This is a genomic window from Halopseudomonas aestusnigri, assembly GCF_002197985.1.
Classification (GTDB): domain Bacteria; phylum Pseudomonadota; class Gammaproteobacteria; order Pseudomonadales; family Pseudomonadaceae; genus Halopseudomonas; species Halopseudomonas aestusnigri.
Genome location: NZ_NBYK01000003.1, coordinates 225618 through 282795 on the forward strand (window position 1 = coordinate 225618; position 57178 = coordinate 282795).

The following is a 57178-nucleotide window of genomic DNA, read 5'->3' on the forward strand; positions in this document are numbered from 1 at the left end:
TGCCGGCGGGGAGTCGCAGAACTCGGGGCTGCGCCCCTCAAACATGCTGCGACTCTTTTTCCCGCCAGCCCTGCGCTACTCGCCCGCGTAAACGGGACGAACCCCGGTGCGCACTCCACCATCAGAGCATTCGGTTTATCGCGCTGGAAAAGCGGATCGCATCACACCCGGACTCGCGCGATGAACCATCTTGTTACCCTGAGAACTCAATGGCTCGAGCGATCCATCGGCGTCGGGTACTGCTGGTGCAGGCGCGCCAAGTGGGCATCCTTGTCGGTCCACAGCTGGTTGACCCAGGCTTGAAACTCGGCGCGAAAGGCTTCGTCTTCCTGGTAGTTGCGGCCGAGAAATGCTGCCGGAATCGGCTTGAGTTCAAGGTGCATGACCACGTGCCTGACCTTGCCGCACAGCAGGTCCCAGAAGCTTGGGTTGCCGTCGGGGTAGTGGATGGTGATATCCAGCAGCGAGCGCAGTTGCTCGCCCATGGCATCAAGCACAAAGGCGACACCGCCGGACTTGGGTTTGAGCAGGTAGGTGAAAGGGGACTGTTGTTGCTGGTGCTTGGCCGGTGTCAGGCGGGTGCCCTCAAGGAAGTTGAACACCGCAACCGGGGTGGTCTTGAATTTTTCGCAGGCCTTGCGGGTGGTTGCCAGGTCCTGGCCGGCCTTTTCCGGGTGCTTGGCCAGGTAGGCCTTGGTGTAGCGCTTCATGAACGGGAAATCGAGCGCCCACCAGCACAGGCCGATGATGGGGACCCAGATCAATTCCTGTTTGAGGAAGAACTTGAGCATCGGCATATGGCGATTGAGTACATGCTGCAGAGCCAGAATATCCACCCAGCTCTGGTGGTTGCTGGTGACCAGATACCAGCCGTTGTAGTCGAGCCGCTCCAGCCCTTCGATATCCCAGCGGGTGCGCCCGCTGAGCGCCATCCAGCCGCTGTTGCAGCTGATCCAGAACTCGGCGATGCGGATCATCACCCGGGTGCACCAGGTGCGCAGGGGCGGTATCGGCACCAGTTTGATCAGTGCGAAGACGAAGAGAATCGGCGCGTGAATCAGGGTGTTCAGCACCAGCAGCAGGGCAGCAATAATGCCACGCACGGGGGCAGGCAGAAACGACAGCATGGGTTGGCTCGTCCAGGGGCCGCCGGCGGGCGGCCGTGTTATGGGTTACTCGTTGTTGTAGGCCTGGATCGCGGTTAATGCAATGGTGTAGACGATATCGTCGACCAGCGCGCCGCGTGACAGGTCGTTCACCGGCTTGCGCAGGCCCTGCAGCATGGGGCCGACGCTGACCACGTTGGCGCTGCGCTGCACTGCCTTGTAGGTGGTGTTGCCGGTGTTCAGGTCAGGGAACACGAATACCGTTGCCTGTCCGGCCACCGGGCTGTCCGGCGCCTTCTGGCGGCCGACGCTGGCGATGGCGGCGGCATCATACTGGAGTGGGCCGTCCAGCAACAGTCCGGGCTCCCGCTCGCGGGCCAGGCGGGTCGCCTCGCGGACCTTTTCTACCTCGCTGCCACTGCCGGAGCTGCCGGTCGAGTAGCTGATCATGGCGACCCGTGCGGGGATGCCAAAGGCTTCTGCCGACCGGGCACTCTGAATGGCGATTTCGGCCAGTTCCTCGGCATTGGGCTCGGGGTTGACCGCGCAGTCGCCGTAGACCAGCACCTGCTCGGGCAGCAGCATGAAAAAGATCGACGACACCAGGTTGTAACCGGGGGCGGTCTTGATCAACTGAAAGGCCGGGCGAATGGTGTTGGCGGTGGTGTGGATGGCGCCGGATACCAGTCCGTCGACCTCGTCCAGTGCCAGCATCATGGTGCCCAGCACCACGTTGTCTTCCAGCTGTTGCAGCGCCATTGGCTCGTTCAGGCCCTTGCCTTCGCGCAGCTTGACCATGGGCGCCACGTAGCGCTCGCGCACCTGGTCGGGGTCGACGATCTGCAGGCCCTCCGGCAGGCTTATGTGCTGGGCGCGGGCAACGGCTTCAACCGACTCGCGCTTGGCCAGCAGAATGCAGTTGGCGATGCCGCGGCGCTGGCAGATGGCAGCGGCCTGTACGGTACGCGGCTCGTCGCCCTCAGGCAGCACGATGGTCTTGGCTGCATGCTGGGCCTGGCGCACCAGTTCGTAGCGGAAGGCTGGTGGCGACATGCGCTTCTCACGTGGAGTATCGCAGCGCTTGGCCAGCCAGACGTGGTCGATATGGCTGGCAACAAAATCGGTCACCTTATTGGCGCGCTCGCGATCATCAATCGGAATCTCGCGGTTCATGCGGTCGAGCTGGGTGGCGGTGGCAAAGGTGTCAGTCGGCACGCCCAGAATCGGCAGGCCCTGATCCAGAGCCGGCTGGCACAGTTGGATGACGCGCGGGTTGGGTTCAAAGCCGCCGGTCAGCAACAGGCCGGCCAGCGGTGTGCCGGACAGTGCCGCCAGCGAGCTGGCAATGATGATGTCGTCGCGATCACCAGGGGTGACGATCAATGCACCCGGGCGCAGCAGATGAATGATGTTGGGAACGGTGCGCGAGCACAGCGCCATTTCCATCACCCGGCGTTGCTGCATCTCGCCGGCGTGGAAGGTGGTCGCCTTGAGCAGCTCGGCAATATCGGCGGTGCGCGGCGCGTTCAGCTCGTCCTGCCAGGGCACGCAACCGATCAGGCGGAAGTCGTCGGTATCCAGTCGGCTGGATGCCTCGCGCAGACTCTGGGCGAAGTCCTTGAGTGTGCTTTTGAGTGTCGGCCGGTCGGGAATGTCGGTCGCGGTATCGGTCGCCAGTGCCCGTACCTTGTTGATGATGACGCCAAGCACCTTGGGGTGTTTGGGGCCGCCGAAGGTTTGGGCATTGATCTCGATTCGGTCTGCCAGGGTGGTGAAGTCGTCGCCGTCAGGGGCGGTCACCAGAATCACGTCGGCGTCCAGGCTCTTGGCCAGTTGCTGATTGATCTGCGCGGCGTAGTTGCTCTGGCGGGTAGGGACCATTCCTTCAACCACCACCACATCGGCACCCTCGGCTGCCTGCTGGTAGCGGCTGACAATCTCCTCCAGTACCTCGTCCAGCTCGCCCATGGCCAACTGGTGCTCAACCTGCGCCAGCGGCATGGCCGGCGGTGGCGACAACCCCAGGGTGCGGCTGATCAGTTCGCTGGAGCGCTCCGGGCCGTCGTCCCCGGGGTGCGGCTGGGCGATGGGCTTGAGAAAGTGCACCTTTAGGCCGGTCCGTTCCAGCGCCCGGATCAGGCCGAGGCTGGTGGAGGTCAGGCCGACACCGAAGCCGGTCGGCGCGACGAAAAACGTGTGCAGGCTCATGCCGTTTGGCTCCTTGGCTGGGTATCGAGCAGATCCAGGCTTTCCTCGGCTATCTGGCGCTCCTCATCGGTGGGAATCACCAGAATGGCCGGCGACCCTTTTGCCTCGATGCGACCTGCCTGGCCGCGCGGCAGTGCGCTGTTGTTGTCCGGATCGATGCGCAGGCCCAGTACCGCCAGGTGCTTGAGGGTCAGTGCGCGGGTCAGCGCTGAGTTCTCGCCGATGCCGCCGGTAAAGATCAGACCGTCGATACGCGGCAGGGCAACCGACAGGCCGGCCAGCGAGCGAGCCAGGCGGTAGCAGAAGACTTCGATCGCCAACTGCGCGCCGCTATGGCCGTCGGCGCGGGCCTGCTCCAGCTCACGCATGTCGTTGGACAGCCCGGACAGGCCGAGCAGTCCGCTCTCGCGGTTGAGCAGCTGCTCGATACGGCTCAGGTCCCAGCCCAGGGTGCGGGCCAGATGGGCGTGCAGGTTGGGGTCAACGTCGCCGCTGCGGGTGCCCATGACCAGGCCCTCAAGGGGCGTCAGACCCATGCTGGTGTCCATGCTGCTTCCGTCCAGCACGGCGCAGCTGGAGCAGCCATTGCCAAGATGGGCAGTCAGCCAGGCACCGTTGCCCTTGCCGAGACCGGTCAGCAGACCGGCCTGATCGCTGACGTATTTGTGGCTGGTGCCGTGAAAGCCGTAACGGCGTACGCCGTGCACGGCGTACAGCTCGTCGGGCAGCGCGTAGCGGAAGGCGTGCGGCGGCATAGTCTGGTGAAATGCCGTATCGAACACCGCAACCTGCGGCGTCTGCGGCAGCAACTGCATGGCGGCGCGGATACCGGTCAGGTTGGCCGGATTATGCAATGGTGCCAGTGGGACGTTGGCTTCGATGCCGGCGATGATGTCGTCGTTGAGCAGCTGGGCGCTGGTGAAGCGCTCTCCGCCATGGACCACCCGATGGCCGACCGCACTGAGCGGTCGATCAAGATGGCGCTCAACCATTGGTAACAGGGCGTTCAGTGCATCCAGATGGGTAGCGTTGGCGAGCTCGCCGCGCTCACCGTCAGAGGTGGTGTAGCAGGCCTGCGAGGTGTTCAGTCGCTCGGCGATGGCGTCGAACAGTGCGCCCGGTGTGTCTTCGCGGCGCAGCGCCATCTTGATGGAGGAGCTGCCTCCGTTGATGACCAGGACCAGTCTGTTTGTCATGGGATTGTGCGAGTTCCTTTCAGCCGGATGTCATCTATGGACCGCCGGATATCGATTGCGTTCGGCTATCTTCCGGTGACCCACTGGTCGGGTCAAGCCGTGCGTTTCGGTGCCATAACGCGTACACTCGAGCCTCTTATACCCTCAATCACAGGAAAGAGATTATGCAGATTGCCGCCAACAAGGCCGTGTCCATCGACTACACCCTGACCAATGACGATGGCGAAGTGCTGGATTCGTCCGTCGGTGGTGCGCCGCTGGTTTACCTGCACGGTGCCGGCAATATCATTCCGGGCCTGGAAAAGGCGCTGGAAGGCAAGGCGGCCGGTGACGACGTCAAAGTAACCGTCGAGCCGGAAGAGGCCTATGGCGAGTTCAACGCCGAGCTGATCGCCGTGCTGGGTCGCAACATGTTTGAAGGTGTCGACGAGCTGGAAGTCGGCATGCAGTTCCACGCCTCCGGTCCGGACGGCAGCATGCAGATCGTCACCATCAAGGCGCTGGAAGGTGATGAAGTCACCGTCGACGGCAACCACCCGCTGGCTGGCGAGCGTCTGACCTTTGAAGTGAAGGTTGTCGCGGTACGTGACGCCAACGAAGAAGAAATCGCCCACGGTCATATCCACGGCGAAGGCGGTCATCACCACTAAGTGGTAATGGCAGCATGAGAACCGGGCCCTGGCCCGGTTTTTTTATGCCTGCCGGAACGCGCTGCTGCTTTCTGCTGATTGATTATTATCAGTGGTATTTATATTGGTGATTTTGCTCTATCAGGTAAAGTTGACCGGTCGTATAGTGCTCGGCATGAACACGATTCAAGATAAGCGCGCACGCATTCTCGCCTCTGGTACCAGCGTCATGCTGCGCAAGGGCTATAACGGCACTGGCGTGCAGGAGATTACCCAGGGGGCCGGTGTGCCGAAGGGGTCTTTCTATCATTACTTCGAGAGTAAGGAAGACTTCGCCATTCAGGCGCTGCACTACTACTACACGCCGCGTATCGAGCGTTTTGCCGATGCCCTGAGTGTGCCCGAGCTGTCGCCGCGCGAACGCGTTCTGCGTTGCTATCGTGATCTGGTTGGGTATTTCGCCAACCAGGAACAGCCCAGTCATCAGTGTTTCATTGGCAGCCTGTGTCATGAAATGGCGGAGGAAAGCCAGCCGATAGGCTATGCCGCCAGTGCCATCCTGCAGCGTTCCAATCAGGTGCTGGCTGACTGTCTGGCCCAAGCGCAGTCCGCAGGCGAGATTGCGGCTGATCAGAATCCGGCGGAACTGGCCGGGTTTATCAGCGCTGCCTGGGAGGGTGCCCTGTTGCGCATGAAGGCGGATCGTCAGATCGGTCCCTTGCGCGTGTTCATTCAGCAGCTGGAGCGTCTGCTTCAGCCCTGAAAGCTATTTCATCAAGACAAGACGACTGGTCAGCTCGCGTGCTGGCAGGCGCTCCGGTCTGTCCCCCGTTCAGGAGATTATGTATGTCCACAGCCGTAACCCCGCTGTTCAAGCCCTTCACTCTGGGCAATCTGGAGCTGTCCAACCGCATCGTGATGGCGCCCATGACCCGTAACTTCTCGCCCAAGGGCGTGCCGAATCAGGCGGTGGTCGACTACTACCGTCGCCGCGCCGAGTCCGGTGTCGGTCTGATCATCACCGAAGGCACCGTGGTGGATCACGTAGCGGCCAACGGCTACCCGAATGTGCCGCACTTCTATGGTGCCGAGGCGCTGGCCGGCTGGAAGCAGGTTGTTGATGCCGTGCACGCCGCCGGCGGCAAGATTGCGCCGCAATTGTGGCACGTCGGCAACGTCCGTCGCCTCGGCACCGAGCCGGATGGGGATGTGCCCGGTTACGGTCCGATGGAAAAGCAGAAGGATGGCAAGGTGCTGGTCAAGGGTATGACCCAGCAGGACATCGACGACGTGGTTGCGGCGTTTGCCAAGGCAGCCAAGGACGCCAAGGATGTTGGCTTTGACGCCATCGAACTGCACGGCGCGCATGGTTACCTGATCGACCAGTTCTTCTGGGAAGGTACCAACCAGCGTGATGACCAGTACGGCGGCAGCATGGAGAACCGTGGTCGCTTCGCCGTGGAGATCATCAAGGCAGTGCGCGCCGCTGTCGGCCCTGACTATCCGATCATCTTCCGTTTCTCCCAGTGGAAGCAGCAGGACTACACCGCGCGCCTGGCCCCGACCCCCGAGCTGCTGGAGCAGTTCCTGGCGCCGCTGTCTGACGCAGGCGTGGACATCTTCCACTGCTCGCAGCGCCGCTTCTGGGAGCCGGAGTTCGAAAGCTCCGAGCTGAACCTGGCTGGTTGGACCCGCAAGATCACCGGCAAGCCGTGCATCACTGTCGGCAGCGTCGGCCTGGATGGCGAGTTCCTGCAGTTTATGGTCAACACCGACAAGGTTGCCCAGACCGCCAATATCGACGGTCTGCTGGAACGTCTGGATGCGGACGAGTTTGATCTGGTTGCGGTTGGCCGCGCGCTGCTGGTTGATCCGCATTGGGCCGACAAGGTGCGCGAAGGTCGCTTCGAAGACATCGCGCCCTTCAGTCGCGACGCGCTCAAGACTCTGGTCTGATTCGCAATGGCAGGCGCCCGGGCTATTTGCTCGGGAGTGCCTGTGTCAGCGCAGGCTGCCGTTCGGCGGCCTGCACAAGATAGCGTTCAAAACGCGTTACCACCGCACTCCAGTCCAGCTGGCAGGCCTTATGACGGGCATGCAGGCGAATGCTGCGACGTCCTTCCTGATCCGCCGTCAACCAGCGCAGATTATCGATGAATACCCGGTCATGCGCGGGCGGCGCCAGGCTGCCGCTGTAGCGGTCCTGAATGTGCTGATGGGCTGCGGCGGTATCAAAGGCGCAGACCGCCAGCCCCGACGCCATGGCCTCGGTGACAACATTGCCGAAGGTTTCGGTCAGACTGGGAAAGACAAAAATATCGGCGCTGGCATAGATTCGGGCCAACTCGTCACCCGTTCTGGCGCCGGTGAAGATCGCCTCCGGCAGCTGTTTCTGCAGATCGGCAAGGGAGGGGCCATCGCCAGCAACGACCAGCTTCAGGTGGCTGTCTCGGGCGCTCTTCCTGGCTTCTTTCCATGCGCTTACGAGCAGCTCGGGGTTCTTTTCCGGTGACAGGCGGCCGACATGCAGCAGTACCAGGTCATCCGGGCCAACACCCCAGCTGGCGCGCAGAGTGACGTCTCGGCGTGCCGGATGAAAGCGCTCGCAATCGACCCCGCGACCCAGCAGCCCCAGGTGATTCAGGCCCAGCCGGCTCAGCTCTCGCTGCTGGGTTGAGCTGGCAACCAGGGTGGTCTGGCTCTGGTTGTGAAACCAGCGCAGATAGCGCATGGCGGGCGCGTGCAGCAGACCGAGGTGAAAGTGGTCACTGTATTGCTGGAAATTGGTGTGAAAACCGCTGACTACCGCAATGCCGAGCCGTCGGGCGGTGCGCAGGGCAGACCAGCCCAGTGGGCCTTCGGTTGCAATATAGACGGCGTCCGGTCGGGCCTGGCGCCAGAGTCGGGTGAGCAGGCGCCCGGCTGGCAGGCCCCATTGCAGGGACGGGTAACCGGGAATCGGCAAGCCGCTGACCCGGTGTTCCTCCAGGTTGCCCTGTGCGGAGCTGCCCGGTTGCTCGCCGCCCTGTGCCGGCCGGATCAGCTGCAACTGGTGCTGGCGCCCGAGCAGGCCGCTGCATAGCTGGCCAAGGGTGTTGGCCACACCATTGATCTGGGGTGGGTAGGTTTCTGTGACCAGCGCGAAGCGCCGGGCAGGGGCGAGGAATGTTGTCATGCTCCGAGTATGGTGAGCAGGCATGATCGCCGTGTTACATCGGTGTGACCATTTTATGAATCGCGTTGCTGGCGCTCACGTACCCACAGCAGCGTGGAGCCAGCGACGGCTGCGGGCATTACCAGCAGGTTCACCAGCGGTATCAGCATGCCAACGTAGACCGGCAGGCCGAAGCCGAGTGACAGGCTGCGGCGGGTCTGCATCCAGCGCAGCATGTCGGGGAAGCCGACCTTGTCGTTATCGGCCTGGTAGTCGACGTATTGCACGGCCATCATCCAGACCCCGAAGGCCAGCAACAGCGGCGATGCAATCAGGTTGACCACCGGTATCAGTGACAGCAGCAAAAGAGCGGCCATGCGTGGCAGGTAATAGGCCAGTTTGCGCAGTTCGCGACCAACGCTGTGCGGAATCACGGCGATGACGTCTTTCCAGCCTGTCTGCGGGCTGACTTCATTGCGCTCCTGCTCGGCAATTTTTTCCGCGAGAAAGCCGTAGAAGGGGGAGGCAATGATATTGGCCAGCACACTGAAGCCGAAAAACAGCAGTAGCAGGACCACCAGTGCAAACATCGGCCACAGCAGCCATTCGACAAAGGCGGCCCAGTCCGGGAGCTGTGGCATGAGTCTGGCCATCAGCAGGTTGAACTGCTGGATTCCCCAGCCGATGAGCGCGGCGAACAGCAGCAGGTTGGCTATCAGCGGGATGATCACAAAGCGCCGCAGCCCGGGTTGCCTGATGACCTGCCAGCCTTCCTTGAGGTAATCGGGGCCACGTAGTACATCCGTTACTTGCTTCATTGGTGCGGGTCCTGATGGAAACGTGTCTTGCAGAAATGTGCAGTGCTTCGCCGGGTACTATAGGGGTAAACTATTTGGCTGATACAGTCTTTGCAATTTCCACTTGTTTCAGGTCGCTATAAGCTGCGGCCTGTATTGCTCTGGAGGGTTGGATGAGCGTTCTGGTCAATCGTTCCGCGCCGGATTTCGTTGCTCCGGCGGTATTGGCTGATGGCAGCATTGTCGAGCACTTTGATTTCTCGACGCTGCGCGGCAAGTACGTGGTGATGTTCTTCTGGCCGCTGGATTTCACCTTCGTCTGCCCCTCGGAGATCATTGCCCATAACAACCGTATGGACAAATTCCGTGCGCTGGGCGCAGAGGTTGTCGGTGTTTCCGTGGACTCGCAGTTCACCCATTACGCCTGGCGTAATACCCCGGTGGAAAAGGGCGGCATTGGCCCGGTCGAGTTCACCATGGTCGCCGACGTCAAGCACGAGATTACCCGTGCCTACGGGGTGGAGCATGAAGATGGCGTTGCCCTGCGGGCGTCGTTCCTGATCGACCGCGACGGCATCGTCCAGCATCAGGTGGTGAACAATCTGGCGCTGGGCCGTGAAGTGGATGAAATGATTCGCCTGATCGAGGCGCTGCAATTTACCGAAGAGCACGGTGAAGTGTGCCCGGCTGGCTGGCGCAAGGGCCAGAAAGGTATGCAGGAGAGCGCCGAAGGCGTTGCCCGCTATCTGGCTGAGCACGCTGCCGAGCTTTGATCAACTGACTGGTTTTGGGGCAGTCGCTGCTGTTCAGGGTTCCCCTTACCCTCGGCTGCCCGTTTTATTCTTGCCGCCAGCGTGCTGGCGAAACTGGAGGTTTACATGTCTGAAGTGCGTCACATTCGCCTGATCATCCTGGGCTCTGGCCCGGCGGGCTACAGCGCTGCCGTTTACGCTGCGCGCGCCAACCTCAATCCGGTGCTGATCACCGGCATGCAGATGGGCGGGCAACTGACCACCACGACAGAAGTGGACAACTGGCCGGGCGACGTTGCCGGTGTCCAGGGGCCGGAGCTGATGGAGCGCATGCGTCAGCATGCCGAACGCTTCGAGACCGAGATCGTGTTCGATCACATCAACAAGGTGGACCTGACCCAGCGTCCGTTCACCCTGTGGGGTGACAGCGGTGAGTACAAGTGTGATGCGCTGATCATCGCCACCGGCGCGTCGGCCCGTTACATCGGCCTGCCGTCGGAGGAAGCGTTCATGGGCAAGGGCGTGTCTGCCTGCGCTACCTGTGACGGCTTCTTTTACCGCAATCAGGATGTCGCCGTGATCGGTGGTGGTAATACTGCCGTGGAAGAGGCGCTGTATCTGGCCAATATCGCCAAAAAGGTAACGCTGGTACATCGCCGCGATACCTTCCGCGCCGAGAAGATTCTGATCGACAAGCTGATGGCTCGTGTTGCCGAGGGCAAGATCGAACTCAAGCTCAACGCCACGCTGGACGAAGTGCTGGGTGACGACAGCGGTGTGACCGGCATGCGCATCGCGCTTAACGCCGGCGGCACCGAAGATATCGCCCTGGCTGGCGTGTTTGTCGCCATCGGCCATACCCCCAACACCGGTCTGTTCGAAGGTCAGCTGGAGATGAAAGACGGCTACCTGAAGATCAAGAGCGGTACCGAAGGCAACGCCACCCAGACCAACATCCCGGGCGTCTTCGCCGCCGGTGACGTGGCCGACCACATCTACCGTCAGGCCATCACCTCGGCCGGCGCTGGCTGTATGGCGGCGCTGGATGCAGAGCGCTTCCTCGACGCGATGTAAGCGCTGGTTCACAATGAAAGCCCCGCGTCAGCGGGGTTTTTTATTGAGCGACAGGTACCCTGCAGGGAGGCGCATTTGACAGATTGGCTGGTGGTAATCGGACTGACCCTGATGGCCGGCATGGCAATGCCCGCCGGGGCCCTGCTGGCCGGGGTGGAGCGGGTGCGGCCCAAGTGGCTGGACCAGGAGCTGCGCCACGGCATCATCGCCTTTGGCGGTGGTGCATTGCTGTCTGCGGTCGCGCTGGTGCTGGTGCCCGAGGGTATTGCCAAGTTTGATGCACTGGCTTCGGCCAGCTGTTTTATCGTTGGTGGGCTGGCGTTCATGTGGCTGGATATTGCCCTCTACCGCAACAAGACGCCGGCCAGCCAGATGGCCGCAATGCTGTCCGACTTTGTGCCCGAGTCGATTGCCCTCGGCGCGGCCTTTGCTGCCGGGGGCAACAGCGGGTTGCTGCTGGCCTGCCTGATGGCGCTGCAGAATCTGCCTGAAGGGTTTAATGCCTGCCGAGAGCTGCGGGCCAGTACGCATTACCGAACCCGTCGCATTGCCAAGGGCTTTGCCCTGATGGCCCTGCTAGGCCCGTTGTTCGGGTTGCTTGGGTTTGGCTGGTTGTCGGCCTATCCTGAGGCGGTGGCGGCAGTCATGCTGTTTGCCGCCGGCGGCATCTGTTATTCAGTGTTCCAGGATATTGCCCCGCAGGCGAAGCTGGAACGCAAGTGGGCCCCGCCAATGGGCGCGGTGCTCGGATTTGTGCTCGGCATGGTCGGGCACCAGTTGACGATGGGGTGAGCGCGGCGAAGATCGTCGAGCGGTTTTCGGTCAGTTGGGCTCGGCTTCGAGTCTTATGAAAAGGACGAACTACATGAAATCACGTTATTTGATGGTGGCAGCATCGCTTTCGCTTGCCACTACAGCCTCGGCTAGCAGCTTTATTGGTACCACTGATGCCATCGGCTCCTCGCTGGCCAACAGTGCCGAGTCGAGCAGCAATGTCACTACCGGTGGGAACGACAAGGTAGTGCTGCAGGCGCGTGACGATGCGGCCAGCTTTGTTGCCAGCGATGGTGCGATCCGCGGTGTACACCTGGAGGCTGCGCTGGCGCATTTGCGTGCTCAGCAGCCAGCGACGCTGGCCACTGATATGCAGCTGGCCGAGGATATTCTGGCCCGTTGAGCAAAGTGTTGACCGGCTTGCCGTGTCGGTTTGCCTTGCTGCTGGCGCTGATCTGGAGTGTTCAGATCAGCGCCGCCTTGCGATTGGAGCCCGAGCTGGCAGGGCTTACTTCGCAGCAGCAACGCTTTACATACGACCTGCTCGAACAGGTCGACGAACGCCTGCCGCCGCGCCTGAAGGAGCAGCTTGATCAGATCGTCAGAGTGCGCTGGACAGGCGACCTCAAGCCGCGCGTGATGGGGCGCGCGACCTTTAACCATGAAATTCTGCTGAGCGCGCGCCTGCTGGTTGATCAGGACGAGTCGTTGGCGCAGCGCACTCTGGTGCATGAGCTGGCGCACCTCTATGATCGGTTGGTGCCGGCCGGTCTCGACTGGCGCTGCGCTGCGCGGCTGCACGCTCAGGGCCCGGTTGGGTTGCCGCCTCACTGTCGCGGGCAGGCCGAACGGCGCTTCCGGTTACGCGATGATCCGCGATTACTGGATCTGGCCGGCTGGCCCGAGCGGGTCGGTGACCGTGGTCGGCGTGAGCGTGAAAATCGCCAGTTGCTGCGCTCACCTGATGCCTATGAGTTAAGCAGTCCTGCCGAATTCGTCGCGGTTAATACCGAGTACTTCCTGCTGGATCCGAGTTATGGGTGTCGGCGGCCAGCTCTCTATCGGTTTTTTGTTGAACACTTTGACTGGGCGCCCTTCGATACTCGCTGCGCTGATATCTATCCATACCTGAACGCGGGGGCCGATAAGCACCAGTCGCTGCTCGGATGGCTCGATCCCGAGCGGGTGTACGCGGTGCATTATCTGTTGGCGGAGCCGGAACAAACCCTCGCCAGTCGTTGGGGCCACAGTATGCTGCGTTTGGTGGTCTGCGCGCCCGGGCATCCTCGTGGGCCGGACTGCCTGCTCGATCTTGAGCAGGATCTGGTGTTGTCGTTCCGGGCCTACGTTGACGATGTGCAGCTGTCGCATTGGGATGGGCTGGTGGGACAGTACCCGTCGAGGCTGTTTATGCTGCCGTTGGCGCAGGTGGTTGATGAGTACACCAAGCTGGAGTTGCGCTCCCTGCGTTCGGTACCGCTGCAACTGAGTCGTGACGAGATCGAGGGCGTTGTGCAGCAGGCTACCCAGCTGCATTGGGCATATGACGGCCGATACTTTTTCATCGGTAACAACTGTGCGGTCGAGACGCTCAAGTTGTTGCGTACCGGCAGTCGTAGCGAACGTCTGATTGATCTCGAAAGCCAGACACCGATCGGCCTGCTGCAGTTGCTCGAAGCGCGCGGGGTGGCAAACGCCAGCGTGCTGGCTGATGCGACCGAAGCGCTGCGCCTGGGCTATCGATTCGATTCCTATGCTGAACGCTATCGGTCGATATTCGCGCTCTTGCGCGAGCGACTGGGGCTTCAGGTCACGGGGTTTGAGCAGTGGCTGGCGCTGCCTCCCGAGGCGCGTGCGCGGTGGTTTGCTCACGCCGATTTGCGTTCGACGGCGGCGTTATTGCTGCTTGAGCAGGCAGCATTGCGACGGCAGCTTCTTGAGGCACAGCACGCCCTGAAGGTGCGTTATCTGCGTGGTGCCGATAGCGAGGAGAGTGTGCGCGCCGCTGGAGAGCTGGTTGCAACACTGCTTCGCGCACGTGGATTTCTCAGCCGTCCTGCGGATTTGCTGGCTGAGGGTTATGGTCTGCCGCAGCCGGAAGAGTGGCAGGCGTTGAGTCAGCTTGGCGATCAGCGCAAGAACGTATTGCTGGGGTTGGAAGGCCGGCTGGAATCGGTATTGCCCGCGCTGCTGTCGGCTGAGCAGCAGCAACGCCTGGCGGCCGGGCAGCGTAATCTTGAACGGCTGCATGCGCAGGTCCGACGACTGAAAAGCGTTGAGAAATAACCGGGAGAGAATGTGCTGAAATCCATTCGTTGGGAACGAATGGTGCCCCGAGGGAGAATCGAACTCCCACTCTGTCACCAGAAACGGATTTTGAATCCGCCGCGTCTACCAATTCCGCCATCGGGGCAATGCAAGTGCGTACGAGCGTACGCTGGCTGGCGCGGAGTATACGGAGCCCGAACGGTCTCGGTCAATCCTGTGCGCGCTGGCTGATCGCCGTGGCAGCGGTTTTCGGCTACCATAGCCGCCTTTCTCAGGTAACTCCGGACATCCTCCTTGCATGCGTCTCAGTGACTTTCATTTCGACCTGCCCGATGAGCTGATCGCACGGCATCCGCTGGCCGAGCGGCGCGCCAGTCGGTTGTTGTGCCTCGACGGGCCGACCGGCCAGCTGGCTCACCGTCAATTTGTCGATCTGCTCGAGTATCTGCGCCCCGGCGATTTGATGGTGTTCAACAATACCCGGGTGATTCCGGCCCGCCTGTTTGGTCGCAAGGAGACCGGCGGTGCGCTGGAAGTGCTGGTTGAACGAGTAGTCGACGAGTTTCGGGTGCTGGCGCACATTCGTTCCAGCAAATCCCCCAAGCCGGGCAGTCGTATTCTGATCGATGGTGGCGCCGAGGCCGAGATGGTGGCACGCCATGATGCGCTGTTCGAGCTGCGTTTTGCCGAGCCGGTATTGCCGTTGCTGCAGCGCGTCGGTCACATGCCGCTGCCGCCCTACATCGATCGCCCTGATGATGAGGCGGACCGCGAGCGCTATCAGACTGTGTATGCCAAGCGCGAAGGTGCCGTAGCGGCGCCGACCGCCGGGCTGCATTTCGATCGACCGCTGCTCGATGCCATCGCCGAGTTGGGCGTGGAGACGGCGGAGGTCACCCTGCATGTCGGCGCGGGTACGTTCCAGCCTGTGCGGGTCGACAAGATCGAAGAGCACGTCATGCATCAGGAGTGGCTGGAGGTTACGCCCGAGGTTGTGGCTGCGGTTGAGGCCTGCAAGGCGCGCGGCGGGCGGGTGATCGCGGTGGGCACCACCAGTGTGCGCTCGCTCGAGTCGGCTGCTCGCGATGGCGTGCTAAAGCCCTTCAGTGGCGACACCGACATCTTTCTGTATCCGGGCAAGCCGTTTCATGTGGTGGACGCGCTGGTCACCAACTTCCACTTGCCCGAGTCGACCCTGCTGATGCTGGTGTCGGCGTTTGCCGGTTATCCCGAGGCCATGGCTGCCTATCGTGCAGCGGTGGCCGAAAAGTACCGTTTTTTCAGTTACGGTGATGCGATGTTCATCACCCGCAATCCGGCCCCGACCGGGCCTGAGGTATCGTCATGAGTCACATGTCCTTTGAACTGCTTGCCACCGATGGCAGGGCGCGCCGTGGTCGGCTGACCTTCCCCCGCGGGGTGGTCGAGACGCCGGCCTTTATGCCGGTGGGCACCTACGGCACGGTAAAGGGCATGCTGCCGCGCGATATCGAGGCGATCGGCGCGCAGATCATTCTCGGCAACACCTTCCATCTGTGGCTGCGCCCGGGGACCGAGGTAATCCGCAAGCACGGTGATCTGCACGATTTCATGCAATGGCAGGGGCCGATTCTGACCGACTCCGGCGGCTTTCAGGTGTTCAGTCTGGGTGCCATGCGCAAGATCAAGGAGGAGGGGGTGTACTTCTCCTCGCCGGTTGATGGCGCCAAGGTGTTCATGGGGCCGGAAGAATCCATGCAGGTGCAGCGCGCGCTGGGTTCGGACATCGTCATGATCTTTGATGAGTGCACGCCCTATCCGGCGGATCTGGATACCGCTCGCCGCTCGATGGAACTGTCGCTGCGCTGGGCCAAGCGCTCCAAACAGGCGCATGGCGACAACCCGTCAGCGCTGTTCGGCATCATTCAGGGCGGTATGCACGAAGAGTTGCGCTTGCGCTCGCTGGAAGGGTTGAGCGAGATCGGTTTTGACGGACTGGCGATCGGTGGTCTGTCGGTCGGCGAGCCGAAGGAAGAAATGATCCGCGTGCTGGATTTTCTGCCGGGTCACATGCCGCCGGAAAAACCCCGTTACCTGATGGGAGTAGGCAAACCCGAGGATCTGGTAGAAGGTGTGCGCCGCGGCGTGGACATGTTCGACTGCGTGATGCCCAGCCGCAATGCGCGCAACGGGCACCTGTTCACCGAGGCGGGCGTGATCAAGATCCGCAACGCGGTACATCGCCACGATGAGTCGCCGCTGGATCCGGCCTGTGATTGCTACACCTGCCAGCACTTCTCCCGCGCCTATCTGCATCACCTGGACAAGTGCGGCGAAATGCTCGGCAGCATGCTCAATACCATCCATAACCTGCGGCATTATCAGCGGCTTATGGCAGGTTTGCGCGGTGCCATTCAACAGGGTACATTGACCGCCTTTGTGGAAAACTTCTACGCCAAACTGGGCCGGCCGGTACCGCCGCTTGAGCCTTGAATGGCGGCCGGAGCGCCCCCATAACCGATTTTTCGCAGTTCAATAACAGGAGCGTCACATGAGCTTTTTCATCCCCGCCGCCATGGCACAGTCTGCAGGTGGCGCCGCACCGGCGGGTACCGGTTTTGAGTGGATCTTTCTGATCGGCTTCGTGGTCATCTTCTATCTGATGATCTGGCGCCCCCAGGCCAAGCGTGCCAAAGAGCACAAGAACCTGCTGGCCGGCCTGTCGACCGGTGATGAAGTAGTAACCGGTGGCGGCATTCTGGGCAAGGTCAAGAAAGTGACCGACGAGTTCGTCGTGCTGGAAGTGGGTGATAGCCAGGAACTGAAATTCCAGAAAGGCTCCATTGTTGCTGTCCTGCCCAAGGGCACGCTGAAAGCCATCTAATTACCTCGCAGACCCCGTTCCGGGCGCCCATCAGGCGCCCGGACTGCTATCAGGCCCTGATATGCTCAACCGTTATCCCCTCTGGAAATACCTGCTGATCGTGACCGTGCTTGCACTGGGCGTGATCTATGCGTTGCCGAACCTTTATCCCGACGACCCTGCCATTCAGATCTCCGGTGCCAGCTCCACTCAGGTCATCGATCAGGCTGATCTTGACCGCATTGAGCAGGCGCTGGCTGCAGCCAATCTGCCGACCAAGGGCACCGAACTGGGTACCAACGGCCGCTCCGGCCTGGTGCGTCTGGTTAATCGCAGTGATCAGTTGAAGGCGCAGGATGTTGTCCGTGACGCGCTCGGCGCGCGCTATGTTGTGGCGCAAAACCTGGCGCAGACCACGCCGGACTGGCTGTCTGCCATTGGTGCCGGCCCCATGACGCTGGGTCTGGATCTGTCCGGTGGTGTGCACTTCCTGCTGCAGGTCGACATGGATAAGGCCATCGAGTCCCGGGTCAATGTCTACCAAAGTGAGCTGCGGGGCCTGATGCGCACTGAGGGGATTCGCTATCGCAGTCTGCCGACCCAGGGCAACACCCTGCAGTTCGGCTTTGCCGACGAAGACCAGCGCAGTGAAGCCCGTCGCCTGATTGCCGGCAAGTACAACCAGTTTGTGACTGCCAATGCCGAGCTCAAGGATCAGGCTGTATTGCAGCTGACCCTGTCCGAGGCCGAAGTGGCTGCGATTCGCGACTACGCGGTGCAGCAGAACCTGACTACCGTGCGTAACCGGGTCAACGAGCTGGGGGTGGCTGAGCCGCTGGTGCAGCGTCAGGGTGCCAACCGTATCGTGGTGGAGTTGCCGGGCGTGCAGGATACCGCTGAGGCCAAGCGGGTTCTGGGCAAGACGGCCAACCTGGAGTTCCGCCTGGCGGCCGAGCCGGATGCGCCGCGCGCAACCACCGAGTCCTTTGCGTTCCGCAGTGCAGAAGGGCGTACGGCCGACGTTGAGCGCAGCATCATCATTACCGGTGACCAGGTCACCGACGCCCGTTCCAACTACGACGAGAACGGTCGCCCGCAGGTCAATATCAACCTCGACAGCCACGGCGGCGAGTTGATGAACCGTGCCACCCGCAGCAATATCGGCCGCGGCATGGCTGTGCTGTTCATTGAACAGCGGCAGGTCAACCGCAAGGTTATGCAGGAAGTTGATGGTGTGATGCAGGAGGTCGAGATTCCGGCTTTCGTCGAGGAAAAATCGATTATCAGCCTGGCCACCATCCAGAGCGCGCTGGGCAATCAGTTCCGCATCACCGGTCTGGACTCGCCGGCTGAGGCCTCCGAACTGGCGCTGCTGCTGCGCGCCGGTGGTCTGGCGGCGCCGATGCACTTCGTTGAAGAGCGTACGATCGGCCCGAGCCTGGGGGCAGAGAATATCGCCAAGGGTGTGACTGCCACTCAGGTCGGCTTTGCCCTGGTGCTGGTGTTCATGGTGCTGGTCTATCGCGCCTTTGGCGTGTTTGCCGGTATCGCATTGAGCTTTAACCTGGTGCTGCTGCTGGCGCTGATGTCGATGCTCGGTGCCACTCTGACCCTGCCGGGTATCGCCGGTATCGTGCTGACGCTGGGTATGGCGGTGGATGCCAACGTGCTGATCTTCTCCCGTATCAAGGAAGAGATCGCCAACGGCATGTCGCCACAGCGTGCGGTGCATGAAGGCTTTGACAAGGCATTTTCAGCCATCGTGGACGGTAACCTGACTACCCTGTTGGTCGGGGTCATTCTGTTTGCCATGGGCTCCGGTCCGATCAAGGGCTTCGCCGTAACCCTGTCGCTGGGGATTGTGACCTCCATGTTCAGTGCCATCCTGGTGACTCGCGCATTGGTCAATCTGACCGTTGGCGGTCGCGACATCAAAAAGCTCTGGCTGTGAGGAAACACTGATGAATATTCGTAAAACCATTAATTTCCTCCGCCTGCGCAAGTTCTTCTATGTTGTTGCCGTTGCGCTGATGCTGGCATCGGTCGGCAGCCTGGCGGTCAAGCAGTTGAACCTGGGTCTGGACTTCACCGGCGGTGCGCTGGTGGAGCTGAACTACAGCGAGGCGGCGGATCTTGAAGCCATTCGTGCCACGTTACGCGAGAATGGCTGGGGCGATGCCGTGGTGCAGAACTTCGGCGCCTCTACCGACGTGCTGATCCGTCTGCCTAGCGATGACCCGAATCTGGGTAACCAGGTGGCCCAGATGATCAAGACCACCGATGGCAGTGATGTATCGGTCAAGCGGGTCGAGTTTATCGGTCCGCAGGTGGGTGAAGAGCTGCGTGATCAGGGCGGTCTGGGTATGCTGGTGGCGATCGCCGGCATCCTGCTGTATGTCTCTCTGCGCTTCCAGATGAAGTTCGCGGTGGCGGCGATTCTGGCGCTGGTCCACGACGTGATCTTTACCCTCGGGGTGTTTTCGTATTTCGGGATTTCGTTTGACCTGACGGTGCTCGCGGCCATTCTGGCAGTGATCGGCTACTCGCTGAACGACACCATCGTGGTGTTCGACCGGGTGCGTGAGAACATGCGTCTGATGCGCCAGACCGAGCTAACCGAAATCATCAACATCTCGACCACCCAGACGCTCGGTCGAACCATGGCCACCTCGTTCTCGACCATCCTGGTGCTGCTGGCGCTGTTCTGGTTCGGTGGTGAGAATATTCACGGCTTCGCCACGGCGCTGCTGATCGGTGTGGGTGTGGGTACCTATTCCTCCATCTATATCGCCGGTGGTCTGCTGGTGACCATGAAACTCACCCGGGATGATCTCATTCCGCCGCAGGTGGAAGAGGCGGTCGACGATCGGCCCTGAGCGCCGGCTTCGCCGGCGCAGCGGCAAGCCTCAAGAGGTAAGCTTCAAGCCGCAAGCTACAAGCTACAAGCTACAAGCTACAAGCTACAAGCTACAAGCGGCAAGAAAACCCGCGTCGGAACTGAATCCGGCGCGGGTTTTTTTGTTTTGGGTTGGCTTGAAGCTTACGGCTTGTAGCTTGCAGCTCAAAAAAAGGCCCACACCGGTCAGGATGTGGGCCTTTTTGTTCTGCCCCGTACGGCCAGCTTGCCGCTTGAGGCTTGCAGCTTGCGACTGGGCGTTACATTTTCATCCCGGGCGTCAGGTGCGGCTGGATGGCGGTCAGCACGGCCTTGAAGCACTTGGGGTTGCCCGCGACGATGTGGCCCTTGTCGAGGAACTGGTGGCCGCCGCTGAAGTCGCTGACCAGGCCGCCAGCTTCCTGGATCAGCAGGGCGCCGGCTGCCATGTCCCACTCGGCAAGGCCAAATTCCCAGAAGGCATCGAAGCGGCCGGCGGCAACATAGGCCAAGTCCAGGCTGGCAGCGCCTGCGCGGCGAATGCCGGCCGTCTGGCCGACCAGGCTGCGGAACATGCCGAGGTAGTTATCCAGCGAGTCGACCTGATTGGCCCGGAATGGGAAGCCGGTGCCGAGCAGGGCGCCGTCCAGTGACTTGCGGTTGCTGACGCGCAGGCGGCGACCGTTCAGTGCTGCGCCACGGCCACGGCTGGCGGTGAATTCTTCCTGACGAATGGGGTCCAGAATGACGGCATGCTCGATGCGGCCCTTGACCCGGCAGGCGATGCTGACGGCGAAATGCGGTACGCCGCGAATGAAGTTGGTGGTGCCGTCCAGCGGGTCGATGATCCAGACGGTGTCGGCGCCGTCGCCGTGGCCGGGCTGGAAGCCGCTTTCTTCTGCCTGGATGCTGTGATCCGGATAGGCTTTGCGCAACTGGCTGATGATCGCCTGCTCGGCGGCGCGGTCGACTTCCGAAACATAATCGCGCGCGTCCTTTTCGTCCACGGCGAGCACATCGAGGCGTTCCATGGAACGGTAAATGAGCTCTCCTGCGCTGCGCGCGGCACGCAGGGCGATGTTCAGCATAGGCTGCATATGGGGTATGTCTCTGTCGGAAGATGAAAAGCCGAACATTGTAGCAGAGTTGAAAATGAACAGAAATGCGTCATGGCTATCAGGTCCCAGCTTTTGTAAGATGCAGGGTCCCATTTTTGGCTTGAAGGTGTCGCTGTGCTGAAGAACGTGCGTGTGGTGTTGGTCAACACCAGTCATCCTGGCAACATCGGCGGCGCCGCTCGGGCCATGAAGAATATGGGATTGTCCGAGCTGGTGCTGGTTGATCCCGAGCGCTTCCCCGATCCTGATGCGGTTTCTCGCGCCTCAGGTGCGGACGATGTGCTGGCCAATGCAAGAATTGTCGCGACACTGGAAGAAGCCATCGCCGATTGCTCGCTGGTGCTCGGCACCAGTGCCCGCGATCGCCGCATTCCCTGGCCGGTGCTGGATCCGCGTGAATCCGCTGACAAGGTGCTGGATCAGCTTGAGCAGCTGCCGGATGCGCAAATCGCACTGGTGTTTGGTCGTGAGGACTCCGGTCTGACCACCGATGAGCTGCAGCGTTGCCAGTATCATGTGCATATCCCCTCGATGCCGGACTTCAGCTCGCTGAATCTGGCGGCAGCCGTGCAGGTGCTGGCCTACGAGCTGCGTATGCAGGGTTTGCAGCGTGAGGGTGCGCCGACCAAGATGCACAAGGTCGAAACCACCGCTGTTTTCAACGAGATTCCGGCGACCGCAGGCGAGCTGGAGCAGTTTTATCAGCATCTGGAGCAGGTGCTGGTTGAAATCGGCTTCCACGACCCTCAGAAACCACGGCAGCTGATGCCGCGCTTGCGCCGCCTGTACGGGCGGGTCCATTTGAATCGAATGGAGATGAACATCCTGCGCGGCATCCTGACCGAAACCCAGAAGGCCGTCGGCGTGAAAGCAGCCGGCGAGCGGAGATCCTGACCATGTTTGATCGCATGAAAGAAGATATCGCCAGTGTATTCCACCGTGACCCTGCCGCGCGCAACACGCTGGAAGTGCTGACCTGTTATCCCGGCTTGCATGCGGTCTGGTTGCATCGGGTGTCGCACGCTCTTTGGGTGCGCCGTGCCTTCCTTTTGGCGCGCATGCTGTCGCACTTCGCCCGCTGGCTGACCGGCATCGAGATTCATCCCGGAGCCAAGATCGGTCGTCGCTTCTTTATCGATCACGGCTTTGGTGTGGTGATTGGTGAAACCACCGAGATCGGCAATGACGTTACGCTTTATCAGGGTGTAACGCTGGGTGGTACCAGCTGGGATCAGGGCAAGCGTCACCCGACGCTGGAGGACGGCGTCGTTGTCGGCGCCGGTGCCAAGGTGCTGGGGCCGTTTACCGTCGGCGCCGGTGCCAAGATTGGCTCCAATGCTGTTGTAACCAAGGCAGTGCCGGCTGGTGCGACCGCGGTCGGCATTCCCGGGCGCATTATTCCTAAGGATCCGGAGCCTTCCGCCGAGTGCGAGCAGCAGGCCAACCGTCAGGCCATGGCGGAAAAGCTCGGCTTCGATGCCTATGGCGTCAGTCGCGATATGCCGGATCCGGTGGCGCGTGCGATCGGGCAGATGCTGGATCATATGCATGCGGTAGACAGTCGTCTCGAGGGCATGTGCAAGGCATTGAGTGAGCTGGGCAGTGATTATTGCGCCAAGGAGCTGCCGGCGCTTGGCGGTGAGGATTTTGATCTGCTCAAGGATGACGAGACGGATGTAGCGGCAACCGATGCCACTACTGAGAAGCCTTGACGGAGTTGCTGATGAATCAGCCGATTTACCTGGATTACGCTGCGACAACGCCGGTTGATCCGCGGGTCGCCGAGAAGATGGTGGCGTGTCTGACCATGGATGGCAATTTTGCCAATCCGGCGTCCCGCTCTCACGTATACGGCTGGAAGGCCGAAGAAGCGGTTGAGAACGCCCGTCGCCAGGTGGCTGATCTGGTGGGTGCCGACCCGCGCGAGATTGTCTGGACCTCCGGTGCCACCGAGTCGAATAACCTGGCGATCAAGGGTATGGCGCATGCCTTGCAGGCCAGGGGGCGCCATCTGATTACCTCGAAGATCGAACACAAGGCAGTGATTGACTGCTTCAAGTTGCTTGAGCAGGAAGGCTTTGAGGTCACCTGGCTTGAGCCGGGAGCGGCGGGTGTCATTACGCCCGAGCAGCTCAAGGCTGCAATGCGTGACGACACCGTGCTGGTGTCGCTGATGCACGTCAACAACGAGATCGGTACGATCAACGATATTCAGGCCCTTGGTGAGGTTGCCCATGCCGCCGGGGCGGTGTTTCATGTCGATGCGGCGCAGTCGACCGGCAAGCTGACAATCGACCTGCAGACTCTGCCGGTTGATCTGATGTCCTTCAGCGCTCACAAGACCTATGGGCCAAAAGGCATCGGTGCGCTGTTTGTGCGCCGAACCCTGATGCCCAAGCCGCAGGCGCAGATGCATGGTGGCGGTCACGAGCGCGGGCTGCGCTCCGGTACCCTGGCGACCCATCAGATCGTGGGTATGGGCGAAGCCTTCGAGCTGGCCGGCAAGCTGATGAAAGACGAGGGGGCGCGAATTGCCGCTCTGCATGACGCGCTGCTCAAGGGCCTGGCCGGGCTGGACGGCGTCAGCCTCAATGGCAGCGCGGAACAGCGGGTGCCGCACAACCTCAATCTGGCCTTCGCCGGCGTTGACGGTGAGCTGCTGTTGCTGGCACTCAAGGATCTGGCGTTGTCGACCGGCTCCGCCTGTACCTCTGCCGCGGTCGAGCCCTCCTATGTGCTGCGCGGGATTGGTCTGAGCGACGAGCTGGCGCACAGTTCCATTCGTCTGTCACTCGGGCGCTTCACCTCCGAGCAGGACGTGCAGCGGGCTGGTGAAATCATTTGTCAGGTGGTAACGCGCCTGCGTGCCAGCTGACGGTTCGCCGTCAGCTACGCTGCTGTTATCTATTTGTCTTTAACCTGCGTATAATCCGCAGGTTAACCATCTTTTGTAATTCTATTCTGTAACTACCTCTCTGGAGAGTTTTATGGCCGTTGAACGTACCCTGTCCATCATCAAGCCCGATGCCGTTGCCAAAAACGTCATTGGTCAGATCCTGACCCGTTTCGAGCAGGCTGGTCTGCGCGTTGTTGCTGCCAAGATGGTTCAGCTGTCCCAGGCCGATGCCGAAGGTTTCTACGCCGAGCACAAAGAGCGTCCTTTCTTCAAGGATCTGGTTGGCTTCATGACCTCTGGTCCGGTTGTTGTTCAGGTTCTGGAAGGCGAAGGCGCCGTTCTGAAAAACCGTGAACTGATGGGCGCTACCAACCCGAAGGAAGCTGCTGCCGGTACTATCCGCGCCGACTTCGCCGAGTCCATCGATGCCAACGCGGTTCACGGCTCCGACTCCACCACTTCCGCTGCGCGCGAAGTGGCCTATTTCTTCGCCGAAACCGAACTCTGCCCGCGCTAAGGCCGGGTCGGGTTATCTCAGCCGAGTGATGTGATCGCCATGACCGATACCACCAGCAAGACCAATCTGCTGGGTCTGACACAGCAGAAACTGGAAGCTTTCTTCGAAGTATTGGGAGAAAAGCGTTTTCGTGCCGGCCAGGTCATGAAATGGATGCATCACTATGGCGTGGACAACTTCGATGACATGACCAATATCGGCAAGGCCCTGCGCGAGAAGCTCAAGGCCACCGCCGAAATTCGCGGTCCCGAGGTTGTCAGCGAAGATATTTCCCGCGACGGCACACGCAAGTGGGTCGTCCGGGTTGCCTCGGGCAGTTGCGTCGAGACGGTGTACATTCCGCAAAACGGGCGCGGCACCCTGTGTGTGTCGTCTCAGGCGGGCTGTGCGCTGGATTGCAGCTTCTGCTCGACCGGCAAGCAGGGTTTCAACAGCGATCTGACCGTGGCCGAAATCATTGGCCAGGTGTGGATCGCCAGCAAGTCCTTCGGTTCTGTTCCTGCCACCGCCGATCGTGCGGTCACCAACGTGGTGATGATGGGCATGGGCGAACCGCTACTGAATTTTGACAACGTTGTGGATGCCATGACGTTGATGATGGACGATCTCGGTTACGGTATCTCCAAGCGCAAGGTGACGCTGTCTACCTCCGGGGTAGTACCGATGATCGAGAAGCTCGCCGAGAAGGTGGACGTTGCCCTGGCGCTGTCGTTGCACGCGCCGAATAACGCCTTGCGCAACCAGCTGGTGCCGCTGAACAAGAAGTATCCGCTGGAAGTCTTGCTGCCGGCCTGCAAAAGTTACATCGCCGGGCTTGGCGAGAAGCGCTCGCTGACGGTCGAGTACACCCTGCTCAAAGGGGTCAACGACCAGCCCGAGCATGCGGCCGAAATGATCGAGCTGCTGCGCGATATTCCGTGCAAGATCAATTTGATCCCGTTCAATCCCTTCCCGCATTCCGGCTACGAGCGGCCGAGCAACAACGCCATTCGCCGTTTTCAGGACATGTTGCACCAGGCCGGTTACAACGTCACTGTGCGCACCACGCGTGGGGAAGATATCGATGCGGCCTGCGGACAACTGGTCGGGCAGGTTATGGATCGCACCCGCCGAAGCGAGCGCTACATTGCGGTACGCCAGTTGGCAACAGACGCAACCGAGACCGCGCCGTCCACGACGCGGCACACAGCAGGTTAACCACTCAGGCCGGAAAAGGATGTTGACATGAGCAAGCCAAGCGCCGCGATCTTGATCTTCTGTCTGCTGCTGGCGGGCTGTGTCAGCACGGGGCAAAACGGCCGCAAGGTTGATCCGGCCGCTGCCCGTGATGCCTACGTCCAACTGGGTATCGGTTATCTGCAGAAAGGTGAAACCGAGCGTGCCAAGCAGCCGCTGAGTGAAGCGCTGAAGCTGGATCCCCGGTCGGCATCGGCGAATATGGTGCTGGCGCTGGTGTTTCAGCAGGAAGGCGAGTACGACGCTGCCGAAAAGCACTTTCGGACTGCGCTTGCCAGTGAGCCGGATAACGCCCGGCTGCTGAACAACTACGGTGCGTTTCTGCTTGACCGCGAGCGCTACCAGGAAGCTCTCGAGTATTTCAACAAGGCCGCAGCCGATACGCTTTACAGCGAACGCTCGCGCGTATTCGAGAACCTGGGTATCGCCTATCTGCGCATGGGTAATATCGATGCCGCCCGCGAGAATCTCGAGCGCTCCCTGCGGCTGAACATCCGTCAGCCGCGTGCGTTGCTGGAGCTGGCGCAGATCGAGTTTGCTGAAGGCAACTTTGTGCCCGCGTGGAATCACTATCGTCGCTTCGACCAGTTGTCCGAGCAGAATGCCGCCAGCCTCTGGCTGGGTGTGCGCCTGGCGCGTCGATTCGAAGATCACAGCAAGGCTGCCAGCTATGCGCTGCAGCTCAAACGTCTCTATCCCAACAGTCCTGAAGCCCGCGCGCTTGTGGAGTCCGAAAAGTCATGAGTTCCGAGCGTCATGATGCAGCAGCAGACATGGCAGAACCAAACACCCTGCGTAACCCTGGTGAAACCCTGCGCGAGGCCCGTGAAGCTCGCGGCCTGAGCATCGCCGAGGTTGCCCAGGAGCTGAAAATTTCGCGTCAGGCGGTAGAGCACATCGAAGCAGGCCGGTTCGACCGCCTGCCCGGTGATACCTTTACCCGCGGCTACATACGCAGTTACGCGCGGCTGATGGGGCTGGACCCCAACCGGCTCGCCGTTGAGTTCGATCGGCATCGTGGTATCGAGGTGCGCGAGCGTCCGGTCAGTTCGATTGCCCGGGTCAAGATGCCGAACGGGTCTGGGCGGTCCATCATGCGCTGGAGCACCCTGCTGATTGTGCTGGTGCTGATGGCCTCGGCATGGTGGTGGTACGAAGCCGGCCGCCCTGTCTCCGAGCCGTTGCTGCCGATGGAAGAGCTGGAGTCCGAGTTGCTGCTGGACGATGTCGAGGTCGATGCCATGACGTTGCCCGAGGCTATTGCCAAGCAGACAGAGGCGCTGCCCGCCGACTTGCTGGCCCCTGAGCCTGAAGCGCCGGCTGCCGATCCGCTCGCGACCGAGGCGGCTGCGGATGCGTCCGTGGCGCCACAGGAAACGACCCCGGTCGCGGATGCACAGACTGAGTTGGCCGCTCCCGTCGAGGAGCCTGCAACCGCCGAGGGGCGTGGCCTGCAGTTGAGTGTGGCCGCCGATTGCTGGGTGCAGGTCAGTGCCGTCGACGGCAGGGTTTTGCACAGCGGGCTGTTGCGCGATGGCCAGGCGCTGAACATCGACCATGATGGTGCGTTGAACCTGGTGATCGGCGACCGCAGTGCCGTCACCACCATTCGCTTTCAGGGTAACCCCGTAACGTTGCCGCCGCAGAGCCAGTCCGGTGTTGTCCGGCTGCGTCTGGGCGAGTAAGAGGTCAGTCAGTTATGCAGCATGAGTCGCCGGTCAAACGTCGTGTCTCCCGGCAGATCAAGGTGGGGTCGGTACTGGTAGGTGGCGATGCGCCGATCTCCGTACAGAGCATGACCAACACCGAAACCTGTGATGTGGCCGCTACCGTCGAGCAGATTCGGCGGCTGGAAGCGGTTGGTGCCGATATCGTGCGGGTCTCAGTGCCGAGCATGGAGGCTGCCGAGGCCTTTGGTGAAATCCGCAAGCAGGTGGGTATCGCGCTGGTCGCCGATATTCACTTCGACTACAAGATTGCCCTGCGGGTCGCTGATCTGGGCGTTGATTGCCTGCGCATCAATCCGGGCAACATCGGCCGGGAAGATCGGGTCAAGGCCGTAGTCGACGCCGCGCGCCACAATGGCATTCCGATTCGTATCGGGGTTAACGCCGGCTCGCTGGAAAAGGATCTGCAGAAGAAATACGGCGAGCCGACTCCGGCGGCGCTGGTGGAATCTGCGCTGCGCCACGTCGAGCATCTTGATCGCCTGGATTTTCAGGACTTCAAGGTCAGCGTCAAGGCGTCCGACGTCTTCATGGCGGTTGATGCCTACCGCCTGCTGGCGAGGCAGATCGAGCAGCCGCTGCATCTGGGTATTACCGAGGCTGGCGGTCTGCGCTCCGGTACGGTGAAATCGGCCGTTGGCCTTGGCATGTTGCTGGCAGAAGGCATTGGCGACACTATCCGCATCTCGCTGGCGGCGGACCCGGTCGAGGAGATTCGCGTCGGCTTCGATATTCTGAAGTCGCTGCGCTTGCGTTCACGCGGTATCAATTTCATTGCCTGCCCGAGCTGCTCACGCCAGAACTTCGATGTGGTCAAGACCATGAACGAGCTGGAGGCGCGCCTCGACGACGTGCTGACACCGCTGGATGTTGCGGTTATCGGCTGCGTGGTTAACGGGCCCGGCGAAGCCAAGGAGGCCGACATCGGCCTGACCGGTGGCTCGCCGAACAACCTGATCTATCAGGACGGCAAGCCGGACCAGAAGGTAGATAACGCCGAGCTGGTCGACCGGCTGGAAAAAATGATTCGAGATAAAGTGGCTGCCAAACAGGCGCTCGATGCCAACACCATCGCCCGCGGTTGAGCGGTCAGGTAATAGGAAACAGACTTTGAAGACCCTGCAAGCCGTTCGCGGCATGAACGATGTGCTGCCCGAAGACAGCGCCCTGTGGCAGTACTTTGAGCGCACTGTCGCTGACCTGTTGACCACCTACGGTTACCAGCAGGTACGCATGCCGATTGTCGAGCCGACCGAGCTGTTCAAACGCTCCATCGGCGAAGTGACCGACATCGTCGAGAAAGAAATGTACACCTTCGAGGACCGTAATGGTGACTCGCTGACCCTGCGCCCGGAGGGCACCGCAGGCTGCGTACGCGCCATGCTGCAGCACGGTCTGCTCGGGGGCGGTGTTGCCCAGAAGGTCTGGTACAACGGCCCGATGTTCCGTCACGAGCGCCCGCAAAAGGGCCGCTATCGCCAGTTTCACCAGATCGGCGTGGAAACCTTCAATCTGACCGGTCCGGACATCGATGCCGAGCTGATCGTGCTGTCCTGGCGGCTGTGGCAGCGTCTGGGTATCAGCAATGCGGTCAAGCTGGAGCTGAACAGCCTGGGCAGTGCGGAAGACCGTGCCCGCTACCGCGATGATCTGGTTGCCTATCTGCAGGCGCGATTTGATCAGTTGGATGAGGATAGCCAGCGCCGACTTGCCAGCAACCCGCTACGCATTCTCGACAGCAAGGTGCCGGAGACCCAGGCTCTGCTGACGGATGCGCCGAAGCTGGCTGACTATCTGAATGACGAGGCACGCGCACACTTCGACGGCCTGCGTGCACTGCTGGATGAAGTTGGCATCCCTTACGTAATCAATCCCAAACTGGTACGCGGGCTGGACTACTACGGCCTGACGGTGTTCGAATGGGTGACTGACCAGCTCGGTGCCCAGGGTACCGTCTGCGCCGGTGGCCGTTACGACGGTCTGGTAACCCAGCTGGGCGGCAAGCCGGCCCCGGCGGTAGGGTTTGCCATGGGTATCGAGCGGCTGTTGCTGCTGATCGAGACGCTTGATTGCGTGCCCGCCGAACTGGCCCGTCAGGTGGATGTCTATCTCGTCACCCTGGGCGATGTGGCTGCCAGGGCGGGACTGCGTCTGGCCGAGCAGCTGCGCGATGCGCTGCCGTCATTGCGACTGGTCGTGCACGCTGGCGGTGGCAGCTTCAAGAGTCAGTTCAAGAAGGCCGACAAGTCCGGGGCACTCTATGCGCTGGTGCTGGGCGAAGACGAAGTGGCTGCGCAGCAGATCGGTTTCAAACCGCTGCGCAGTGGTGAGGAGCAGGAAACCTTGAGCTGGCAGGATGTGCCGGCTCGACTGGCAGAGAGTATTTGAGCGGCGCTTGCCGTTTCTGGTTTGGCTAAGGAGTTTAGGGTGGCTTACGAGACAGAAGAAGAACAGGTAGAGAAGCTGAAGGAACTCTGGCAGCGCCATGGTGTGCCGTTGCTCACCGGTGTGGCCATAGCCCTCGCGGGGGTGTTTGGCTGGAATGCCTGGCAGAACTATCAGCAGGGCCAGGCGCAGGGCGCTTCAACCCTTTACCAGACCATGCTCGAATCCGTACTGAGCAGTGACAGCGAGGCGTCGCGTGCGCGCGCAGCGGAACTGGCTACCCAGCTGCGTAAAGAGTATTCCAGCACCCGTTATGCCGACTATGCCGCGTTGATGCAGGCGCGCCTGGCGGTTGAGGCGAGTGACTATCCTGTTGCCGAGAAGCACTTGCGTGAGCTGGTAGACACCAGCAAGGATGCGGCGCTGCAGGAAGTGGCGCGTCAGCGTCTGGCGCGGGTTCTGGCTCAACAGGAGCGTGCCGAAGAAGGCCTGGCGCTGTTCGCCTCACCGGTCGAAGGTTCCGAATTGAAGGCGGGCCGCGAAGAGGTGCGGGGCGACCTGCTGCTTGCCCTGGGTCGCAAGTCGGAAGCCCGGGCGGCCTACCAGGCGGCCATTGAGGCGCTCGAGGATGCATCCGCGCGTCCGCAACTGCAATTGAAGCTGGATGATCTGGCGGAGGAAGCCTAGTGAAAGTGATGTCCCGTTATCTGGTGCTGGGTCTGGCCGCTGCATTGATGGTCGGTTGCGGCAGCTCCGGCAAGAAGGAATTGCCTCCGGCCGATCTGGAAAAGTTTGATGCCGAGGTTCAGTTGGACCGTGTCTGGAAGCGCAACATCGGCGTAGGTCAGGGCGATCTGTACAACAACCTGACTCCGGCCCTTGATGGTTTGACCCTGTACGCTGCCGACGCTGAAGGGCGGGTTGTCGCATTGAATCGCGAAGATGGCGACGAGAAGTGGGAAGTCAAACTCAAGGCGCCCCTGTCTGGTGCTGTTGGTGCCGGCGGTGGTCTGGTCATTGTCGGTACCCTCGATGGTCAGGTGATCGCCCTGGACGAGAACGACGGCAGCGAGAAGTGGCGCGCGCAGGCTTCCAGCGAAGTGCTGGCGCCGCCGCAGACCAACGGGGACGTGGTCGTCGTGCAGACGCAGGATGACAAACTGGTTGCCCTGGATATCAGCAGCGGCGAGCGTCGCTGGATCTATGAATCCTCGCTGCCGGTGCTGACCGTGCGCGGCCACAGCACGCCGATCGTTGGCGTGCGTCAGGTCTTCGCCGGCATGGCCAGCGGCAAGGTCGTTGCGCTGGCAGCCGATACCGGCATTCCCCTCTGGGAGCAGCGCGTCGCGCAGCCCAAGGGGCGTTCCGAGCTGGAGCGTATGGTCGACATCGACGGCCAGCTGCTGCTGGTTGATCAGCGCCTTTATGTTGTGTCCTATCAGGGCAGCGTGGCCGCACTGGATGCCCAGACCGGGCAGCCGCTGTGGGAGCATCCGGCCTCCAGCTATGTTGGTCCCGGCGCGGGCTTCGGCAGTGTGTATGTCAGTGAAACCAGCGGCACCGTGCAGGCGCTTGACGCCGGTAGTGCTCGCGAGCTGTGGAGCAACGAATCGCTTGCTCGCCGCCAGCTGACGGCACCGGTTGCCTTCAGCAACTATGTTGCGGTAGGTGACTTCGAAGGCTATCTGCACCTGCTGGCCCAGACTGACGGTCGCATGGCCGGTCGCGTCAAGGTCGATGGCGACGGTCTGCGTGCCAGCCCGCTGGTGATCGGTGATCTGCTGTTCGTCTACGGCAATAGCGGCGATCTGGCAGCCTACAAGCTGAAGTAAGCCGAAAAGCGGTTATACTTTCCCGGCCGTTACACAGTCAGGTGTAACGGCCGTTTTGTTTTTTTGCACAGCATCTGTGCGCGGAGTAATCATGGTTCCTGTCATCGCTCTCGTGGGGCGGCCGAACGTCGGCAAATCCACCCTGTTCAACCGTCTGACCAAGAGTCGTGACGCTATTGTTGCCGACGTCGCCGGCCTGACCCGCGACCGTCAATACGGCGAGGCAGTCTGGCAGGGCAAGCCCTATATCGTGGTCGATACCGGTGGTATCACCGGGGACGAGCAAGGCCTCGATCTGATGATGGCAGGTCAATCTCTGCAGGCTATCGAAGAAGCCGACGCCGTGCTGTTTCTGGTCGATGCGCGCGCTGGTCGTACCGCAGGCGATGAGCAGATTGCCGAGCACCTGCGCAAGCGCAACAAGCACACCTATCTGATCGCCAACAAGATTGATGGCGCGGATCCGGATGCCATCCTGGGCGAGTTCGCCAACCTGGGCCTGGGCCAGCCGCTGGGTATTGCCGCCGCGCACGGCCGCAACATCAACCCGATGCTGGACGCGGTACTCAACGACGAGAGCCTGCAGGTCACTGGTGAAGAAGGGCGCGTGGTTGAGCCGATCGGCACCAAGATTGCGATCATTGGTCGGCCGAACGTCGGCAAGTCCACGCTGGTCAACCGCATGCTCGGCGAAGACCGGGTTGTGGTGTTCGATCAGGCCGGTACTACCCGTGACAGTATCTACATCCCCTATGAGCGGTTCGAGAAGCCCTACACGCTGATCGATACCGCCGGCGTGCGCCGTCGCGGCAAGGTGTTCGAGGCCATCGAGAAGTTCTCGGTAATCAAGACCCTGCAGGCGATCCAGGACGCCAACGTGGTGATCTTTGTGGTCGATGCCCGGGAAGGGATTGTCGAGCAGGATTTGCACCTGCTGGGCTTTGTACTCGAAGCGGGGCGTGCTCTGGTGATTGCCGTCAACAAGTGGGACGGCATGAAGCAGGAAGAGAAGGAATACGTCAAAACCGAACTGGAGCGCCGGCTGATTTTCGCCCAGTTCGCCGATATTCACTTTATTTCTGCGCTGCATGGCAGTGGCGTCGGTCTGCTCTACAAGTCAGTGGATCAGGCCTATCAGGCTGCGATGACCAAGATTCCGACACGCCGCATGACCGAGATTCTGGAAGATGCCGTCAGCGAGCACCAGCCGCCAATGGTCAATGGCCGCCGTATCAAGCTGCGCTATGCCCACCTCGGCGGCTCCAACCCGCCGATTATCGTGGTGCACGGCAATCAGGTCGACGCGGTGCCGCGCTCCTATACTCGCTATCTGGAGAACACCTTCCGCAAGGTGCTCAAGCTGACCGGTACGCCGATCCGCGTCGAGTACAAGGGCAGTGATAACCCCTATGCCGAGCGCAAGAACACGCTGACCGAGCGTCAGGTAAACAAGAAGCGCCGCCTGATGAGTCACAACAAGAAGATGAAGAAGAAGAGCAAGGACAAGCGCTGATCCTGCTCAAATGAAAAAGAGCCGGCTTGACGCCGGCTTTTTTGTGCCTGCTATTCAGGCATCCATTGCTCCCGGCAGCCGCACGGCCACGGCATGCCGTGCCCCTTGGAGGAGGGGGCATTCGTAGGGGCGCGACATGTCGCGTCTGTCAGGCGGGTGGCGTTGCGCGCGCAGCCTCGCCGCAATCGTTAAGGCTACAATGCCACGGTCCACAGCCACGGCATGCCGTGGCCCTGCAGGTGGAGGAGGTCGTTGCATTCGTAGGGACGCGACATGTCGCGTCCGCCACGCGGATGGTGCCGCGTGCTCCTCCCCCTGCAAATACGCCATTCAGGCATCCATCGCCGGATAGTCGGTGTAGCCTTCTGCGCCGCCGCCGTACAGCGTGCGCGGGTTGACCTGATTGAGCGGCGCGCCGGCCTGCAGCCGTGCGACCAGGTCCGGGTTGGCAATGTAGGGGCGTCCGAACGCCGCAAACTGCGCCAGACCGCTGTCGATTGCGGCAGAGGCGCTTTCGCCATCCAGGCCGCCAGCGAGGATAAAGTCGCCCTTGTAGACCTTGCGCAGCGCGGCCAGCAGCTCGTCGAAACCTTCGTAACTGCCACCGGCCCAGTCCGGCTTGTTGACGTGGACGTAGGCCAGGCCACGGCTGTTCAGCTGCTCCAGCAGGTAGGTAAAGGTTTCCAGCGGGTTGGCGTCCTCAACACCGTTGAAGGTACCGAGTGGAGAAATGCGGATACCGACGATACCGGCATCGCCGGCGGCGGCGACCACCGCGTCAACCACTTCCAGCACCAGGCGAGCGCGGTTTTCGACGCTGCCGCCATAGGCATCGGTGCGCTGGTTACTGTTGGAGCAGAGGAACTGGTCGAGCAGGTAGCCGTTGGCAGCGTGAATCTCTACGCCGTCAAAGCCGGCCTGCAGTGCGTTGCGGGTCGCCTGGGCGTAGCTTTCCACCACCTGAGGCAGCTCTGCAGTTTCCAGGGCGCGCGGGGTTGATGCCGCGGCTTTGTGATGACTGCCGTCCGGCTCCTGAACGTAGACCTCCGCCTTGGCGGCAATAGCCGACGGGGCAACCGGTGCCTGACCGTTGGGCTGAATCAGGGTGTGCGAGATGCGGCCAACGTGCCACAGCTGCAGGAAGATACGACCACCGGCGTTGTGCACGGACTCGGTGACAGCCTTCCAGCCTTCAATCTGCTCGGGGCTGTGAATGCCCGGCGTCCAGGCGTAGCCCTGTGCTTCGGGGCTGATTTGCACTCCTTCGCTGATGATCAGACCGGCGTTGGCGCGTTGGGTGTAGTACTCGACGTTCAGAGCATAGGGTAGATTACCGGGCTGAGCGGCGCGTTGGCGGGTCAGCGGGGCCATTACCACGCGGTTCGGCAGATCTAGGCTGCCGAGGCGAGCGGGTTGAAACAGGGTATTGCTGGACATGGGTGTCTCCCGGATTCAGTCATCGGTGAATTACCAATGCCGGCCATTATGGGGGTGGCATTCCTTTTGGCAAGTACGTACGATTTTGGCGGTCACTTACCAAAAGGTAATCATAAGATGACCGAAGAGCAGTTGCGTATCGCTGAGAGCAAGCGATTGGTACGCGGCGACAAGACCTACTCGACGCCTATCGAAGTCACGCTGGATGTGATCGGCGGCAAATGGAAGGCTGTGTTGGCTTATCACATCATTCAGGGGCCGCAGCGGTTTTCGGAGCTCAAGCGGCTGGTGCCGGGTATTACCGAGAAGATGCTGACCCAGCAGTTGCGCGAGCTGGAGCGCGACGGCGTGGTGAGTCGCACGGTGTTTGCCGAGGTGCCGCCACGGGTTGAGTACCGGATTACCGAGCACGGTGCGAGTTTGCAGCCGGTACTGGCGGCGATGTGCAGCTGGGGGAGAGAGCACTGGCAGCAGAGCGCTGCCAGTGCAGAAGGCTGATCCGCAGGACGATGCCCTGCGGATTCAGGGTCAGGCGGCTTGCGCCTCGGCCTGACGCAGTGCCCGGTTGAGTGCGCTGAACAGAGCACGGAAGCTGGCGGTAGTCAGGTTCTCGTCGATACCGAGACCGTGTACCGGTCGACCGCCGTCCAGGCGGACTTCAACGTAGGCCGCGGCTTTGGCGTTGGTGCCCGAGCCGATGGCGTGCTCGTGGTAATCCATGATCTCCACGGCAACCGGCAGACCGGCGACCAGTGCCTCCAGCGGGCCCTTGCCCAGACCGCGCCAGTGCAGGGTATTGCCCTGATTGAGCACTTCGACGTCGACCGCGCTGGTGCCGTTTTCTTCCTGCAGGCGGTGACGGATCAGCGCATACGGGCTGGTTGCCTGCAGATATTCCTTCTCCAGCAAGCCGTGAATTTGCGCTGCAGTCAGCTCCAGGCCAAGGCGATCGGTTTCACCCTGAACCACCTGGCTGAACTCGATCTGCATGCGGCGCGGCAGGCTGATGCCGTACTCCTGTTCCAGCAGATAGGTGATACCACCCTTGCCGGACTGGCTGTTGACGCGGATGACCGCCTCGTAGCTGCGGCCGATATCAGCCGGATCGATCGGCAGGTAGGGGACCTCCCAAATGCCGTTCGGGTCCTGCTGGGCAAAGCCCTTGCGAATCGCATCCTGGTGCGAACCGGAGAAGGCGGTGTGGACCAGATCGCCGACATACGGGTGGCGCGGATGAACCGGTAACTGGTTGCACTCCTCGACCACCTTGCGCACGGCGTCGATATCGGAAAAGTCGAGCCCCGGATGCAGACCCTGGGTGTACATGTTCAGCGCCACGTTGACCAGATCAACATTACCGGTGCGCTCGCCGTTGCCGAACAGGCAGCCTTCGACGCGGTCAGCCCCGGCCATCAGGCCCAGCTCGGTCGCGGCTACACCGGTGCCGCGATCGTTGTGGGTGTGCAGGCTGACCAGCACGCTGTCGCGGCGGCTGATGTGGCGGCAGAACCATTCGATCTGGTCGGCGTAAATGTTCGGAGTGGAGACCTCGACGGTAGCCGGCAGGTTGAGGATCACCTTGTTCTCGGGCGTCGGCTGCCAGACGTCGAGCACGGCATCACAGACCTGAACGGCGAAGTCCAGTTCGGTGGAGGTGAAGATTTCCGGTGAGTACTGGAAGGTCCACAGGGTGTCTGGTTGCTCGGCGGCCAGCTGTTTGATCAGCTTGGCGGCGTTGACGGCAATATCGGTCACGCCCTGCTTGTCCTGCTTGAAGACGATGCGGCGGAAGCTCGGTGCGGTCGCATTGTAGACATGAATGATGACCTTCTTGGCACCGCGAACGGACTCAAAGGTGCGTTCGATCAAATCGGCGCGGGCCTGGGTCAGCACCTGAATGGTCACGTCTTCCGGGATATGGCCATCCTCAATCAGCGTGCGCACGAAGTCGAAGTCGGTCTGCGAGGCAGATGGGAAGGCAACTTCGATCTGCTTCAGCCCTACAGCGACCAGTGTCTTGAAGAACCGCAGCTTGCGCGCCGGATCCATCGGCTCGATCAGTGACTGGTTACCATCACGCAGGTCGGAGCTGCACCAGACCGGCACTTCGGTAATGGTGCGGCTGGGCCATTGGCGGTCGGGCAGGTTGATCGGCTGGAACGCGCGGTACTTGCTGGACGGGTCTTTGAGCATGCTCATGGTCTGGGTTTCCCTGGGCTGGCCGGCCTCTTGTGAAGGCCTGAGGCAATGACAGATAAGAGTTCGTTGCAGTAGAAGGTAATGTCTGAGGTTTTGAGTTGCAACAAGTTGAAAAAAATTGGCAGGAATCACCTTGTGGTGAATAAATGTTGGTTTTTGTTGTCGCTGTGGTGCGAATTCTGCCGGATCTTTGCGCGCCCGTTTCCGGGCGAGCTCAAGGCTGGTAGGTGCCAATGAAGATCGTCGGATCAACCCGGTTGCCATTCAGGCTGACATTCCAGTGCAGGTGCGGGCCGGTCGCGCGGCCGGTAGAACCCACCTTGCCGAGAACGCCGCCGCGGGGGATTTCCTGACCCACGGCCACGTCAATGGCTGACAGGTGACAGAACATGCTGATCAGTCCCTGGCCGTGGTCAACGAAGACGGTTTTGCCGTTGAAGAAGTAGTCACTGACCAGAATGACCTGGCCGGCAGCGGGCGCCTTTATCGGCGTGCCGGTGCCGGCGGCGAAGTCGAGGCCGGAGTGCGGATTGCGTTCCTCGCCATTGAAGAACCTGCGCACACCGAAGGGGCTGGACTGGCGGCCAGGCACCGGGCGGTCGAACAGCAGGTTGCTGGGCTGGCGCGGGCTGAAATGCGCGTAGGCATCGGTCTGCTCCTTCAACTCACGCTCAATACGTGCCAGTTGCGCCGGATCCGGATTGACCTGACTGCGGTTCTTCAGGGTGATGTGTTGCTGGGTGTACTCGCGTGAGCCGACATTGAATGCCAGCTGGCGACCGTCCGCCAGATCGATTTGCTGCTGGCCGGCCGGTACATCCAGGCCCAGTCCGACGATGGCGATCCAGCGCTGGCCATCTTCGCGGATGGTCAGCAGCGGTTTGCCCTGAAAGGTCGCCCGAGGCGCCTCGGCTTGCTCGGGCAGCACCACCACGGCAACGCCGCCGGGCACTGGTTTGTTGAGCAGGCGGGTGATGAAACCGTCGGCCAGCGCGGGCAGGCTGAAGGCGGTGAGAAGCAGTATCGCCAGCGGGCGGCGCAATCGATTACTGAGCATGGATCAGTCCAGCAGCGAGAGGGTATGGGGTTCGTCTTTTACGACTTCCACCGCGAGTGTGCCGTCGTGCAGGCGCGCAGTCAGGCGCTGGCCCGGGCGGGTGTCGCCAGCACTGCGCACCGCCTTGCCCTGCTGATCCAGCAGGATGCTGTAGCCGCGGCCCAGGGTGGCCAGCGGGCTGACCAGATGCAGCGCCTGCACCTGTTGCTGCAGGCGTGTGTGCTGCTGTTTCAACTGCTGTTGCATGGCGCGTGGCAGGCGCTGGTCGAGCTGTTGCCACTGTTCATGCAGCCGTTGCAGGCGACGGCCCGGATGCTGGGTGTTCAGCCGCGTCTGCAGGTGCAGCAGGCGATCGCCGCGCTGGCGCAGGCGGTTGTCAAGCGCACGGCGCAGGCGCATTTCCAGCTCGTCCAGCCGCTGAGCCTGCTGGGCAAGGCGCTCGCCCGGATGCCGCAGGCGGCGGCGCAGCCCGTCCAGCTGCAGACGTGCGCGGCTCAGACGCTCGCTCAGGCGCTGCTGCAGGCGGCGCTGCAGTTGCTCGATCTGACGCAGCAGAGCCAGTCGGTCCGGGCTGAGCAACTCGGCAGCGGCCGACGGGGTAGGGGCGCGCACATCGGCAACAAAGTCGCTGATGGAGAAGTCGGTTTCGTGGCCGACCGCACTGATGGTCGGTGTCTGGCAGGCGGCGAGGGCGCGCGCGACACTTTCCTCATTGAACGGCCATAAATCCTCCAGCGAGCCGCCGCCGCGGCTGAGGATAATGGCGTCGAAGCCGGCACGGTCAGCCCGCTCCAGCGCCTTGACCAGCTGCGGCGCCGCCTCGCGGCCCTGCACCGAAGCGGGCACGATCACCAGCTCGATAAAAGGTGCACGGCGACCGAAGACACTGATGATATCCCTCACGGCGGCGCCGCTCGGAGAGGTTATGACGCCGATCCGGGTCGGATGGGCAGGCAATGGCTGCTTGCGCTCACTGCCGAACAGCCCCTCGGCCTGCAGCTTGGCTTTCAGCGCGTCGAATGCCTGACGCAGCGCGCCGTCACCGGCCGCCTCGACACTGTCGACGATCAACTGATAGTCGCCGCGACCTTCATACAGGCTGACCCGGCCGCGGGCGCGAATCTGCTGGCCGTCGCGCATCGCCAATCGCACCCGAGCAGCATTCTGGCGGAACAGGGCACAGCGAATCTGCGCCCGGTCGTCCTTCAAAGTGAAGTACATGTGGCCGGAGCTGGGGCGCGACAGGTTGGACAGCTCGCCCTCGACCCAGATACGCGGGAAGACGTCTTCCAGCAGCTGTCTGGCGCGGGCGTTGAGTTGGCTGACGCTGAGCACATCCGGCTCGGCGGTCAGCTTCTGAAACAGGGCGTCGTCGTTCATGGGCGCATTCTAGCAGGCTGGCGATAAATTCAGGTGCATTCAATGCCGCGTTGACGGCAGCCCGGGCAGCGTCCGGCAGCCGATACCGGTGATGATTTAGCATGCCGAATCCAATTGAGTGTGACCGGGGTGACAGGTATAATGGCGCGCTTCCATTTTTCCCGCTCGGGAGCCTGCTATGCTGCGTATTCGCCAAGAAGCACTTACCTTTGATGACGTTCTCCTGGTGCCCGGATACTCCGAGGTCCTGCCCAAGGACGTGAGTCTCAAGACCCGTCTGACCCGTCGTATCGAACTGAACATCCCGCTGCTGTCTGCTGCGATGGACACCGTCACCGAAGCCCGCCTGGCGATTGCCATGGCGCAGGAAGGTGGCATGGGCATCATCCACAAGAACATGACCGTCGAGCAGCAGGCTGCCGAAGTACGCAAGGTCAAGAAATTCGAATCCGGTGTGGTCCGTGACCCGATCACCATCGACGCCAGCGCTACCGTTGCCGAATTGATCGAACTGACTCACCAGAACAACATCTCTGGTGTGCCGGTGCTGTCCAACGGCGATCTGGTCGGTATTGTCACTGCTCGCGACATTCGCTTTGAAACCCGCATGAATGCGCTGGTCAGTGACGTAATGACACCCAAGGACAAGCTGGTCACCGTCAAGGAAGGTGTCGCCGCTTCCGAAGTGCGCCAACTGCTGCACATTCACCGCATCGAGAAAGTGCTGATCGTTGACGACGCCTTCCGCTTGCAGGGCATGATGACCGTCAAGGACATCGAAAAGGCCCGTGCCTACCCGAACGCTGCCAAGGACGATCAGGGTCGCCTGCTGGTTGGCGCCGCTGTTGGTACCGGCCCGGAAACGCCGGCTCGCGTTGAAGCGCTGGCGGCTGCCGGTGTTGATGTGATCATCGTTGATACCGCACACGGCCACTCCAAGGGCGTGATCGACCGGGTCAGCTGGGTCAAGCAGAACTTCCCGGACATTCAGGTGATCGGCGGCAACATCGCCACTGGCGCTGCCGCCAAGGCGCTGGCTGAGGCCGGTGCGGATGCCGTCAAGGTGGGCATTGGCCCGGGCTCCATCTGTACTACCCGTATCGTTGCCGGCGTTGGCGTACCGCAAATTTCTGCCATTGCCGACGTGGCTGCCGCACTGGAAGGCACCGGCGTGCCGCTGATCGCGGACGGCGGTATTCGTTTCTCCGGTGATCTGGCCAAGGCTATCGCTGCTGGCGCGTCCGTTGTGATGATGGGTTCCATGTTCGCCGGTACTGAAGAAGCGCCTGGCGAAGTCGAGCTGTTCCAGGGCCGTTCCTACAAGGCCTACCGCGGCATGGGCTCGCTGGGTGCGATGGCCAACGCTGGCGGTGGCTCCGCTGACCGTTACTTCCAGGATTCCGCCGCCGGCGCGGAGAAGCTGGTGCCTGAAGGCATTGAAGGCCGCGTACCCTACAAGGGCGCGCTGTCTGCCATCATCCATCAACTGATGGGCGGCCTGCGTGCTTCCATGGGATATACCGGCTCCAGCTCCATCGAACAGATGCGCACCCAGCCCGAGTTTGTTCGCATCACCGGCGCAGGCATGAGTGAGTCGCACGTGCACGACGTGCAGATCACCAAGGAAGCGCCGAACTATCGGGTAGGTTGAGCGCAGCTCAACCCGCCAGCGGCAAGCTGAAAGCCTCAAGCTGCAAGCAGTACGGCGTGTACTTGTAGCTTGCGGCTTGGCGCTTGTAGCTTACTTTTTCTGAGGAAATTCCATGTCCCTGCATGATATTCACGCTCACCGCATCCTGATTCTGGACTTCGGTTCCCAGTACACCCAGCTCATTGCCCGTCGGGTGCGCGAGATTGGCGTTTACTGCGAGATCCATCCCTGGGACATGAGCGCCGAGGAGATTAACGCCTTTGCGCCGCGTGGCATCATCCTGGCCGGAGGACCGGAGTCGGTGCACGCCGCTGACAGCCCGCGCGCCCCGCAGGCGGTTTTTGATCTGAACGTACCGCTGTTCGGCATCTGCTACGGCATGCAGACCATGTCCGAGCAACTGGGTGGCAAGGTTGAAGGTTCCGACGTTCGCGAGTTTGGCTATGCCCGTGTCGATGTGGTCGGCAAGGGCCGTCTGCTGGACGGCATCGAAGATCACGTGGACGCCGACGGCGTGCTGGGTCTGGACGTGTGGATGAGTCACGGCGACAAGGTCACCTCGATTCCGGAAGGCTTCCACATCCTGGCCAGCACCCCGAGCTGCCCGATCGCTGCCATGGCTGACGACGAGCGCGGCTACTACGGCGTGCAGTTCCACCCGGAAGTGACGCATACCAAGCAGGGCGGCCGCATTCTGTCGCGCTTCGTGCTCGACATCTGCGGCTGTGAAGCGCTTTGGACGCCGGCCAACATCGTTGAAGATGCCATCGCCACCGTGCGTGCGCAGGTTGGCGACTCCAAGGTGCTGCTGGGCCTGTCGGGCGGTGTGGACTCCTCGGTGGTTGCCGCGCTGCTGCACAAGGCCATCGGCGACCAGCTGACCTGCGTATTCGTCGACAACGGTCTGCTGCGTCACCAGGAAGGGGATCAGGTCATGGCCATGTTCGCCGAGAATATGGGCGTCAAGGTCATCCGTGTTGATGCCGAAGACCTGTTCCTCGGCCGTCTGGCCGGTATCGCCGATCCGGAAGAGAAGCGCAAGATTATCGGCCGCACCTTTATCGAGGTGTTCGACACCGAAGCGACCAAGCTGCAGGACGTGAAGTTCCTCGCCCAGGGCACCATCTACCCGGACGTGATCGAGTCGGCTGGCGCCAAGACCGGCAAGGCCCACGTGATCAAGTCGCACCACAACGTCGGCGGTCTGCCTGACGACATGGCCTTTGAACTGGTCGAGCCGCTGCGTGAACTGTTCAAGGACGAGGTGCGCAAGATCGGTCTGGAACTGGGTCTGCCCTATGACATGGTCTACCGTCACCCGTTCCCGGGTCCGGGTCTGGGTGTGCGCATCCTCGGTGAAGTGAAGAAGGAATACGCCGACCTGTTGCGTCTGGCCGATCACATCTTCATCCAGGAGCTGCACAACTTTGACTGGTACCACAAGACCAGCCAGGCCTTCGTGGTATTCCAGCCGGTCAAATCGGTCGGTGTGGTGGGCGATGGCCGTCGCTACGCGTGGGTGGTTGCCCTGCGTGCGGTAGAAACCATCGACTTCATGACCGCGCGCTGGGCGCATCTGCCGTACGAGCTGCTGGAGAAGGTGTCCAATCGCATCATCAACGAAATCGAAGGCATCTCCCGCGTCACCTACGACGTGTCGAGCAAGCCGCCGGCGACGATTGAGTGGGAGTGACCGGTTAACCTGGTAACTAAATTAAAAAGGCGCCTGGGGTGCCTTTTTAATTTCATCACGCGGCCGCAAAATCTGAGTGCAGCACCTGACCTTTCCGGTACGGTGTTGTGATGTCTTTTAACGCTGGTTTAAGGCATCAACCAACTGGTTGCAGTGCCTTGATCGGTGGTTGCGGGTGTTGCCTGGCTTGGGCCAGATCATAGTTCACCTGCATGGCGAGCCAGGCTCGGGCTGTGCTCACGCCTGCCATTTCTAAGCGAAGCGCAAGGTCAGGGCTGATCGCTGCTCGGCCGTTCAGTACCCGGGACAGAGCTACACGGGACATGCCTAGTCGCTCAGCCGTTTCCTTGACGGATAGGCCCAGCTCAGCAATAACGTCTTCCCGCAGCAGTTCGCCGGGGTGCGGAGGGTTCATCATCATGGTTTATTCTCCCTAGTGGTAATCGACGTAATTGACCAATTCGACATCCACTCCAATGAACCGAAAGGTCACACGCCAGTTGCCGTTTACCCTGATTGACCAGTACCCGTTCAGCTCACCTTTCAACTGGTGTAACTTGAATGAAGGAATGTTGAGGTCGTCTGGGCCAGCGGCAACGTCCAGTAACGCCAGGATGCGACTTAGTTTGGCCGCATGTGCCGCCTGAATGCCTCGGGTCGTTCCAGTCTTGTAGAAGGCTTCTAGCCCTTTATGTTGGAATCCTGTGATCATGGGGCTGGATTGTATCTCGTAACGCTACGCTTTACAATTTAGTGCTGTCATAACCAGTTCTTGCTTCTGTGGGGTGACACTGCATTTTAATGCCAAGATTATAAAAATCTGTGCGTGGTATTTTCGTTGTCTTTGTATATAAGGCATTGTTTTTATTTGGATAATTTCCTGTATGTGAGCTTATGAAGCAAACCTCTGGTTGTTGTTGCAGCCAGGGGTTTTCTTTTGGTCGCGCGTAACGTCATATCCAGCAAGTTGACAGGGTCTTACCCGCCGGGACCGCTGTCAGTTCGCCGCCTCAGCTCATGACTGACTGCAGCCAGGCGGCCAGTACCCCTGCGCCGACGGCAATGGTCATGGGAATGGCGACTCTCAGCCCCAGGCCGCGGGTGCCGAATACCAGTGCCATCGCTGCCTTGATCAGGCTGTTGCTGAGAGCCGCCAGCAGTATGGCGATGACCGCGGTATCCTGATCCAGTGACCCCAGAGACAGGCGGGCGATGGCCAGGGTGATCGCATCCACATCCACAAGGCCGGATACCACCGACAATATCAGCACGCCCTTGTCGCCCAGCCATTGCGTGAGCAGTTCAGCCAGCAGCAGAATCCCGGCCAATAGCGCGCCAAACATCAGTGCCGAACTGAGGTCCAGCGGGTTCTTGTTCAGCGTGGGCTGGTCTGTGGCAAGTGTGTCTCGATGCCGATACCAGAGCAGCAGGGCAGGGGCATAAATAAACAGCACGGTGATCAGTACCGGCCCCAGCAGCACGGGCAGCAGTGCCTGATTCAGCAGCGTGCAATACACCAGAATCCGCGGGAACATGGTGCCACAGGCAATGAGAATACCCGCAGCCAGTTGCGGGCTCAGCTCGTCGGCCGAACGTGACGCCTTGGCATAGTGCAGGGTCAGCGCGGTGGAAGAGCTGAGTCCGGCAAACAGGCTGGTGAACAGAATACCTTTGGCAGTCCCTGCAACACGGACGGCAAAGTAGCCGATGAACGAGATCATGGCGATCAGCACCACCATGATCCAGATGTTGTACGGATTCAGCGCTTCGCCAGGCCCGAAGCCTCTGTTGGGCAGCAGTGGCAGCATAACCACGGTAATCAGCAGCAGTTTCAGGCCGGCATCCAGCTCTTTTTCCTGCAGACGGTTGAGCAGGCCGTGAATCTCCTCGCGATTGTCGAGAATGATGGCTGTGATGACGGCGGCGGCGGCCGCCAGCGCGGGTGAGATGGCAATCGTCACTGCGCCGTAGCTGAAGGTCAGCAGCAGGCAAATCAGGTTGGTGATGCTGAAGGTGTTTTGCTTGCGCGCCTGGTGACTGAAAGCCACCAGGGTAATGGCAGTCAGTGACAGTATCGCTGCCGGCAGCACCCAGATGGTTATCGCCTCTGCCAGCAAGGCGCTGATGCCCCCAAACAGGCCAACCAGGGCAAAGGTGCGAACGCCAGCAATGCGCTCGCCCGCCTTTCTGTTGCGTGCCTGCCAGCCCCGCTGAATGCCGATCACAGCACCCAGCAGCAAGGCTATCCCCAAGTGCACAGCCTGCTGATTACTCAGCAGAAAATCGTTCACGATTCCGTTCATCTCGTCCTGTCGTCATGGCTAGCTTTCTAGCGACAGACTAGTTCTTTCTATCGCCGGCAACTACCGAGAAGCGATTACTTCTGCCCAAGGATGATAGAGACGGTCCGGCTCGCCATGGCTGTCGTGCGTTTGATGTAGGATTGTTTGCAATGCTTAATGCTAATCACTATCATTAGCGAATTGTGCGTTCTGCCTCGGGATGCACGCGTTCGCAATATGTCCGGGGCATATCGACCGACCGGGCTCTGACAATGGTGATTGGCATGACACGATGTCTGTTCCGGGGGACGCATGAATAGTGCGCTCGCCCTTCCAATGATTTCGCGTGTTTTCGCGGCGATTTTTGCTGTTTACGCGTTCATCTGGGGGGTTGTTTCCCTGGGCGTGGTCAGTCTGAGCGCAATCGGTGTCGACTTTCACAGTGCCGAGCAAAGCATGCTGATGTTTGGGCTGCTGCTCTACGTTGCGCTGTTTATCTGGGTGTTCGCCGTTAAAAGTCTGCTGCGGATCTGGCTGGTACTCGGGCTCGGTGCAGCGCTGATGCTGTCGGCGGCCTGGTTGCTGCAGCCTTTGCTGCTTTGTCAGGAGGCCGCATGCTGAACAACTTTCGTCTCTCCATGGCCTGGGTGCACACCTGGTTCGGGCTGGTGCTCGGTTTTGTGTTGATGGTGGCCTTCTTCTTTGGTTCGCTGTCGGTGTTTGACCGGGAGATTGACCGCTGGGCGGTGCCGGCGACCCGTTTCGAGCCGCAGCCGATGCCGTCCTACGACAACCTGCTGGCCGATGTGTATACCCGCCTCAAACCGGATCCGGTCGATATGGCCGCAACGGCGAAGCGTGTCATTGGCGAGTTGCCGGCGGCTGACACCATGCCGCTGGTTTCCTTGTTTGCCTATACCACGCACCGTGATCCGGTGCTGCTGATCGGCGGCGAGTTCGGGATTCCCAATCAGCCGAAGAATCCGGCCGATGACCATCTGCATGTGCATGGCCGGGCGACGGTGGACCCGCGTACTGGCGAGTTTCTGCCGGATGACGCGCTGAAGATCGGCAGCGACTGGTTTTACCCGCTGCACTACAGCCTGCACCTGAACTGGATGTACCTCGGTACCTACGTGGTCGGGCTGGCGGGGCTGGTGATGCTGCTTGCGCTGATTACCGGGGTGATCATGCATCGCAAGGTGTTTCGCGAGTTCTTTACATTCCGGCCAAACAAGCGCATCCAGCGCAGCGCGCTGGATCTGCATAACATGACGGGTGTGGTTGCACTGCCATTTCACTTTTTCTTTGCCTTTACCGGGGTGCTGATCTTTACCGGCTTTTATTACTTCCCGGTTTCGCAGACGCTGCTCAAGCCGCTGCACGATCAGCATGAGGTGCTGGAGGCCGCGCACACCGGGCTGCCCCATGACGAGGCGGGTATTCCTGCGCCGCTGGCGTCGGTCGATGCCATGGTGGCAGAGGCCAAGCGTATCTGGGCTGAGCGCGATATGGCCGGTGAGGTCGGTTTCCTGACCATCGAACATCTTGGCGATGCCAACGGCTATGTCAGTATTTACCGTGCGGGAAGTGATCGGGTTGCGCTGGTTGGCGAGGGCATTCACTTCCGTGCCAGCACTGGCGAGCTGCTGCGCGAAGATCCGCCGAGCCCGCCGGTGGAAGCGGTCGCGCGCTTTCTGACGGGGCTGCATTTGCAGCACTTTGAACATTGGGCACTGCGCTGGCTGTATGTGCTGGGTGGCCTGTTGGGCTGCGTGTGCATTGCCACCGGTTTTGTCTTCTTCGTGGAAAAGCGCAAACAGGATCATGCCCGCCGCGGTCTTCAGGGCTGCAGAGTGGTTAATGCGCTGGCGGTTGCCAGCGTGACCGGGATGGTGCTGGCAGCCGTCGCCATGCTGGTGGCCAACCGTATCCTGCCGGAGGCTATGGTCGGCAAGGGCGAGTGGGAAAAGGCCGTGTTCTGGTCCGCTTGGGGGCTGTCGTTGCTGCACGCGTTGTGGCGCGGCGCGCCCGTGGCCAAGGCGTTGCGTAATCCGGCCTGGGCTGAGCAGTGCTGGCTGCTGGCGCTGCTGATGGTGGCGGCTGTGCTGTTGAACTGGGTAAGCACCGGTGATCACCTGTTCAAGACCGTGGTTACGGATCCCTATTGGCCGGTTGCCGGGGTGGACCTCAGCCTGCTGGCGTCGGCGGCCGTGGCGGTGTTTGCGGCCCGCAAGCTGGCTCAGCCGCGAACGGTTGAGGCCTCTGCACAGAGTCGGGAGGTGGCCTATGACTGACACTGTCTGGTTGCTGCTGGCGGCTGTTGCCATGCTGCTGGCTACCGGCTGGCTTGCCCTGTCTCTGCAGCCTCACTGGCGTCAGGTATTCGGTACCGACGCGCCGCCATCGGCCTTGCGCTTGCGTGCAGCAGGCTGGAGTGCGCTGCTGGCAGCAGCGATCTGCTGCTTTGCGGCGGATCATCCGTCGATGGCGGTGCTGGTCTGGTTTACCCTGTTCTCTGCAGCAGCGATGATCACCAGTATGGTGTTGAGTTATCGTCCGGCCTTGTTGCGCCCGCTCTGCCCGTCGCTGCTGCGCCTGCCTTGATCTCACCGCAAGCCGACGGTGCGTTTGCTTGCCTGGGGTCAGAAGTTGGTAAAAGTATGTAAATTCGCTACTTCCGAAGGCTGATCTTTCCTAAAGTCTGGCATTCGAGGCGGCGCCTTGCGCCGCTGCTGTTCAGAATACGGATTACATGCCATGTCTCTCCCTCAGTCTTCTCTCCGGTCCCTTCGCAACTGGCTGCTGCTGGCTGCGGCTGTTGCTGGCGCGGGCACCTTCGCCTGGTTTCAGTTCGGCAGTCAAACTGCGCCCGTTCAGCCGGACGCCCTGCGGCGCATGGGCTGGGATGCGCCTGCTGTGGTTCGGGTCGAGCCGGCGGCGCTGGGGCAACTGGATGTGCAGATCAAGTCGATAGGCACGGTCACCCCGCTCAACACGGTTACCGTTCAGAGCCGGGTCAGTGGCGTGCTGGAGAAGGTGGTGTTCGAGGAGGGCGCAAGGGTGGAGCAGGGCGCGTTGCTGGCCGAGATTGATCCTTTGCCCTATCGTGCCCAGCTTGAGCAGGCTGAGGGTCAATTGCAGCAGAATCGCGCCAAGCTGGAGAACGCCCGGGCCGATCTGAAGCTCTACGAGCAGCTCTGGGAGCAGGACTCCATCGCACGCCAGCAGCTCAGTGACCAGCGGGCGCTGGTGCAGGAGTTGCTTGGTACGGTGCGTGCCAATCAGGCCCAGGTGGACGACGCCAGGTTGCAGCTGTCCTGGACGCGGATCACCGCGCCGCTGTCCGGTCGTCTCGGTCTGCGCAAGGTCGACCAGGGCAACCTGGTGACTGGTAGCGAAGCGGAGGGGCTGGTCAGCATTACCCAGACCCAGCCGATCGCGGTGAATTTTACCGTGCCGGAGGTTGATGTGCCGGCCCTTCGCGATGCGCGCCGGGGCGATGCACCACTGAAGGTCGAGGTGCTGGATCGAGGCGAGCAGCGGGTGCTGGCCACCGGCGAGCTGACCACCCTCGACAACCAGATTGATACCAGCACGGGCACGCTGCGGGTGCGCGCGCAGTTTGCCAACGAAGATGAAGCACTGTTCCCCAACCAGTTCGTCAATGTGCACCTGCGGCTGAAGACGCTGGAGTCGGTAGTGACGATTCCTGGTGATGCGGTGCAGTTCGGTACCGAGCGCAACTACGTTTACGTTGTGCAGGACAACAAGGCCTATGTGCGTAATGTGATGCTGGGCGCCGCCGCAGACGGCCGGGTAGCGGTCACGGACGGGCTGGAGCCGGGCGAACTGGTGGTACTCGAAGGGCTGGATCGGCTGCGTGACGGCAAGCAGGTCAATATTCCTGACGCCAGTGGCGCAGCAGCCGGCGCGGCACGCACGCCGGCTACTGCGGGTGAGCGCCGCGGCCCGCCGCCGGCCAACTGAGGCTGATTGATGAAAGGTCTCTCGACGCCCTTTATTCTGCGCCCGGTAGCCACCTCGCTGCTGATGCTGGCGTTTCTGATCGCCGGCCTGGTTTCCTGGCGGCTGTTGCCGGTCGCTGCGCTGCCGCAGGTGGATTACCCGATCATTCAGGTGTTTACCTTTCAGCCGGGTGCCGGGCCGGAGGTGACGGCGCGCACCATCACCGCACCGCTTGAACGCTACCTCGGCCAGATTCCGGGCCTGAAGCAGATGTCCTCGACCAGCTCCGGTGGGGCGTCGGTCATTACCCTGCAGTTTGATCTCGGCGAGGATCTGGGCGTTGCCGAGCAGGAAGTGCAGGCGGCAATGAATACCGCCGACAGTCTGCTGCCGAATGACCTGCCAACGCCGCCGATCTACCGCAAGGTCAACCCGGCGGACGCGCCAATTCTGACCTTGGCGATTACCTCCGACAGCCTGCCGCTGCCGGAGGTGCACGACCTTGTCGACACCCGCATGGCGCAGAAACTGGCGCAGATTTCCGGTGTTGGCCTGGTCAGCCTGGCTGGTGGTCAGCGGCCGGCGGTGCGGGTGCTGGTCAACCCGATGGCGCTGGCGTCCTACGGGCTCAGTCTCGATCAGGTGCGCCAGAGCATTGCCGCTACCAACGTCAACCAGCCCAAGGGCAGTTTCGACGGCCCGACGCGCAGCACCATGCTCGATGCCAACGACCAGATTCGCTCGGTCGAGGATTACCGCAAGCTGATCCTCACCTGGCAGGACGGTGCACCGCTGCGGCTCGGTGACGTTGCCACCATTATTGACGGTGCCGAAGACCGTTTTCTCGCCGCCTGGGCCGATGGCCAGCCGGCGGTACTGCTGAATGTCCAGCGTCAGCCGGGTGCCAACGTGATCGAGGTCACTGACCGGGTGCGTGAGTTGCTGCCGCAGCTGGCTGGCACCTTGCCTTCGGCGGTGGATGTCACCGTGTTGACCGACCGTACCCACAGCATTCGCGCCTCGGTACGTGACACCCAGAAGGAACTGCTGTTTGCGGTTGCTCTGGTGGTATTGGTCACGTTCGTCTTCCTGCGCAGCATTCCGGCGACCATCATCCCCAGTATCGCGGTACCGCTGTCGCTGGTCGGCACCTTTGCCTTCATGTATCTGATGGACTTCTCGGTCAATAACCTGACCCTGATGGCGTTGACTATTGCCACCGGCTTTGTGGTGGATGACGCCATCGTCATGCTGGAGAACGTGGCGCGGCACCGGGAGATGGGCGAAACGCCGATGCAGGCGGCGCTCAAGGGCGCGGGTGAGATCGGTTTTACCCTGATGTCACTGACCTTCTCGCTGGTCGCGGTGCTGATTCCGTTGCTGTTCATGCCGGATGTGGTGGGGCGGCTGTTCCACGAGTTTGCCATCACCCTGGCGGTGGCCATCGTCATCTCGCTGGTGGTGTCGCTGACGCTGACGCCGATGATGTGCGCGCGCATGCTCAGCACGCCGCCGCAGGAGAAGTCCGACGGTTTGCTGCATGGGGTGATTGAACGCTACGGCCGCGCGCTGGACTGGGTGCTGGACCGCCAGACCCCGGCGCTGCTGGTGATGCTCGGCACCATCGCCTTGACCGGGTTGCTGTACCTTGCGGTCGACAAGGACTTCTTTCCGGTGCAGGACAGCAACGTCATCCAGGTGGTGACTGAAGGCCCGCAGGACATTTCCTTTACCGCGATGGCCGAGCGGCAACAGCAGCTGGCGCAGTCACTGCTGCAGGACCCGGGCATCGAGAGTCTGTCGTCATTTATCGGTGTGGACGGCGTCAACGTGACGGTCAACAGCGGGCGCATCCTGGTCAACCTGCCGCCGCACGATCAGCGCGACGAGAGCCTGTTCGAGGTGATGGCGCGGCTGCGCGAGCGGGCTGCGAGCGTCGACGGTATCAGCGCCTGGTTCCAGCCGGTGCAGGAGCTGACCATCGAAGACCGGGTCAGCCGCACCCAGTACCAGTTCAGCCTGACTAGCCTCGACAGCGATGCGCTGCATGAGTGGGTGCCGCAGATGGTCGCCGCACTCAACGCCCGCCCGGAGCTGAGCGAGGTGGCGGCGGATCTGCAGCAGCGCGGGATGCAGGCCTATGTGGAGATTGACCGCGACGCGGCAGCGCGTTTCGGGCTGGATGTGACCGACATTGCCAACACCCTCTACAACGCCTTCGGTCAGCGCCAGATCGCCACCCTGTTTACTCAGTCCAACCAGTACCGGGTGATCATGGAGGTCGACCCGCAATTCGCCGGAGACCCGGAGGGTCTGCAACGGCTGTTTATCACTACTGCAGACGGGAGCTCGGTGCCGCTGGCCAGTGTGGCGCGGGTACAACAGCGGGCGGCGCCGCTGCTGATCAATCATCAGGGCCAGTTTCCTGCGACCACGGTATCGTTCAACCTGGCTGATGGCGCGTCGCTGGGTGAAGCGGTTGAGGCGATTGAGCAAGTGCAGCAGGCGCTGGGCCTGCCGGCGACCATCGAACTGCGCTTTCAGGGCGCGGCCGAGGCCTTCCGTGCGTCGCTCGGCAACACCCTGTGGTTGATTCTGGCGGCGGTACTGACCATGTATATCGTGCTGGGGGTGCTCTACGAGAGCACCATTCACCCGGTCACCATTCTCTCGACCTTGCCGTCCGCCACGGTGGGCGCGCTGCTGGCGCTGCTGCTCACCGATCGGGCGCTGGACATGATCTCGGTGGTTGGCATCGTGCTGCTGATCGGCCTGGTCAAGAAGAACGGCATCATGATGGTCGACTTTGCCTTGGAGGCGCAGCGCAATCAGGGCATGAGCCCGCGTGAAGCGATCCATCGGGCAGCGATGTTGCGTTTCCGGCCGATCTTGATGACCACGCTGGCGGCCTTGTTTGGCGCACTGCCGCTGATGCTGGCCAGCGGTTCGGGTGCCGAACTGCGCCAGCCGCTGGGCGTGGTCATGGTGGGCGGTCTGCTGGTCAGCCAGGTGCTGACCCTGTTCACCACGCCGGTGGTCTATCTGTTCTTCGACCGTCTGGCCGGCAAGCCGACGGCGCAACCGGTTGAGGCGCTGGAGTGAGCGGCGGATTTCTGCATCGCCCGATCGGGCTGACGCTGGCTGCCGTGGCGCTGGTGCTGTCCGGCCTGCTGTGCTGGCGCCTGCTGCCGGTCGCGCCGCTGCCACAGCTGGATGTACCGATGATTGTGGTCACCGCCAGTTTGCCCGGGGCCAGCCCGGAGAGCATGGCAACCACGGTGGCAACGCCGCTGGAGCGGGCGTTGGGCGCCATTTCCGGGGTAACCGGTATCTCTTCCAACAGCAGTCAGGGTTCGGCGCAGATTGCGCTGACCTTCGAGCTGGGGCGCGACCTGAATGAAGCCGCCCGGGAAGTGCAGGCCGCCATCAACACGGTGCGCGGCGACTTGCCGGCAGGCATGCCCGGCAACCCGCAGTATCGCAAGATCGACCCGTCCCAGGCGCCGATCATGGGGCTGGCGTTGAGCTCGCCCAACCTGTCGCCAAGCGCGCTGTACGATATCGGCTCGACCATTCTGGCGCAGAAGCTGGCGCAGATCTCCGGCGTGGGTGAGGTCAGCGTGGATGGCGCCTCTCTGCCGGCAGTGCGCGTGCAGCTCGATGCCGGCGCGCTGCTGCATTACGGTATTGCCCTGGACGAGGTGCGCAGCGCCATCGCTAACAGCAATGCGTTGCGCCCGCTCGGGGTGATCGAGCAGGGCGAGCACCGCTGGCAGGTGCAGACCAGCGATTCGCTGCGCACCGCGGCGGCCTATCGGCTGCTGGTGATCCGTCATCAGGAGGGTGCGGTGGTGCGCCTCGGTGATGTCGCCAGGGTCACCGACTCGGTTGAGGACCGCTACAGCAGCGGCTTTCATAACGAGCGTCAGGCGGTGGTGCTGAGCATCAGCCGGCAGAGCGGTGCCAATATCGTCGAGACCATCGACAACATCTATGCTCGGCTGCCGCAACTGATCAACCTGTTGCCCGAAGACGCGCAGCTGTCGGTGGTGATGGATCGCTCACCGGTGATTCGCGCCACCCTGCGCGAGGCGCAGATTTCCCTGCTGCTGGCTACGCTGCTGGTGGTCGCCGTGGTTTGGCTGTTCCTCGGCAATTTGCGTGCGGCGCTGATTCCGTCGACGGCGATTCCGGTCTCGCTGATCGGCAGCTTTGTAGTCATGTATTTCTTCGGCTTCTCGCTCAACAACCTGTCGCTGATGGCGCTGATCGTCGGTGCCGGCCTGGTGGTGGATGACGCCATTGTGGTGCTGGAGAACGTCCAGCGGCACATGGGCAACGGCCTGTCGCCGCTGGACGCCGCAGCGCGCAGCGCCCGAGAGCTGCGCTTTACCCTGATTGCCATGACGCTGGCACTGGCGGTGGTGTTTGCCTCGATCCTGTTGCTGGGCGGTCTGATCCGTCAGCTGTTCGAGGAGTTTTCCATCACCCTGGTGGCGGCCATGCTGATCTCGCTGCTGGTATCGCTGACGCTGACGCCCAGCCTGTGCGCGCTGTGGCTGAAACCCACGCCGGCCGGGCACAAACAGGATGATAGGGACTCCCTGTTTGCCAGACTGCGCGGTGGCTACGACCGCTCGCTGCATTGGACGCTCAACCATAGACCGATCGCGCTGCTGGTGCTGCTGGCGGCGATCGGCAGCAGTGTCTGGCTGGCAGCAAACCTGCCGGAAGAAGCGCTGCCGCAGCAGGATTCGGGGCAGATTCGCGGCTTCCTGCGCGGCGATGACGGCATGTCGTTCCAGATCATGCAGCCGAAGATCGAGGCCTACCGGCAGTACATTCTGGCCGATCCGGCGGTCGCCGACCTGACCGGCACCAGCGGCGGCAGCGGCGGTCTGACCAACGCCCAGCTGACCATTCGGCTCAAACCGCTGGCCGAACGCAAGGTGTCCGCCCAGGCGGTGGTCGATCGCCTGCGTGCCAACGCACCGGCGGTGCCGGGTGTGTTGATGATGCTGATGGTCGATCAGGATCTGCAGTTCCGTCCGCCGTATCGACGCAGTGAATACGAGGTACTGCTGCGTTCGGACTCGCTGGCGCAGCTCAAGGTGTGGTCGCGCAAGGTTGCCCAGGCGATGACGCAGAGCCCGCTGCTGGTGGATGTGGATTCGATGGACGGCGACGAGACTCGTCAGGTGGTGCTCGATATCGACCGCGAAGCCGCGCGGCGTCTCGGCATCGATATGCAGACTATCGCCTCGACCCTGAACAACTCCTTCTCCCAGCGTCAGGTTGCCACCCTGTACGACGAGCTGAACCAGTATCGGGTGGTGATGGAGCTGGACTCGCGCTACACCGAGCGCCCTGAAGTGCTGGCCCAGCTCGAGGTCATGGGCTCGGAGGGGCAGCGGGTGCCACTCTCCAGCTTCGCTACCTGGGGTTACGGCATGGCCGAAGACCGCGTGCGCCACGAAGGGCAGTTTGCCTCGATGGGCGTGGGGTATGCGCTGGCGCCGGGCGTCACCGAAGCGCAGGCCAAGGAGGCCATCGCGCAGATTCTCAACGAGGTGATGTTGCCGAGCGATGTGCATGAGGCACCGCCGTCGGCCAACGATTTTGGCGCTGCGGTTGAGCCGTGGATCTTTGTTGCCGTGCTGCTGGCGGTGTATCTGGTGCTCGGTGTGCTCTACGAGAGTACGCTGCATCCGCTGACCATTCTCTCGACCCTGCCGCCGGCCGGGCTGGGCGCGCTGCTGGCGCTCAAGTTCGGCGGCCAGAGTCTGAGTCTGATCGCCATGCTGGGGCTGTTCCTGCTGATCGGTATCGTGATGAAGAACGCCATCATGATGATCGACTTCGCGCTGGAGCTGCAGCGCCGCGAAGGGCTCAATCCGCAGCAGAGTATTCACCGCGCCGCGCTGCTGCGACTGCGACCGATTTTGATGACCAACCTCGCCGGCATGCTCGGCGCGGTGCCGTTGATCATGGGCTTTGGCGAAGGTGCCGAGATGCGCCGCCCGCTGGGGATCACCATTTTTGGTGGCTTGGCGCTGAGCCAATTGCTGACGCTGTACACCACGCCGGCGGTCTATCTGTATCTGGAAAACCTGCGTCAGCGCGTGTTGCGCCGTGGTGCAACCGAACCTTCCTCACCCTCAACCTGATCGGGGCTGTTACCGATGAAGCTCTCCCTGCTGTCTACCTCTGTTGTTCTGGCCACTGCGCTGATTGGCGGCTGTACGCTCGGCCCGGATTACCGGGTGCCGACCACGGTCGAGCCCTCAGCGCTGCGCTATGACCAGGGCTGGCAGCCGATGCCGGAACAAAGCTGGGCAGCCAGCGGGCGCTGGTGGGAAGTGTTTGGCGATGCCGCGCTGAATGCGCTGATCGAGGAAGCCAATCAGCGCAACCAGACGCTGGCGCAGGCTGAAGCCCGTTATCGCGCAGCATTGGCGCAGCGCAGGCTGAGCACTGGAGAATACAGCCCGACCCTGAGCGCGGCGCTGGATACCGCACGCAGCGGCGGCAGTGAAGTCAGTACCGGCACCCGCAGCAGCGCGCAGCTGGGTATCAGTTGGGAGCTGGATCTGTGGGGGCGGGTGCGCCGTCAGGTCGAATCCGATACCGCTGCGCTGGAAGCCAGTGCGGCGGATCTGGCCGCCGCCCGGCTGTCGATTCAGTCGGCCGTGATCAACAGCTACATCAATCTGCGCGCCCAGGACCTGCAGTATCGGCTGCTGGAGCAGACGCTGGCGTCCTCAGCCCGTTCGGCCCAGCTGACGCGCAACCAGTACGACGCCGGCATCGTCTCCCGCGCCGACGTGATTCAGGCCGAAACCCAGCTGCAGTCACTGCGCAGTGACCTGTACGACCTGCAGAATCAGCGGGCGCTGGAACAGAACACCATCGCCGCGCTGCTGGGCCGTGCCCCGGTCGATCTGGAACTGGCGGTAGTCGAGGCGCTGCCCGCGGTGCCGCCGATTCCGGCGCAACTGCCAGCGGAGCTGATTGCCCGCCGCCCGGATGTGGTCTCTGCCGAGCGCGGCGTCGCAGCAGCCAACGCCGATATCGGCGTCGCCATCACCGCCTGGTTACCCACCCTGACGCTGGGCGGCAGCGCCGGTGTCAGCGGCAGTTCGATCAGCGACCTCTGGGATACCCCGGTGCGGGTCTGGTCGGTTGGACCCAGTCTGGCGCAAACGCTGTTTGACGGCGGCCGGCGCAGTGCTGCCCGAGACGCTGCCCTGGCCCGCTACGACGAACAGGTCGCCGCCTACCGTCAGACCGTACTCGACGCACTGGCCGATGTGGAAAATGCGCTGGCGACCACTGCAATTTTGCGCGAGAAGGCGGTCCAGCAGGATCGGCTGGTTGAGCTGGCAGAGGAAAACGAACGGGTAATCACCAATCGCTACCAGTCCGGTCTGGTTTCCTATCTGGAAGTATCGATTGCCCAGAACACCACGCTCAGCGCCAAACGCGGACGCATCAGTGTCACCAGCGCCCGGCTTGCCGCAGCTGCCGAGTTGGCTTCGGCCATCGGGGGTGGCTGGCAGGTGGGTGACGATGTGGGGGATGCGGCAGCGCGGCCGGAGCAGTAAGCACCGGCGGGCCTGTCAGATTCCGCCTTCAGTCAATTTCGCCGGGTCCAGCAGGCGGGTCAGTTCGTCTCGACTAAGATCGGTGTTTTCCGCGGCTACATCAACAATCGGTCGACCTTCCTTGTAGGCCTGTTTGGCGATCTCGGCGGCTTTCTGGTAGCCGATGATCGGGTTCAGAGCGGTCACCAGTATCGGGTTGCGCGCCAGTGCCTGCTGCAGTCGGTCCTCGCGCACGGTAAAGCCGGCTATGGCCTTGTCGGCCAGCAGGCGAGTGACATTGCTCAGCAGGTTCAGGCTCTCCAGCAGGTTGCGTGCGACCAGCGGCAGCATGACGTTCAGCTCGAAATTGCCGGACTGGCCGGCGAGGGTGATGGTGGCGTCGTTGCCGATGACCTGGGCGGCGGCCATGGCGGCCGCCTCCGGAATCACCGGGTTGACCTTGCCCGGCATGATCGAGGAGCCGGGTTGCAGTGCCTCCAGCTCGATCTCGCCAAGCCCGGCCAGTGGCCCTGAGTTCATCCAGCGCAGGTCGTTGGCGATCTTGGTGATGCTGACGGCCAGGGTCTTCAGTTGCCCGGACAGGGCAACGGCGATGTCCTGCGAGCCGATGTGGGTGAAGAAGTTGGCCGCCGGGGCAAAGGTTATGCCGGTGCTGGCGCTCAGTGCGCGGCAGAAGTGCTCGGCGAACGCGGGGTGGGCGTTGACGCCGGTGCCGACCGCCGTGCCGCCCTGGGCGAGACTGTGCAGCATGGGTTGCAGCTGCTCCAGGCGCTGGCGGTTGCCTTCGATCTGATCGGCCCAGGTGTCGAGAGTCTGGCTCAGGCGCACCGGCATGGCATCCATCAGATGGGTGCGGCCGGTTTTGACATGGTGCTCAACGGTGCGTGCCTTGGCTCGGGTGACCTGCTCGAAATGCTGCAGTGCAGGCATCAGGTCTTCATGCAGGGCCAGTGCGGCGCTGATGTGGATGCTGGAGGGGATGGTGTCGTTGCTGCTTTGGCTGCAGT

At 61.7% G+C, this 57178-nt stretch carries 49 protein-coding genes and 1 tRNA gene (1 of these 50 running past the window's edge); 35 read left to right on the forward strand and 15 right to left on the reverse strand.

Annotated elements, in window-relative coordinates:
- Positions 1–206 precede the first annotated feature (206 nt).
- From B7O88_RS07200 to B7O88_RS07210, 3 genes are read right to left on the reverse strand one after another with little or no spacing between them, the layout of a single operon-like run.
- Positions 207–1127 carry an acyltransferase gene (locus B7O88_RS07200; RefSeq protein ID WP_088274685.1) on the reverse strand — a complete coding sequence of 307 codons (921 nt, stop codon included), beginning with the start codon at positions 1125–1127 and terminating at the stop codon, positions 207–209.
- 45 nt (positions 1128–1172) lie between these two features.
- Complete coding sequence (gene pta / locus B7O88_RS07205; RefSeq protein WP_088274901.1) at positions 1173–3308, reverse strand: phosphate acetyltransferase; 2136 nt, start codon at positions 3306–3308, stop codon at positions 1173–1175.
- Between the two features lie 2 nt (positions 3309–3310).
- Positions 3311–4510 carry an acetate/propionate family kinase gene (locus B7O88_RS07210; protein ID WP_088274687.1) on the reverse strand — a complete coding sequence of 400 codons (1200 nt, stop codon included), beginning with the start codon at positions 4508–4510 and terminating at the stop codon, positions 3311–3313.
- Between the two features lie 164 nt (positions 4511–4674).
- On the opposite strand from B7O88_RS07210, the gene B7O88_RS07215 reads away from it, so the two are divergent.
- The 3 genes from B7O88_RS07215 (at position 4675) to B7O88_RS07225 (ending at position 7095) form a co-directional block, all read left to right on the forward strand.
- Positions 4675–5160, forward strand: a complete 486-nt coding sequence (locus B7O88_RS07215) for an FKBP-type peptidyl-prolyl cis-trans isomerase (protein WP_088274689.1) — start codon at positions 4675–4677, stop codon at positions 5158–5160.
- A 154-nt stretch (positions 5161–5314) separates the two neighbouring features.
- Complete coding sequence (locus B7O88_RS07220) at positions 5315–5902, forward strand: TetR/AcrR family transcriptional regulator (RefSeq protein WP_088274903.1); 588 nt, start codon at positions 5315–5317, stop codon at positions 5900–5902.
- Between the two features lie 83 nt (positions 5903–5985).
- Positions 5986–7095, forward strand: a complete 1110-nt coding sequence (locus tag B7O88_RS07225) for an NADH:flavin oxidoreductase (protein WP_088274691.1) — start codon at positions 5986–5988, stop codon at positions 7093–7095.
- Between the two features lie 22 nt (positions 7096–7117).
- Here B7O88_RS07225 and B7O88_RS07230 read toward each other — a convergent pair whose 3' ends face one another.
- A complete protein-coding gene (locus B7O88_RS07230; protein ID WP_088274693.1) occupies positions 7118–8314 on the reverse strand; it encodes a glycosyltransferase family 4 protein in 1197 nt (398 codons plus the stop codon).
- A gap of 53 nt (positions 8315–8367) precedes the next feature.
- A complete protein-coding gene (gene cysZ, locus B7O88_RS07235) occupies positions 8368–9111 on the reverse strand; it encodes a sulfate transporter CysZ (protein WP_088274695.1) in 744 nt (247 codons plus the stop codon).
- Between the two features lie 152 nt (positions 9112–9263).
- Between cysZ and B7O88_RS07240 the strand changes: the two genes are divergently transcribed.
- The 5 genes from B7O88_RS07240 to B7O88_RS07260 all read left to right on the forward strand — a co-directional run bounded on the left by B7O88_RS07240 (position 9264) and on the right by B7O88_RS07260 (position 13976).
- Complete coding sequence (locus B7O88_RS07240) at positions 9264–9863, forward strand: peroxiredoxin (RefSeq protein ID WP_088274697.1); 600 nt, start codon at positions 9264–9266, stop codon at positions 9861–9863.
- A 105-nt stretch (positions 9864–9968) separates the two neighbouring features.
- Positions 9969–10916 carry a thioredoxin-disulfide reductase gene (gene trxB, locus B7O88_RS07245; protein WP_088274699.1) on the forward strand — a complete coding sequence of 316 codons (948 nt, stop codon included), beginning with the start codon at positions 9969–9971 and terminating at the stop codon, positions 10914–10916.
- Positions 10917–10991: 75 nt separating this feature from the next.
- The gene (locus B7O88_RS07250) at positions 10992–11708 is read left to right on the forward strand and encodes a ZIP family metal transporter (protein WP_200818431.1); all 717 of its coding nucleotides are present in this window, start codon (positions 10992–10994) and stop codon (positions 11706–11708) included.
- A 73-nt stretch (positions 11709–11781) separates the two neighbouring features.
- Positions 11782–12093 carry a DUF2388 domain-containing protein gene (locus B7O88_RS07255; protein WP_088274701.1) on the forward strand — a complete coding sequence of 104 codons (312 nt, stop codon included), beginning with the start codon at positions 11782–11784 and terminating at the stop codon, positions 12091–12093.
- Between the two features lie 5 nt (positions 12094–12098).
- Positions 12099–13976, forward strand: coding sequence for a DUF7844 domain-containing protein (locus B7O88_RS07260; protein ID WP_328587508.1), 1878 nt, complete (start codon positions 12099–12101; stop codon positions 13974–13976).
- Positions 13977–14016: 40 nt separating this feature from the next.
- On the opposite strand, the gene B7O88_RS07265 is transcribed toward B7O88_RS07260, so the two are convergent.
- Positions 14017–14103: transfer RNA gene (locus B7O88_RS07265), tRNA-Leu, on the reverse strand.
- Positions 14104–14256: 153 nt separating this feature from the next.
- Between B7O88_RS07265 and queA the strand changes: the two genes are divergently transcribed.
- From queA to secF, 5 genes are all read left to right on the forward strand, one after another.
- Complete coding sequence (gene queA, locus B7O88_RS07270) at positions 14257–15306, forward strand: tRNA preQ1(34) S-adenosylmethionine ribosyltransferase-isomerase QueA (RefSeq protein WP_088274703.1); 1050 nt, start codon at positions 14257–14259, stop codon at positions 15304–15306.
- A gap of 5 nt (positions 15307–15311) precedes the next feature.
- Positions 15312–16430: a tRNA guanosine(34) transglycosylase Tgt gene (gene tgt / locus B7O88_RS07275; protein WP_172409648.1), complete on the forward strand. Its 1119-nt coding sequence runs from the start codon at positions 15312–15314 to the stop codon at positions 16428–16430.
- Positions 16431–16488: 58 nt separating this feature from the next.
- Positions 16489–16821: a preprotein translocase subunit YajC gene (gene yajC, locus B7O88_RS07280; protein ID WP_088274707.1), complete on the forward strand. Its 333-nt coding sequence runs from the start codon at positions 16489–16491 to the stop codon at positions 16819–16821.
- 61 nt (positions 16822–16882) lie between these two features.
- Positions 16883–18751 (forward strand): protein translocase subunit SecD, encoded by a 1869-nt coding sequence (gene secD, locus B7O88_RS07285; RefSeq protein WP_088274709.1) that lies wholly within the window; start codon positions 16883–16885, stop codon positions 18749–18751.
- 10 nt (positions 18752–18761) lie between these two features.
- Entirely contained in the window at positions 18762–19676 is a 915-nt protein-coding gene (gene secF / locus B7O88_RS07290) for a protein translocase subunit SecF (protein ID WP_172409647.1), read from the forward strand.
- A gap of 280 nt (positions 19677–19956) precedes the next feature.
- Here the strand turns inward: secF and suhB are convergent, their stop codons facing one another.
- Complete coding sequence (suhB, locus tag B7O88_RS07295; protein ID WP_088274711.1) at positions 19957–20772, reverse strand: type III secretion system regulator SuhB; 816 nt, start codon at positions 20770–20772, stop codon at positions 19957–19959.
- A gap of 135 nt (positions 20773–20907) precedes the next feature.
- On the opposite strand from suhB, the gene trmJ reads away from it, so the two are divergent.
- From trmJ to der, 12 genes are all read left to right on the forward strand, one after another.
- The gene (gene trmJ / locus B7O88_RS07300) at positions 20908–21687 is read left to right on the forward strand and encodes a tRNA (cytosine(32)/uridine(32)-2'-O)-methyltransferase TrmJ (protein WP_088274713.1); all 780 of its coding nucleotides are present in this window, start codon (positions 20908–20910) and stop codon (positions 21685–21687) included.
- Positions 21688–21689: 2 nt separating this feature from the next.
- The gene (gene cysE / locus B7O88_RS07305; protein ID WP_088274715.1) at positions 21690–22505 is read left to right on the forward strand and encodes a serine O-acetyltransferase; all 816 of its coding nucleotides are present in this window, start codon (positions 21690–21692) and stop codon (positions 22503–22505) included.
- 11 nt (positions 22506–22516) lie between these two features.
- A complete protein-coding gene (locus B7O88_RS07310; RefSeq protein ID WP_088274717.1) occupies positions 22517–23668 on the forward strand; it encodes an IscS subfamily cysteine desulfurase in 1152 nt (383 codons plus the stop codon).
- Between the two features lie 112 nt (positions 23669–23780).
- The gene (ndk, locus tag B7O88_RS07315) at positions 23781–24206 is read left to right on the forward strand and encodes a nucleoside-diphosphate kinase (RefSeq protein WP_088274719.1); all 426 of its coding nucleotides are present in this window, start codon (positions 23781–23783) and stop codon (positions 24204–24206) included.
- Between the two features lie 39 nt (positions 24207–24245).
- The gene (gene rlmN, locus B7O88_RS07320; RefSeq protein WP_088274910.1) at positions 24246–25403 is read left to right on the forward strand and encodes a dual-specificity RNA methyltransferase RlmN; all 1158 of its coding nucleotides are present in this window, start codon (positions 24246–24248) and stop codon (positions 25401–25403) included.
- A 27-nt stretch (positions 25404–25430) separates the two neighbouring features.
- Positions 25431–26186 (forward strand): type IV pilus biogenesis/stability protein PilW, encoded by a 756-nt coding sequence (gene pilW / locus B7O88_RS07325; RefSeq protein ID WP_088274721.1) that lies wholly within the window; start codon positions 25431–25433, stop codon positions 26184–26186.
- A gap of 29 nt (positions 26187–26215) precedes the next feature.
- Complete coding sequence (locus B7O88_RS07330; RefSeq protein ID WP_160003161.1) at positions 26216–27127, forward strand: RodZ domain-containing protein; 912 nt, start codon at positions 26216–26218, stop codon at positions 27125–27127.
- Between the two features lie 14 nt (positions 27128–27141).
- The gene (ispG, locus tag B7O88_RS07335) at positions 27142–28254 is read left to right on the forward strand and encodes a flavodoxin-dependent (E)-4-hydroxy-3-methylbut-2-enyl-diphosphate synthase (RefSeq protein ID WP_088274725.1); all 1113 of its coding nucleotides are present in this window, start codon (positions 27142–27144) and stop codon (positions 28252–28254) included.
- Between the two features lie 25 nt (positions 28255–28279).
- Complete coding sequence (hisS, locus tag B7O88_RS07340; RefSeq protein ID WP_268806993.1) at positions 28280–29557, forward strand: histidine--tRNA ligase; 1278 nt, start codon at positions 28280–28282, stop codon at positions 29555–29557.
- A 39-nt stretch (positions 29558–29596) separates the two neighbouring features.
- Positions 29597–30241 (forward strand): YfgM family protein, encoded by a 645-nt coding sequence (locus B7O88_RS07345; RefSeq protein WP_088274729.1) that lies wholly within the window; start codon positions 29597–29599, stop codon positions 30239–30241.
- An 8-nt stretch (positions 30242–30249) separates the two neighbouring features.
- Positions 30250–31386 (forward strand): outer membrane protein assembly factor BamB, encoded by a 1137-nt coding sequence (bamB, locus tag B7O88_RS07350; RefSeq protein ID WP_088274912.1) that lies wholly within the window; start codon positions 30250–30252, stop codon positions 31384–31386.
- A 91-nt stretch (positions 31387–31477) separates the two neighbouring features.
- Positions 31478–32899, forward strand: a complete 1422-nt coding sequence (gene der / locus B7O88_RS07355) for a ribosome biogenesis GTPase Der (protein WP_088274730.1) — start codon at positions 31478–31480, stop codon at positions 32897–32899.
- Positions 32900–33229: 330 nt separating this feature from the next.
- Here the strand turns inward: der and B7O88_RS07360 are convergent, their stop codons facing one another.
- Entirely contained in the window at positions 33230–34336 is a 1107-nt protein-coding gene (locus B7O88_RS07360; protein WP_088274732.1) for an alkene reductase, read from the reverse strand.
- A gap of 117 nt (positions 34337–34453) precedes the next feature.
- On the opposite strand from B7O88_RS07360, the gene B7O88_RS07365 reads away from it, so the two are divergent.
- Positions 34454–34834 carry a winged helix-turn-helix transcriptional regulator gene (locus tag B7O88_RS07365; protein WP_088274734.1) on the forward strand — a complete coding sequence of 127 codons (381 nt, stop codon included), beginning with the start codon at positions 34454–34456 and terminating at the stop codon, positions 34832–34834.
- Positions 34835–34864: 30 nt separating this feature from the next.
- Here B7O88_RS07365 and leuA read toward each other — a convergent pair whose 3' ends face one another.
- From leuA to xseA, 3 genes are all read right to left on the reverse strand, one after another.
- The gene (leuA, locus tag B7O88_RS07370; protein WP_088274736.1) at positions 34865–36535 is read right to left on the reverse strand and encodes a 2-isopropylmalate synthase; all 1671 of its coding nucleotides are present in this window, start codon (positions 36533–36535) and stop codon (positions 34865–34867) included.
- Between the two features lie 214 nt (positions 36536–36749).
- Positions 36750–37592 carry a peptidoglycan DD-metalloendopeptidase family protein gene (locus tag B7O88_RS07375; protein ID WP_088274738.1) on the reverse strand — a complete coding sequence of 281 codons (843 nt, stop codon included), beginning with the start codon at positions 37590–37592 and terminating at the stop codon, positions 36750–36752.
- A gap of 3 nt (positions 37593–37595) precedes the next feature.
- On the reverse strand, positions 37596–38972 hold the full coding sequence (gene xseA / locus B7O88_RS07380) for an exodeoxyribonuclease VII large subunit (protein WP_088274740.1): 1377 nt from the start codon (positions 38970–38972) through the stop codon (positions 37596–37598).
- 178 nt (positions 38973–39150) lie between these two features.
- Here xseA and guaB point away from each other — a divergent pair, with 178 nt between their 5' ends.
- The gene (guaB, locus tag B7O88_RS07385; protein WP_088274742.1) at positions 39151–40623 is read left to right on the forward strand and encodes an IMP dehydrogenase; all 1473 of its coding nucleotides are present in this window, start codon (positions 39151–39153) and stop codon (positions 40621–40623) included.
- A 112-nt stretch (positions 40624–40735) separates the two neighbouring features.
- The gene (gene guaA / locus B7O88_RS07390; RefSeq protein WP_088274744.1) at positions 40736–42316 is read left to right on the forward strand and encodes a glutamine-hydrolyzing GMP synthase; all 1581 of its coding nucleotides are present in this window, start codon (positions 40736–40738) and stop codon (positions 42314–42316) included.
- A gap of 136 nt (positions 42317–42452) precedes the next feature.
- On the opposite strand, the gene B7O88_RS07395 is transcribed toward guaA, so the two are convergent.
- The 3 genes from B7O88_RS07395 to B7O88_RS07405 all read right to left on the reverse strand — a co-directional run bounded on the left by B7O88_RS07395 (position 42453) and on the right by B7O88_RS07405 (position 44619).
- Complete coding sequence (locus B7O88_RS07395) at positions 42453–42737, reverse strand: HigA family addiction module antitoxin (protein ID WP_088274746.1); 285 nt, start codon at positions 42735–42737, stop codon at positions 42453–42455.
- Positions 42738–42749: 12 nt separating this feature from the next.
- Positions 42750–43028: a type II toxin-antitoxin system RelE/ParE family toxin gene (locus B7O88_RS07400; RefSeq protein ID WP_088274748.1), complete on the reverse strand. Its 279-nt coding sequence runs from the start codon at positions 43026–43028 to the stop codon at positions 42750–42752.
- 298 nt (positions 43029–43326) lie between these two features.
- Positions 43327–44619 (reverse strand): MgtC/SapB family protein, encoded by a 1293-nt coding sequence (locus B7O88_RS07405; RefSeq protein ID WP_088274750.1) that lies wholly within the window; start codon positions 44617–44619, stop codon positions 43327–43329.
- A 291-nt stretch (positions 44620–44910) separates the two neighbouring features.
- Here B7O88_RS07405 and B7O88_RS07410 point away from each other — a divergent pair, with 291 nt between their 5' ends.
- The 7 genes from B7O88_RS07410 (at position 44911) to B7O88_RS07440 (ending at position 56171) form a co-directional block, all read left to right on the forward strand.
- Positions 44911–45219: a hypothetical protein gene (locus B7O88_RS07410; RefSeq protein WP_200818429.1), complete on the forward strand. Its 309-nt coding sequence runs from the start codon at positions 44911–44913 to the stop codon at positions 45217–45219.
- Complete coding sequence (locus tag B7O88_RS07415; protein ID WP_088274754.1) at positions 45213–46895, forward strand: PepSY-associated TM helix domain-containing protein; 1683 nt, start codon at positions 45213–45215, stop codon at positions 46893–46895. The genes B7O88_RS07410 and B7O88_RS07415 overlap by 7 nt, the downstream gene beginning before the upstream one ends.
- The gene (locus B7O88_RS07420; protein WP_088274756.1) at positions 46888–47205 is read left to right on the forward strand and encodes a DUF3325 domain-containing protein; all 318 of its coding nucleotides are present in this window, start codon (positions 46888–46890) and stop codon (positions 47203–47205) included. The genes B7O88_RS07415 and B7O88_RS07420 overlap by 8 nt, the downstream gene beginning before the upstream one ends.
- Positions 47206–47358: 153 nt before the next feature.
- The gene (locus B7O88_RS07425; RefSeq protein ID WP_088274758.1) at positions 47359–48588 is read left to right on the forward strand and encodes an efflux RND transporter periplasmic adaptor subunit; all 1230 of its coding nucleotides are present in this window, start codon (positions 47359–47361) and stop codon (positions 48586–48588) included.
- A 9-nt stretch (positions 48589–48597) separates the two neighbouring features.
- Complete coding sequence (locus B7O88_RS07430) at positions 48598–51669, forward strand: multidrug efflux RND transporter permease subunit (RefSeq protein WP_088274760.1); 3072 nt, start codon at positions 48598–48600, stop codon at positions 51667–51669.
- Positions 51666–54734: an efflux RND transporter permease subunit gene (locus B7O88_RS07435; RefSeq protein ID WP_088274761.1), complete on the forward strand. Its 3069-nt coding sequence runs from the start codon at positions 51666–51668 to the stop codon at positions 54732–54734. Before B7O88_RS07430 ends, B7O88_RS07435 begins: the two co-directional genes overlap by 4 nt.
- Before the next feature lie 15 nt (positions 54735–54749).
- Positions 54750–56171, forward strand: coding sequence for an efflux transporter outer membrane subunit (locus B7O88_RS07440; RefSeq protein ID WP_088274763.1), 1422 nt, complete (start codon positions 54750–54752; stop codon positions 56169–56171).
- 15 nt (positions 56172–56186) lie between these two features.
- Here B7O88_RS07440 and B7O88_RS07445 read toward each other — a convergent pair whose 3' ends face one another.
- On the reverse strand, positions 56187–57178 hold the 3' portion of the coding sequence (locus B7O88_RS07445; RefSeq protein ID WP_088274765.1) for a class II fumarate hydratase. 388 nt of this gene lie beyond the right edge of the window; the window shows 992 of its 1380 coding nt (coding positions 389–1380); its start codon lies beyond the right edge, outside the window — the gene reads right to left on this strand; the stop codon is at positions 56187–56189.

What these genes read in the sequence shown, in the direction of transcription:
- B7O88_RS07200 (WP_088274685.1), bottom strand. Translation starts at nt 1,127, where the DNA reads ATGCTGTCGTTTCTGCCTGCCCCCGTGCGTGGCATTATTGCTGCCCTG.
- B7O88_RS07210 (WP_088274687.1), bottom strand. Translation starts at nt 4,510, where the DNA reads ATGACAAACAGACTGGTCCTGGTCATCAACGGAGGCAGCTCCTCCATC.
- B7O88_RS07215 (WP_088274689.1), top strand. Translation starts at nt 4,675, where the DNA reads ATGCAGATTGCCGCCAACAAGGCCGTGTCCATCGACTACACCCTGACC.
- B7O88_RS07220 (WP_088274903.1), top strand. Translation starts at nt 5,315, where the DNA reads ATGAACACGATTCAAGATAAGCGCGCACGCATTCTCGCCTCTGGTACC.
- B7O88_RS07225 (WP_088274691.1), top strand. Translation starts at nt 5,986, where the DNA reads ATGTCCACAGCCGTAACCCCGCTGTTCAAGCCCTTCACTCTGGGCAAT.
- B7O88_RS07230 (WP_088274693.1), bottom strand. Translation starts at nt 8,314, where the DNA reads ATGACAACATTCCTCGCCCCTGCCCGGCGCTTCGCGCTGGTCACAGAA.
- cysZ (WP_088274695.1), bottom strand. Translation starts at nt 9,111, where the DNA reads ATGAAGCAAGTAACGGATGTACTACGTGGCCCCGATTACCTCAAGGAA.
- B7O88_RS07240 (WP_088274697.1), top strand. Translation starts at nt 9,264, where the DNA reads ATGAGCGTTCTGGTCAATCGTTCCGCGCCGGATTTCGTTGCTCCGGCG.
- trxB (WP_088274699.1), top strand. Translation starts at nt 9,969, where the DNA reads ATGTCTGAAGTGCGTCACATTCGCCTGATCATCCTGGGCTCTGGCCCG.
- B7O88_RS07255 (WP_088274701.1), top strand. Translation starts at nt 11,782, where the DNA reads ATGAAATCACGTTATTTGATGGTGGCAGCATCGCTTTCGCTTGCCACT.
- queA (WP_088274703.1), top strand. Translation starts at nt 14,257, where the DNA reads ATGCGTCTCAGTGACTTTCATTTCGACCTGCCCGATGAGCTGATCGCA.
- tgt (WP_172409648.1), top strand. Translation starts at nt 15,312, where the DNA reads ATGTCCTTTGAACTGCTTGCCACCGATGGCAGGGCGCGCCGTGGTCGG.
- yajC (WP_088274707.1), top strand. Translation starts at nt 16,489, where the DNA reads ATGAGCTTTTTCATCCCCGCCGCCATGGCACAGTCTGCAGGTGGCGCC.
- secD (WP_088274709.1), top strand. Translation starts at nt 16,883, where the DNA reads ATGCTCAACCGTTATCCCCTCTGGAAATACCTGCTGATCGTGACCGTG.
- secF (WP_172409647.1), top strand. Translation starts at nt 18,762, where the DNA reads ATGAATATTCGTAAAACCATTAATTTCCTCCGCCTGCGCAAGTTCTTC.
- suhB (WP_088274711.1), bottom strand. Translation starts at nt 20,772, where the DNA reads ATGCAGCCTATGCTGAACATCGCCCTGCGTGCCGCGCGCAGCGCAGGA.
- cysE (WP_088274715.1), top strand. Translation starts at nt 21,690, where the DNA reads ATGTTTGATCGCATGAAAGAAGATATCGCCAGTGTATTCCACCGTGAC.
- B7O88_RS07310 (WP_088274717.1), top strand. Translation starts at nt 22,517, where the DNA reads ATGAATCAGCCGATTTACCTGGATTACGCTGCGACAACGCCGGTTGAT.
- ndk (WP_088274719.1), top strand. Translation starts at nt 23,781, where the DNA reads ATGGCCGTTGAACGTACCCTGTCCATCATCAAGCCCGATGCCGTTGCC.
- rlmN (WP_088274910.1), top strand. Translation starts at nt 24,246, where the DNA reads ATGACCGATACCACCAGCAAGACCAATCTGCTGGGTCTGACACAGCAG.
- pilW (WP_088274721.1), top strand. Translation starts at nt 25,431, where the DNA reads ATGAGCAAGCCAAGCGCCGCGATCTTGATCTTCTGTCTGCTGCTGGCG.
- B7O88_RS07330 (WP_160003161.1), top strand. Translation starts at nt 26,216, where the DNA reads ATGGCAGAACCAAACACCCTGCGTAACCCTGGTGAAACCCTGCGCGAG.
- ispG (WP_088274725.1), top strand. Translation starts at nt 27,142, where the DNA reads ATGCAGCATGAGTCGCCGGTCAAACGTCGTGTCTCCCGGCAGATCAAG.
- bamB (WP_088274912.1), top strand. Translation starts at nt 30,250, where the DNA reads ATGTCCCGTTATCTGGTGCTGGGTCTGGCCGCTGCATTGATGGTCGGT.
- der (WP_088274730.1), top strand. Translation starts at nt 31,478, where the DNA reads ATGGTTCCTGTCATCGCTCTCGTGGGGCGGCCGAACGTCGGCAAATCC.
- B7O88_RS07360 (WP_088274732.1), bottom strand. Translation starts at nt 34,336, where the DNA reads ATGTCCAGCAATACCCTGTTTCAACCCGCTCGCCTCGGCAGCCTAGAT.
- B7O88_RS07365 (WP_088274734.1), top strand. Translation starts at nt 34,454, where the DNA reads ATGACCGAAGAGCAGTTGCGTATCGCTGAGAGCAAGCGATTGGTACGC.
- leuA (WP_088274736.1), bottom strand. Translation starts at nt 36,535, where the DNA reads ATGAGCATGCTCAAAGACCCGTCCAGCAAGTACCGCGCGTTCCAGCCG.
- B7O88_RS07375 (WP_088274738.1), bottom strand. Translation starts at nt 37,592, where the DNA reads ATGCTCAGTAATCGATTGCGCCGCCCGCTGGCGATACTGCTTCTCACC.
- xseA (WP_088274740.1), bottom strand. Translation starts at nt 38,972, where the DNA reads ATGAACGACGACGCCCTGTTTCAGAAGCTGACCGCCGAGCCGGATGTG.
- guaB (WP_088274742.1), top strand. Translation starts at nt 39,151, where the DNA reads ATGCTGCGTATTCGCCAAGAAGCACTTACCTTTGATGACGTTCTCCTG.
- guaA (WP_088274744.1), top strand. Translation starts at nt 40,736, where the DNA reads ATGTCCCTGCATGATATTCACGCTCACCGCATCCTGATTCTGGACTTC.
- B7O88_RS07395 (WP_088274746.1), bottom strand. Translation starts at nt 42,737, where the DNA reads ATGATGATGAACCCTCCGCACCCCGGCGAACTGCTGCGGGAAGACGTT.
- B7O88_RS07400 (WP_088274748.1), bottom strand. Translation starts at nt 43,028, where the DNA reads ATGATCACAGGATTCCAACATAAAGGGCTAGAAGCCTTCTACAAGACT.
- B7O88_RS07405 (WP_088274750.1), bottom strand. Translation starts at nt 44,619, where the DNA reads ATGAACGGAATCGTGAACGATTTTCTGCTGAGTAATCAGCAGGCTGTG.
- B7O88_RS07410 (WP_200818429.1), top strand. Translation starts at nt 44,911, where the DNA reads ATGAATAGTGCGCTCGCCCTTCCAATGATTTCGCGTGTTTTCGCGGCG.
- B7O88_RS07415 (WP_088274754.1), top strand. Translation starts at nt 45,213, where the DNA reads ATGCTGAACAACTTTCGTCTCTCCATGGCCTGGGTGCACACCTGGTTC.
- B7O88_RS07420 (WP_088274756.1), top strand. Translation starts at nt 46,888, where the DNA reads ATGACTGACACTGTCTGGTTGCTGCTGGCGGCTGTTGCCATGCTGCTG.
- B7O88_RS07425 (WP_088274758.1), top strand. Translation starts at nt 47,359, where the DNA reads ATGTCTCTCCCTCAGTCTTCTCTCCGGTCCCTTCGCAACTGGCTGCTG.
- B7O88_RS07430 (WP_088274760.1), top strand. Translation starts at nt 48,598, where the DNA reads ATGAAAGGTCTCTCGACGCCCTTTATTCTGCGCCCGGTAGCCACCTCG.
- B7O88_RS07440 (WP_088274763.1), top strand. Translation starts at nt 54,750, where the DNA reads ATGAAGCTCTCCCTGCTGTCTACCTCTGTTGTTCTGGCCACTGCGCTG.